This window comes from Dactylosporangium sp. NPDC051541 (genome assembly GCF_044454505.1).
In the GTDB taxonomy this organism is placed as follows: Bacteria; Actinomycetota; Actinomycetes; order Mycobacteriales; family Micromonosporaceae; genus Dactylosporangium.
In genome coordinates this window covers 1-41,308 of record NZ_JBITDU010000034.1, presented here as the reverse complement: position 1 = coordinate 41,308, position 41,308 = coordinate 1, and the positions used below count along the sequence as shown (strand labels likewise).

The window sequence follows — 41,308 nt, the reverse complement described above, 5'->3', positions numbered from 1 at the left end:
CCGGCCGACCGGGGTGAAGCAGTCATGTCCCTGATTGTCCTAGCCACCAACCCGATCGACCGACAGCGACTCACCGAGAACACGAAAGATCTTTAAGTGGCGGCTCGCATGCTGTGGCCTCCGTTGTGTTGAGGAGGAGACGCATGAAGAGGTTGATTGTGGCCGTGGCGATCGCGATGGCGGCGGTCCTGGTGTCGGCGGTTGCTGCCGGGCCGGTCGGGGCGCAGACCGCGGCGCTCGGGACGGGCAAGGTTTCGATGCAGGACTTCCACTTTTAGCGCATGACCCGCGTGCGGCCGGTCGGGGAGATCGGCCGCACGCGGCTTGACTTGGGAGGCTCGGGCAGCGGGTGGAAGGCAATATCGTTGCGGCATGCCTGAGCTGATCCAGCCGACCGTTGAGCTGCACGCCGCGTTTCTGGAGTGCCGGGACGACTGGGGGTCCGGGCCGAACGAGGACGGGTTCGGCCTGCGAACCGATGACGACGTGGACTCGGCGGAGGGGTTTGCCGCCTGGGTGCACGAACGCGTCCGGTTCGAGCATCCCGCGGGGACGCCGTGCCCGGATGTGCAGCATGCGACGGCCCGGTGGATCGTCGAGGACGGCCACGTGCTCGGCGGGATCGCCTTGCGGCACCACCTCGATGACGACCTTGGGCACATCGGGTACGGGGTGCGGCCCTCCGCGCGTCGGCGGGGACTGGCCGGGTGGGCGCTGGGGGAGATGCTCGAAGAGGCGCGGGCAACACTGGGGATGGAGCGTGTGCTGATCGTGTGCGCCGCGGACAATCTCGCCTCGGCGCGCACGATCGAACACAACGGCGGGGTGCTCGAGACCATTCGCGACACCGGCCGCGGTGCGGTCCGACGCTACTGGATCGGACCGCACCGCTAAACGAACACCGCGTGCGCAGGGCGTGCGCATCGGCTCGTTACATGCTGCGCAGTTCGCGGTCGCGCCAGGCGGCGGACCAGGAGGTGCGGCTGTTCGTGCGCAGGAGCGAACCCTCGTAGATGCGCGCCCCGCCCAGCAGCGCGCCGAACGCGGCCGCGGCCAGGATCACCAGGGACACGAACGGCTCCCACCCGGCGGCGGAGCCGTCGAACAGGCGGACCGGCATCGCGGTCGGGGCGGAGAACGGAATGTACGACAGGTAGCGCATCGCGACGGGGTTGTCGCCGAGGAAGATCACGGCGAAGAACGGCAGCATCACCAGCAACTGCACCGGCATGCCCGCGTTGGCCACGTCCTCCAGGCGGTTCACCAGCGCGCCCACCGCGGCCCACAGCGCGGCCAGCATGATGAAGCCCAGCACGAAGAACGGGATGAACCACGTCATCGCCGGGCCGAGCAGCGGCAGCAGCGTGCCGGCGTCGTCGCTGAACTGGGCGCCGGCCACGGTGACGACCGCGATCAGCGCCACTTGGGCCAGGGCGAGCAGGCCACCGGCGACGACTTTGCCGATCAGCAGCGCCCGGACCGGTACCGCCGCGACCAGAATTTCCACCATGCGCGTTTGTTTCTCTTCCACGACGCTCTGTGCGATCTGCATGCCGAACGTGAGCGATGTGAAGAAGAAGACCAGCGCGAACATGAACGGCACAAGGAACGACGCCAGTTCGTCCACGGCGTCCGGGTCCAGCAGTCGGACCTCGGGCGCGACCGACAGCGCGCGCACGACGTCGCCCGGTGCGTCCTTCATGGCCAGGATCTCGGGCTGGCCGGATTTGTCGACGACCGCGGCGTCGGCGTCGCCGTCGCGCACGACCTTCTCGGGGTCGGAAGCCACCTTGACCTCGAGGCCGGCCGCCCGCAGCTTGCTCTCGTACGGCGACGCCTGCACCACCGCGACCGACGACGGGCCGCCCGCGAACAGGGCCGGCAGCACCGACGAACCGAACGCGAACAGCAGGAAGAACAGCGTGCTGAACAGGAACGTCTTGTCGCGGAGCTTCACCTTGAGCTCGCGCGCGGCGACGAGGCGGACCGCTTCCACCATGTTCATCGGGTCACCTCTCGGAAGATCTCGGCCAGCGACGGCACGACGGGGCCGAACGAGCGCACGGGGCCGCGGGCCAGCGCCTCACGCAGTACCACCTGGTCGTCCGCGGTTTCGGCCAGGTCGAAGACGGCCCGGTCGCCGTCCAGATCGACGACGGTCACGCCGGGCTGGTCGCGCAGCCAGCCGGTGTCGCCGTCGACGCGCAGCTCGTAGCGGGGCTCGGCGTAGCGGGTGCGCAGTTCGTCGCGCGTGCCGGTGGCCCGGATCTGGCCGGCGGCGATGATGACGAGGTCGTCGCAGAGGCGTTCGACGACGTCCAGCTGGTGGCTGGAGAACAGCACGGGCACGCCGGCCGCGGTGCGTTCGCGCAGAACGCTCACGACGGTGTCGACGGCGAGCGGGTCCAGGCCGGAGAACGGCTCGTCGAGGACGAGCAGGTCGGGGTCGTGGATGAGCGCGGCGGCGATCTGTGCACGCTGCTGGTTGCCCAGCGACAGTTGCTGCAGCGGTTCGTCCGCACGTTCGCGCAGACCGAGCCGTTCGAGCAGACCGGCGGCGTTGCGTTGTGCACGTTCGTGCGAAAGCCCGTGCAGCCGGCCGAGGTAGATGAGCTGTTCGCGCACGCCCATCTTCGGGTACAGACCGCGCTCTTCCGGCATGTAGCCGATCTGCCGCCGCTGCTCCTTGGTCAGCGGCGACCCCCGCCACGTGACCGTTCCCGAATCGGCGGAAAGCACCCCGAGAATGATTCGCATCGTCGTGGTCTTCCCGGCGCCGTTCGCGCCGACGAAGCCGGTCATCCGCCCGGCCCCGACGTCGAACGTGATATCGGAGAGCACCTGCCGGTCGCCGAAGCGCCGGTTGACCCCCTCCACCCGCAGTGCGTCGCTCATGCGTTTCACCGTAGGCGCCGGTCGCGGCGAAAGAATCCGGCTGGCGATTTACCCCCGAGGTCCATCGCGCGACGGACCCTCCGAACAAATCACAGTCCGCCGCGCGACGGACCCTCCGAACAAATCACAGTCCGCCGCGCGACGGATCTCACCGACCAATTCCCGGTCCGCCGCACGACGGAACCGGCCCAGCATCCCCCAGTCCGCCGCCCAACCCGGCCGCGATCGGCCCCGCGAAATGCGTCAGCGCGACGGACCCGGCGTCACCACGCCGTGTTCATAGGCGAACACGACAGCAGCCGTCCGATCGCGCAGATTCAGCTTCGTCAGCACCCGGCTGACATGCGTCTTCACGGTCGCCTCGCCCAGGTGCAGCCGGGCCGCGACCTCGGCGTTCGTCGCCCCGCCGGCCAGCTCGACCAGCACTTCCCGCTCCCGCGGCGTCAATTCGGCCAGCAGCGCGTCACCGTGCGCCGCCGGTCGCCGCCCCGGCCGCGCGAACGCCGCGATGACTTTCCGCGTCAATTCCGGCGCGAGCAGCGCATCGCCCCGCGCGACAATGCGCACCGCGTCGATGAGCGCCTCCGGCGTGCCGTTCTTCAGCAGGAAACCGCTGGCCCCGGCCTCGAGCGCGGCGAAAAGATAATCGTCGCGGTCGAATGTCGTGAGCATCAGCACCGCCGGTGCCGGGCCGGCCGCGGTGATTTCGCGGGTCGCCGCCAGCCCGTCGAGTCCCGGCATTTCGACGTCCATGAGCAATACATCGGCGGGGGTACCGCGTGCGAGTTCGACCGCCTGCCGCCCGTCCGCGGCCTCTCCGACAACGGTCAGATCGTCCTCCGTCTCGAGGATGACCCGAAACCCGGTGCGGACGAGCTGGTGGTCGTCGGCGAGCAGTACCCGAATCATGCCCGGCACCTTATCCGGGCCGCTGAGTACGCTCCAAGGTCATGAGTGCGATGGTGTTCACGGGTGGCCCGATCTGGACCGGCGCGGGCGGCTGCGAGGCGCTGGCGATCGAGCGTGGCCGGATCGTCGCGGCCGGTGACCGGACCGAGGTGCTAGCGGCGCTAGCCAAACCATACGACTTCGTCGATCTGAAGGGTCGCGCCCTCATCCCCGGCCTGCACGACGCCCATGTCCACCCGGTCCAGGGCGCCCTCGAGCGGCTCCGCTGCGATCTTTCGCACCTCAACGACCGCGCGGCCTACCGGGCCGCCGTCGCCGCCTACGCCGCGGCGAACCCGGACCGCACCTGGATCACCGGCGGCGGGTGGTCGATGTCGGCGTTCCCGGGCGGCCTGCCGCACCGCACGGACCTCGACACGGCCGCGCCGGGCCGCCCGGTCTTCCTGCCCAACCGCGACCACCACTCGGCCTGGGTCAGCACGGCCGCCCTGGCCGCCGCCGGCATCGACGCGCGGACCCCGGACCCGCGCAACGGCCGCATCGAGCGCGACACCGATGGAGTTCCTTCCGGGGTACTGCACGAAGCCGCAATGGACCTCATCACACCGCTACTGCCCGAGGACACCGCCGCCGACTACGACCGCGCCCTGCTGGAGGCGCAGCGGTACCTGTTCTCGCTGGGCATCACCGGCTGGCAGGACGCGATCGTCGGCTCCTACGCCGGCTCCCGCGACCAGTACGACACCTACCGCCGCGCCGCGGCGTCGGGCCGTCTCCGGGCCCGGGTCGCCGGCGCGCTGTGGTGGGACCGGGCCCAGGGCCTGGAGCAGCTGGAGTTCATGACGGAGCGCCGGAGTGGTGCCGGCGGTCGATTCCGCACCCCGATCGTGAAGATCATGCAGGACGGCGTGGCCGAGAACTTCACCGCGTCGATGCTCGAACCATACGTCGGCAAGGACTTCTGCGGCACGTCCAATGTGGACCCGGAGCAGCTGCGCACCTATGTGGCCGCCCTCGACGCCGCCGGCTTCTCGGTGCACTTCCACGCGATCGGCGATCGCGCGGTCCGCGAGTGCCTCGACGCCGTGGAGGCGAGCGGCAACACGCAGCGCCACCACATCGCCCACCTGCACGTCGTGCACCCGGCGGACGTACCGAGGTTCGCGGCGTTGGGCGTGACGGCGAACATCCAGTCCCTGTGGGCCACGCACCACGAGCAGAACGACACCCTGTGCGTGCCGTTCTTCGGCCCGGAGCGCGTGGCGCACCAGTACCCGTTCGGCGACATCGTCCGCGCCGGTGGCCGCCTGGCCGCGGGCAGCGACTGGCCGGTGTCCACCCCGGACCCGTGGCCGGCGATCCACGTCGCCGTCAACCGCACGGAGCCGCCGGACTCCGCCGAGTCGACGTGGCCGGCGTCGCAGACACCGATGCTGCCGGAGCAGGCGCTGACCCTGGAGCAGGCGCTGACGGCCTACACGGCGGGCTCGGCGTACGTGTCCCACCTGGACCGGGAGGTGGGAACGCTCCAGCCGGGCCGGGCCGCCGACCTCGTGGTCCTGGACCGCGACCCGTTCACCCCGGGCGCCGAACTGCACGCGGTCCGGGCCGACCTGGTGTTCGTCGACGGCGAACCGGTGCACGAGCGCTGACGGCGACGGCGCGCGGTCAGGCCGGGAGCAGGACGGTCAGGTCAGCGGCCGAGCACCTGATACTTGGCCTCAGTGGCTTCCTTCTGCGGCTTCCACCACCACTCGTTGGCCCGATACCAATCGATCGTCGCGGCCAGGCCGGCCCGGAAGTCGCCGTAGACCGGCTCCCAACCCAGCTCGCTGCGAAGCTTGCTGGTGTCGTTGGAATACCGCAGATCGTGACCGGGACGGTCCGGTACATGATCGTAGGCATCCGGCGCCTGACCCATCAATTCCAGGATCAATTCCAGGATTTCCTTGTTGTTGCGCTCGTCGCCGGAGCCGATCAGGTATGTCTCACCGATCTTTCCCTGCGACAGGATGCGGTGGACGGCGGCGTTGTGGTCATCAACGTGCGTCCATTCCCGCACGTTCTCGCCCGCGCCGTACAGCTTCGGCCGGTCACCCAGGAGCACATTGGTGATCTGCCGAGGGATGAACTTCTCCACATGCTGATACGAGCCGTAGTTGTTGGCACAGTTCGACAGCGTCGCGTTGACCCCGAATGAGCGCGCCCACGCCCGGACCAGCATGTCCGAGCCGGCCTTGGTCGCCGAATACGGGCTCGACGGATCGTACGGCGTGGTCTCGGTGAACTGCTCCGTCGAGTCCAACGGCAGGTCACCGAACACCTCGTCAGTGGAGATGTGATGGAACCGGCCGCCGTGCCGCCGGAGCGCCTCCAGCAGCGTGTACGTCCCGATGATATTGCTACGGACGAACGGCTCCGGATCGTGCAGCGAGTTGTCGACATGCGATTCGGCCGCGAAGTGCACGATCAGGTCGGCGTCGGCCACCAGCCGGTCGACCACGCCGGCGTCACAGATGTCGCCATGCACAAACTCGACCCGGTCCGCGACCGGCCGCAGCGTCGTGCGGTCCCCGGCGTAGGTGAGCGCATCGAGGACGCAGATCTCGTACTCCGGATGGTTCCTGATGGTGTAGTGAACAAAGTTCGCACCGATGAATCCGGCACCCCCGGTAACGAGCATCCGCGTCATGACCACGCATCCTACGGAATCCCGGTCGTAGCGTGGTAAAGGGTGTCTAGAGCGGCCTGCGGCTCGCCTCGGGCCTTCCGATCTATCACAAAAATAAACAGCGTCAGGGCATCGCTCGCCGGGTGAGCCGCCGGACGGTCAGGTGGATCCGCACCTCGCCCGCGGCGGCCTTGGCGGCCACGCCGGCGAGCGAACCGACCAGCCACACGCACGGCCCGATCACCGCACCGGCCACAATGGACATCACCACGTCGCTGCGCTCCGTTCCTCAGGGCTCTCCAGTGTCGGCCCGCCGCGCGACCCTACCGGTTGCCGGAAGGTGTCAGTCCGGTGTCATCCGATCGGCCGCCCGACCCCGTCCTGCTCCAGGGCGCCGCGGAGGTCGGCGAGCGCCCGGGCACCGGCGGCCAGGCTCTGCCTATTGCCGGTCGTTCCAAGCGCGCCAGGTCCCCACCGCGTCGAGCGCGCGGTCGATGAGAGCATCCGGGACGGCAAGGTTCTGCATGGCCGTGCGGTAGACGAGCGGCCCGATCAGCGTCGCCGCCACGTCCAGCGGCTCGGCGTCGGTGGTGAGCTCCCCGCGGGCGACCGCCCCGGCGACGGCGGCGCCTAGGCGGTCGGCGATCGTGCGGTTCGACTCGTCGCGGCGGCGGCCCATCTCTCCGTCCCAGATCGACGACTGCATCAGCGTGAGCGTGAACGCGGCCACCGCGGGCTGCGCCATCTCGTCGGCCATCGCGCGCAGCTGGGCGAACAGCCACGGCCGCAGCGGCGCCGGCGGATCGCGGAAGTACGGCAGGTCGGCGCCGTCCATCACGTCGAGCATCAGCTGCTCGGCGCGGGGCCAGTGGCGGTACACGGTGGCCCTTCCGACGCCGGCACTTTCGGCGACCCGCTGGTGGGTGATCGCCCCCGGGCCCTCGTCGACCAGCAGCGCCCGGGCCGCGCCCAGGATGGCCTCGCGGCTGCGCAGCGCCCGGGGGTCCGTCGAGTAGCTCACAAGGAGCATGCTAACTGTGAGACGTCTTGACTCATAGTTTCGCCGCGTGTCAGCATCCATCTGTGAGACAAGGAGTCTCACAGATTTGGGGGAGGGTCATGCGAATCGCTGTGCTCGGCGCGACCGGGGCGACCGGGCGGCACGTGATCACCGCCGCGCTCGCAGCGGGCCACGAGGTCGTCGCCCTCGCTCGGCGGCCGGCCGCGCTGGACGGGATCGAGCACGCCAACCTGGAGGTGCGGGCCGCGGACGTGACCCGGCCGGACACGGTCGCCGCGGCCGCTTCAGGGGCGGACGCGCTGGTCAGCGCGCTGGGCATCAGCCGGGGCGGGCCGCCCGACACACTGTCCAACGGTGCCCGATCGGTTCTTGCTTCGGGGGTACAGCATGTGGCGTGGCTCGGCTCCCTCGGCTCCGGCGAGTCCAGGCACCGGGCCGGCGCCGCCTACGACGTCATCCTGCGCGCCGTGCTGCGGGGCGGGTTCACCGACAAGGCCACCGCCGAAGCCCTCGTCGCCGGCCCCGGCACCACCGTCTTCCACGCCGTCATGCTCGGCGACGGGCCGCCGACCGGTGAGCCCCGCATCGTGGCGCTCGAGGACCTGCCGCGCTGGCGGTTCATGCCCCCGAGCGTCGCCCGGGCCGACGTCGCCGCCGCGATGGTCGCCGAACTCGAGCAGCCGGCGCACGCCGGGCAGACCGTCGCCGTCTACTGAGGAGCATCCCCGGTCGAGGTTCAGGAGCTGCCGCTGGGGGCGCGCACCGCGTTGTGCTGCTGCTGGCGGCTGCGCCGCACGAGCGCCCGGGCGGGCGGCCGGCGGTGCACCCGGCGCCGCATGTAGTGCTCGACCGCCCCGCCCGGGTGCGAGTCGGCGACCGCGGACTGCACGGCCTCCCGCAGCCAGTTCGGCAGCGAGGCGCCGAGGCTCATCCCGTTCTCGACCTGCCAGCCGTCGTCGCCGAGCTCGTTGAGCAGGGCCACCTTCCCCGGCACGGCCTGCGAACGGATACTGTTTCCGTCGACGACGACGGCGGCCAGGCTGTATTCCAGCGCCCGCTGGCCACGATCCGGATGGTTGCGAAGTTTGCGCTGCTCCTCCGACTGCGTGGAGACGAAGTACACGAAGCCGTACTCCCACTGCTCGCTCGCCATGCCGCGAATCGTGCCCGAAGCGCCGCGCAAGTCCGGCGAAACGCGCACAGTACATCCGTCCTGGGTCCCTCGATCGGCCAGTCTCACTTAGTCTGATCGTCGTGCGAGCGCTCCGGATGCTGGTGACGACGGCGCTGCTGGCCGCCTGCTCCTCGTCGCCGGCGCCGCCGCCGGCGGCCGGGTCGCCATCGCCTCCACCCTCCGCGGCGCCGTCCCCGTCGCCGGCGCCATCCGCATCAGGGGCGCCGCCGGCCGCCGACGCCGACCTCACGCTCGCGTTCGCCGGTGATGTCCACTTCACCGGGCGCACCGCGACGCTGTTGCAGAACCCGGCAACGGCGGTCGGCCCGATGGCCGAGGTGTTGCGGGCGGCCGACCTGGCGGTGGTCAACCTGGAAAGCGCGGTCACCACCCGGGGCACGCCGGAGCCGAAGGAGTTCCACTTCCGCGCGCCCGCGTCGGCGTACACGGCGCTCAAGGCGGCCGGAATCGATGCCGTCACGATCGCCAACAACCACGCGCTCGACTACGGCCGGGTCGGCTTCGCGGACACCCTCGACGGGGCGGCCGCGGCCGGGATGCCGGTGTTCGGCGGCGGGCGCGACATCGACGAGGCGTACGCGCCGCTGATCCTGCCCGTGCGCGGCGTGCGCGTGGCGATCCTCGGGTTCAGCCAGATCCACACCCTGGCCGAGGCGTGGAAGGCCGGCCCCGCGACGTCCGGCATCGCGCTGGCCTGGGACGTGGACCGGGCGGTCGCCGCCGTCAAGGCCGCCCGCGCGCAGGCCGACCTGGTGATCGTGTTCAACCATTGGGGCACCGAGACCGAGTCCTGCCCCAACGCGAATCAGCGGTCCTTCGCACGGTCGATCGCCGACGCCGGCGCGGACCTGATCATCGGCGCGCATGCGCACGTGCTGCAGGGCGACGGCTGGCTGGGCCGCACCTACGTCGCCTACGGCCTGGGCAACTTCGTCTGGTACGTCGGCCAGGCGGACACGGGCGTCCTGCGCGTGCGGGTGCACGGCCGGACAACGACGAAGGCCGAGCTCATCCCCGCGGTGGTCTCGCCCACCGGCCAGCCGAAACCGTTGACCGGCGCGGCCGCGACGACATTGACGAACCGCTTCGCCGGCCTGCGCAAGTGCACAGGCTTAAGCTCAGCATCATGAGCGAAGCAGACGGGCGGAGTCTTTGGGAACTGGCCGACCTGGTCACGCCGATGGCGATCCGGGTCGCGGCGACACTGCGGCTGGCCGACCACATCGCCGCCGGCACGTGCACGCCCGATGCGCTGGCCGCGGCCGTGCACGCAGAACCGGACGCGCTCGGCCGACTGCTCGTGCACCTGGCCACCGCCGGTGTCGTGGTGCGCGCGGACGACACATACGCACTGACCGAGCTCGGCGAACAGTTGCGCTCCGAACGTCCCGAACAGTTCCGCGACTGGTTCGACCTCGAAGGCTCGATCGGCCGCTCCGACCTGGCGTTCACCGAACTGCTGCACACCGTGCGGACCGGGGAGGCGGCGTTTCCGCGGCACTTCGGGCGGCCGTTCTGGGAGGATCTCGCCGCCGACGACGCCCGGCAGGCCTCGTTCGACAGGCTCATGGGCGGCCGGCTGGCCCGGGACCTGTCCGGCATCGCCGCCGCCTACCCGTGGGGTGAGACCGGGCACGTCGTGGACGTCGGCGGCGGTGACGGCAGCCTGCTGATCGCGGTGCTGCGACAGCACTCCGGCCTGCGGGGCACCGTTGTCGACCTGCCGGCCGTCGCACCCGGTGCCGAGGCGGCGATCGCCGCGGCCGGGCTCGCCGACCGGGCGGACGTGCGGGCCGGGAGCTTCTTCGACGCCGATGTGCTGCCGCCCGGGGCGGGCGCGTACGTGCTCTCCGGGGTCATGCACAACTGGTCCGACGAGGACGCGACCCGGATTCTGCGACGCTGCGCCGACGCGGCCGGTGACACCGGGGTCGTCCTCATCGCCGACCACATCAGCGACGAGTACAACACCGAGGGCGACCTGCGCATGCTGGCCTACTTCCGCGGCTGCGAGCGCCCACTGACCCGCCTGCGCGACGTCGTCGCCGCCGCCGGCCTCACCGCGGGCGACCTGCTCCCGGCGGGATCACGGTCTCTGCTGGTGCTGCGCCCGACCCGCTAGCTCGCGCGCGGTCACGGTCCAGCCGGCCGCCGAGTTCCCGTGCGGCGGCGCACGGGAGCGGCCCGGCGTCGGGCCGGCCGGCCGCCGGGTTCCGTGCGGCTGCGGCGCGCGAGAGCGGCCCGGCCGCAGGTTCGCGCGTCCTATGATCGGGGCGTGAGGCGGGTGCGGCTGCTGGGTCCGGTCGACGTCACGGTCGGTGACGACGTGCGGGCGCTGCCGGGGCTGCGGCGTAAGGCGGTGCTCGCCGTGCTCGGGCTGCACCGGGGCAGTGTCGTCGGCGTCGACCGGCTCATCGGGCTCGTCTGGGACGACGACGAGGACGCGGTGGTACTGCCCAATACGGTGCAGGCGCACGTCTCCGGCCTGCGTGCGGTCCTCGGGGACCGGCTCGCCGTCGAGGCGCGGGCGGCCGGTTACCGGCTGCACACCGGGACCGACCTGGACCTGGTCGACGAGCACGTGCGCGCCGGGCGGGCGGCGGCGCGGGCGGAGACGGCGGCCGGGCACTTCCGGGCCGCGCTGGAGCTGTGGCGGGGGCCGTCGCTGGCCGACCTCACCGCGCTGAGCTGGCTGCGCGGGCAGGGGCAGCGCCTCGATCAGCTGCGGCGGGACCTGCGCCTGGACCTTGTCGACGCGCGGCTGCGACTCGGCGAGCACGACGCGCTCGTGCCGGAGCTGAGCGCGCTCGCCGCGGAGTATCCGTTCGACGAGCGCATCCACGGGCAGCTGATGACCGCCCTGGACGCGGCCGGGCGGCGGGCCGAGGCCCTCGCGGCGTACGACCGGCTCCACAACGCCCTCGACCGCGAGCTCGGCCTGCGCCCGCGGATCGAACTGCGGTCCCGGCAGGCGGCGATGCTGGCCGCGCACACCACAGCGGCCACCCAGGAAGCCGGCCCGGCCGCGCCCCGGCAACGAGGTGGGGCGCGGATTCCGGCGCAGCTGCCGGCGACGGTGCGCGGGTTCGCCGGCCGGGACGCTGAGCTGGCCGGGCTCGACGAGCTGCTCGGGACCGGCGGCGTCGCGGTGATCTCCGGGACCGCGGGCGTCGGGAAAACGGCGCTGACGCTGCACTGGGCGCACCGGGTGGCGGCCGAGTTCCCGGACGGCCAGCTGTATGTGAACCTGCGCGGTTTCGACCCGGGTGGTGCCGCGGTCGGTGCCGGTCCAGCGCTCGCGGTGCTGCTGGAGGCGCTCGGGGTGCCGGCACAGGCTGTACCCCCGGCAGAAACTGAACGGGAAGCACTCTATCGATCGGTCATCGCCGGGCGACGGCTGCTCGTGGTGCTCGACAACGCGCGCGACGCCGAGCAGGTGCGGCCACTGCTGCCCGGGCCGGGGGCGTCACTGGCGCTCGTCACCAGCCGGGAACGGCTGGCCGCGATCGCCGACAGCCGGGCCGTGGTGCTCGACCTCATGACCCCGGCCGATGCGCACAACCTGCTGCGGCGGCGGCTCGGCGGGTCGCGGCTGGCGGCCGAGCCCGACGCGGTCGACGAGATCATCGCCCGGTGTGCGCGGCTGCCGCTGGCCATGAGTGTCGTGGCCGCGCACGCGATGGCGCGGCCGCGGGTGAGCCTGGCCCAGCTGGCCGGTGAGCTGCGGGACGCGGCCCGCCGCTGGGACGTGCTCGACGGCGGTGACGCGGTGTCGGACGTGCGGGCCGTGCTGTCGTGGTCGTACCTCGCGCTGCCGCCGGCCGCCGCCCGCATGTTCCGGCTCCTCGGCGCGCACCCGGACCCGGCCCTCGACACCGCGGCCGCGGCCAGCCTCGCCGGCGTCGGGCCCGAGTCCGCCGCCGAACTGCTGGCCGAACTGGCCCGGGCCAGCCTGCTCACGGAGCCCGAGCCGGGCCGGTTCACGCACCATGACCTGCTGCGGGGGTACTCCCGCGAGCTCGCCGCCCGCGACGGCGCCGACGGTGCCGAGCGCCGCGTCCTCGACCATTATCTGCACACCGCGCTCGCCGCCGCCCTCGCCATCAACCCGTCGTGGCAGCCGGTGACGCCGCCGTCACCCGAGGCTGGTGTCACGCTCGGTGAGGTCGCCAAGCCCGCCGCCGCCCAGGCCTGGCTGATCCTCGAACTGCCGGCCCTTCTCGGCGCGATCGACCTGGCCGCCGCCGTGGGTCTCGACACGCACGCCTGGCTGCTGGCGTGGGCGGTGACCGACCTGGTGGAGCGGCAGGGCCGGCTCGACGAATGGGAGGCCGCGCACACCGCCGGCCTGCGCGCCGCCGAGCGCCTGGACGACCTTCCGGCGATCGCGCACCTGCACCGGGGGCTCGGCCGGCTCCGGATGTGGCAAGGACGACATGCCGATTCGCGGGGGTACTTCCAGCAGGCCCGCGACCGCTTCGTCGCCCTCGGTGACCAGCACGGGGAGTCCCGCACCGAGCACAATCTGTGCCAGCTGGCCGACCGTGAGGGCCGCATCGCCGACGCCGCCGCCCACGCCGAGCGGTCGTTGGAGTTGTGCCGGTCGATCGGTGACACCCCGGGCGTCGCGAAGGAGCTCAACGCCCTCGCCTGGTGCCTGCTCGAACTGCGCGACTTCGAGCGGGCCCGGGTCGCGTGCGAGGAGGCGGCCGCGATCTACCGCGAGTTCGACGACCCGGCCCAGGAGGGTGCGGTCCTGCACACCCTCGGTGAGGTCCACCGCGAGCTGGGCGACCTCAAGCAGGCGGTCTCCTACTACGAGCGGGCCGTGGGGCTGGCGGCCGGGGCCGGTGATCGCTACGCGGAGGCCGTCGCCCTGGAGAGCCTCGGCGACGGCCGCCTGGCCCTGGGCGACGCGGATGCGGCCCGCCCGGCATGGGAGCGGTCACTGACGGTGTTCGAGGAGCTGGACCATCCGCGGGCCGACGCCGTCCGGGCCAAGCTCGGGCGCTGACCCGCCTACACCGGCCCCAGCAGCCGGTCGAGGATGCGGTCGAGGGCCGGCGACTGCGGACTGCCCTCGAAGCCGATCGTCACGACCGGGCAGGTGTCCCGGGCCACCCGCACCTCGCGGGTCTCGCCGACCACGTCGCGCAGGAGCAGCACGTCGACCGTCCGGCCCGGCGAGGAGCAGGTGGCGTACGGGATCTGGCCCATCGTCGCCTTCGCCGCCGCCACCACCGCGGCCCCGGTCTCGTCGGCGACGCCGCGGTCGTCGACCTGGCGGGCCCGGTCCCAGTGGCCGTCCGATCCGCGGACGAACCGGCACGCGGTGACGACGGCCAGGGGCACCGGCAGATCGTGCGGGTTGGACATCGTGGTGTGCATCCACACGTCGTAGGCCGGGTCGGGGCTGTAGTGGCCGGCGGACGGGCCGGTGGTGAGCCGGGCGGCGCAGTCGGCCGGGCGGACGTCGGCGGGGCGGGCGACGGCCAGTTCCTGGGCGATGAACCGGGCGTCGAACGCCTCCACCGCTTCGCGGACCTCGTAGCGGGTGATGCCGCCGCGGCGGACGTACCCGCACGCCGGGGCCCGCTCGATGGTCACGTTCGAACCGTCGGCGTACTCGAGGGTGAGGTACCCGCCCCCGTCGCCCATGAGCATGCACGGGTCCATGCCGGACTTCGCCGGCAGCGCGTTCAGGACGGTGATCAGGCCGGCGACGTCGCGGGTGAGGACGAGGCGCCGGGGCGGGCCGGGCCGGCCGGGGTACGGGTCGGGGACCTGGTTGTAGCGGCAGTAGACGACCCGGACGGCGCCGGGCGGGGCCAGGTCGCCGGGGGCGGTGGGCGGCTTGTCGACGAAGTTGAAGTCCGGCGGCGCCGCCGGGCAGTCGCCGGCGCCGGGGTGCTGCGGTGCGGTGGACGCGCTCGGGGCCGGATCGGCCGGCGGGCCCGGGGCCGGGCGGGTGGCGGCGGCCGCGACCGCGCCGCCGAGCAGGACGAGCGCGACGCAGGCGGCGGCCAGCAAACCGGTGCGGCGCTGCCGGCGGCGGACCCGGTGGCCGATCGCGGCCAGCCGGTCGGGCGGGGCGGCCAGGTCGGGGACGAGGGTGTCGAGGAGCCGGCCGAGGTCGCGGCCGCCGTCAGGTTGCGTCATGGTGGTCGGCCCCTTCGGCGGTGAGCAGGGATCGGACGGCGGCGTCGGCGCGGAGGGTCTCCAGGGCACGGAAGGCCAGGGTCTTCACGGTGCCGGCGGAGCAGCCGAGGAGTTCGGCGGTCTCGGCGACCGTGCGGTCCTCGACGTACCGCAGCACGACCACGGCCCGCTGCCGCGGCGTGAGGCGGGCCAGGGCGCGGCGCAGCCCGTCGCGGGCGGCGGACGCGGCGGCGATGTCCTCGGGGCCGGCCCGCTCGGGTGGGGCCGCGGTGGGCAGCTCGCCCCGCCAGTGCCGGCGCCACCAGCTCAGGTACGTGTTGTAGAGCACCCGCCGCACGTACGCCTCCGGATGGCCGGCCGCGGCGATCCGGTCCCAGTGCCGCCAGCTGCGCGCGAGGGCGGTCTGCAGCAGGTCCTCGGCCGCGGCGGCGTCACCGGTCAGCAGCCACGCCGCCCGCAGCAGCACGTGCGAACGCGCGGCCACGAACTCGGCGAAGCCTTCGGGTGGTGCGGGTGCTCGGGTCATCCAGGTCCTCCCTGCCCGTACAACCGCCTGGGCGGCGCGTGCGGTTGACACCGGCGGCTGGCGAAGCGCGCGGCGATCCGCGATCATGGACGACCGTGGCGCGCCTCGACATCACCCTCGGCCGGCCGGAGCTGTTCCTGGTCCAGCAGACGGCCGTCCGCTGCGACTACGCCAAGCTCGGTGAACTGCTGACGACCGGGCTGAGCGGCCCCCACGACCGGATCGAGCGGGTCCGGGTGGCCGCCGACACGCTGACCGAGTGGACGTTCGCGGACCTGCCGCGCGGCCTCGACGACTGGTGCCGCAGCGGCGACCCGACCGCGTTCGTGGTGCGCGGGGCGGTCGAGATCAACCGGGCCTGGGCGGTGCGGGGCAAGCTCCGGGCCGCGCACACGACGCCGGCGCAGCACCAGGGCTTCAACGAGATCCTCGGGGTGGCGAAACGCTACTGCGAGGCGGCCGCGGAGGCCGACCCTAGCGACGCCGCGCCCTGGCTGTTCCTGCTCAGCATCGCCCGCGGCCGCCCGGTCGGGTCGGCCGAGGTGCACCGCCTGCGCAACGAGCTGGAGGGCCGGGCGCCGCAGAGCTTCGTCGGGCATCGGCACGCGATCGCCGCGCTCGGGCCGCAGTGGGGCGGGACGATGGAGCACGTGGACGCGGCCGTCGCGGCGTGGACGGCGGCCCCGCGGCCCGGTTCACCGCTACCGGCGCTGGTCTTCCCGGCGTTCGTCCAGCGCTGGTGGTCACACGGCCACCGGGCCGACTTCACGCGGGAGCCACAGCTCCGCGCGCAGGCGCACGAGGCGTCCGAGCGCATGCCGATGCGCCCGTGCGAGACGCCGGACGAGTACCTCGCCCACAACCACGCCGCCGCCTACTACGGGCTGGCCCGGGACCCGAAGCGGGCCAACGCCCACTTCAAACTGCTGCACGGCGTCGTCACCGAGTACCCGTGGCGGGACCTGCGCGCGACGGCCCCGATCCGCACGGAGGTCCCGCTCTTCCGGGGCCGCCGCCTCAAGGCGCTCCTGGGCCTGCGATAAGCAAAAGCAACGGCATCAATTCCGCGGTGGTACTCCCAGTGCGGCACACGCTTCCCGCCGGGCGGCGCGGCCACGGCCCAGATCCTCAAGGACGGCGATGCTGGGGTCGTAGGCGACGACGACTTCCGCGACGACCCCGCTGCACCCCGCGGCCGACCAGGGTGCGGCGTCCAGGGCCGCGCGATGGTCGGCAAAGCATGCGAACGACGCGCCGCGATGTACAGCCAGCCGGACATGTGCCGGTTCTGCGTGTGCCGTGGCCGCTCTGTGCGAAGCGTGCCCTTTCTGTGCGAAGGCCGGCCGGGCCGGAGCCGAGCGCTTCAGGGCAGTTGGGCGATCTGGCCCGAAGCGGTCGCGCGGACCAGGGGGAAGCGGGCGCGGACGCGGAAGCCGGGGCTGCCGGTGCGGGGGCCGGCCTCCAGGGTGCCGTCGTGGGCGGCCACCCGCTCGCGCATGCCGATCAGGCCGAGGCCGCCCGTGGACCGGCGGCCCTGGCCGCGGCCGTTGTCGGCCACGTCCAGCTCCAGCTCGTCGGCGTGGTAGCGGATGCGGACGTCCAGCTTCGTGGCGTCGGCGTGCTTCAGGGTGTTGGTCGCGGCTTCCTGGACGATCCGGTAGCCGGCCAGCGACAGTGACTCCGGGAGCGCCACCGCGTCGCCGAAGACGCCCAGTGAGGTTTCCACGCCGGCGCCGCGGACCGAGTCCAGCAGCTCCTGGATGCGGTCGAGTCCAACGGCGCTCGGCGCCGTCGCCGGGTCGGAGCCGGACTGGGGCTCGGCCGGTGATCGGGACGCGGGGATCGACGGCGACGGCGGCGACTCCGGTGAACGCGACGGCGGTGGGGAGGAGTCCGGCAGCGGGTCGGACTGGCGGAGGAGCCCCAGCATGCGGTGGAGTTCGTCGACGGCGGTCCGCGCCGACTGCTCCACCGCGCCCAGCGAGGTCTTCGCCTGGGCGGGGTTGCGGTCCAGGACCCGGCGGGCGGCTGAGGCCTGGACGCCCATGACCGAGACGTGGTGGGCGACCACGTCGTGGAGCTCGCGGGCGATGCGCAGGCGCTCGTGGAGGACGGAGCGGGCGGCCTCCTCCTCGTGGGCGGCGACGAGCTCGGTGGCCTGGGCCTCGACCTGGTGGCGGCGGCGTTCGGCGGTCCAGGCGAGCTCGCCGAAGTAGTAGGCGAAGCCGAAGAACAGCATGTTGACCAGGACGCCGTTGATGAGGGCGGCCAGGATCGGCGAGACCGGGCCGCTGGCGTGGACGAACTCGGCGGCGGACAGGCCCGGCAGGGCGATCAGGTAGGAGATGCCGATGTAGATGAACATCGCGGCGATGATGCCGGAGCGGACCCAGTGGGCGCGGCGGTGGTCGCGGCCCCAGGCGCCCAGGCAGTAGATCGCCGCGAACAGGGAGCCGACCGCGAGCTGCTGCTCCGGGGTGGAGCGGATCTGCCCGGCGATGAACGCCGCCGAGATGAACACGGCCACGGCGTCGGGCCAGCGCCGCCGCCAGCACAGCGGCAGCGTGGTCAGCACGGTCCAGACGATCTGCTCGGCGACCGACGGCGGATCGCCGTGGAAGGCGCCGGCGCTGCGGGTCAGGGTCAGGTTGAGCAGCGCCGTGAGCGTGACCGCGATGCCGATGACGATGTCGATGCGCAGGCGGCGGGCGTCCGGCATCGGCCGCTGCCAGACCTCGTCCACCACACCATCCGCGCTCATGCCGGCAGTCTACGGCCGGGGTACGACATTTCCGCGACGGCCGGAATCACTCCTGCGGTGGCCCCCAGGCCGGCGGCGGCGCCGGTGACCAGGGAGCGGGAGCCGCACCGGCCCCGAGCCCGGCCGGGGAGCCGTCCGCGGCGGAGCGGCGCACCAGCAGCGAGGCCACCACCAGCGCCACCCCGATCGTGATCAGCACGGCGTCGGCGACCGCATACGCGTTGTTCACCGTGTTGAACGTGTCGATGTCGAGGTCGCCGCCCGACGTTATCGACCGCACATGCAGAATCCACAGGACGTTCGCCGCCTGGTCGGCCGCGATCAGCAGCGAACCGGCCGCGGCGAGGATGCCGCTGAGCGCGCCCAGGCGGCGCAGCATCAGCAGGGCCAGCAACACGCCGGCCAGGGCGATGAGAATGACCGGCACCCGCAGCCCGATCTGCACTCCGACCGAGAGCGGCTCAACGGTAGACGAGTCCACGCGGCCACCCTAGACAACGCCGTCGAAACGCGATGAACGGGGCTCTGGCTTCGTCAGTGACGTCGGGACCACGTGTCGGCGAGCGTGAGCCGCGCTGAAGTGTCTCGTCCGACCGGGCCGGTCCGCCCAGCGCAAGGTCCGGGCCCGGTCACCCGCCGGGCGGTACCCGGACCGAACGTTCGCCCGTACCATGGCTCGGTGCACTTCCGGCTGGGCGTCGACCTCGGCACGACCAATACCGTTGCCGCGCTGCAATGGCCCGACGGCTCGGTGCGCCCGCTGTTGTTCGACGGAAGCCCGACGCTGCCCTCCGCGGTGTGCGTCGATGCCTCTGGCGCGCTCGTGGCCGGGCGTGACGCGATTCAGCAGGGCCGGGCCCGCCCGGAGAACTGCGAGTTCAGCCCCAAGCGGTGCATCGACGACGTCATCGTGCTGCTCGGCGAGCACGAGGTGGCGGTCGTGGAACTGCTCGCGGCTGTCCTACGCCGGGTCGCCGCCGAGGCCGAGCGGGTCGCCGGTGGCCGATGTGCCGAGACTGTGCTGACATTCCCGGCCACCTGGGGCCGGCGCCGCCGCGAGCAGTTGCGCGCGGCCGCGCGGGCCGCCGGCCTGGGCACGGTGTCCTTGGTTCCGGAGCCGGTCGCGGCAGCTGCCTGGTTCGCCCGCGACAGCAACGCCGGTCTTCGACCGGGTGCGACGGTCGTCATCTATGACTTCGGCGGCGGTACCTTCGACGCCTCAGCGGTCCGGCAGGGGACCGACGGCTTCGTCGTGCTGGCCGAGGAGGGCCTGCGCGAGACCGGCGGCCTCGATGTCGACGCCGCCGTCGTCGGCTACCTCGGCGCCGTCCTCGGCTCGAAACACCCCGATGCCTGGCAGCGCCTCACCTCCCCCGCGACGCAGCCGGACCGCCGCGCCCGCCAGGCGCTGTGGGACGACGTACGCGCGGCGAAGGAGTCACTGTCCCGCCGCTCGTCGACCGAGATCCATGTCCCGCTGATCGACGAGATCGCGGTCCTCGGCCGCGAGCACCTCGACGCTCTCGCCCGCCCGCTGATCGACCGAACGGTCGCGACCACGCTGGGCGTCATCCGCACCGCCAACCTGACCCCGGTCACAGTCGACGCGGTGTTCCTGGTCGGCGGCTCGAGCCGGCTGCCGCTGGCCGCGACCATCCTGCATCAGCGGCTAGGGATTGCCGGCACGGTACTGGAGCAGCCCGAGCTGGTGGTCGCGCAGGGAAGCCTGTTCGCGCCGCCGTCCACCTTTGCCGAGGCCGAGGCGGAGCCCGAACCGCCGTCCCCGCTGGTGGTCTCATCCCCGCCGGCCGTCGCCGAGCCGACATCGAAGGTCGCCACAGAGCCCGTCGCCGCCAGGCCCATGTTGCCGCCGACAGCCCCGGCTCGGCCGATCCCCGCCGTACCGCTGCCGCTATCCGCGCCGAGGCGCGCGCGCCGCCTGGCGATCCTCGCCGCCGGCTGCATGGTGCTCCTCGTGGCGGCGGTGGTCGCCTGGCAGGTCTTTCGCGAGGACGGCGGCGACGGCGGGATCGGCACGGGGCTGAGCGCGTCGAGTCGGACGACAGCGGGCCAGGATCAGGGCCGGAGCCAGTCGGCCGCCGGTGGTCCGGGCGCGGGCTGTGCCGGCGTGGCGGGCACCACCCTTGTGCTGCTCAACGACGACAAGTTCCTGCAGAATTCGGACAACATCGTGCCGCTGCTGCACCGCGCCACCGCCACCCCGGCCGCGACCGGTGCACTCAACCGGGTATCCGACGCCCTCGACACCGAGAAGCTTTCGGGCCTCAACAAGTCGGTCGAATTGGACCGCAAGAGCGCGGAGACCGTGGCCCAGGAGTTCGCGGAGCGGACCGGGCTCACCGGCGGCATGCAGAAAACCGCGAACGGCCAGCTGGTCGTCGGCGCGGCGAACTTCGCCGAAAACCAGATCCTGGCCAATCTGTACCGCATTGCATTGGAAGCCGCCGGCTACACCGTGACGGTGAAGCCAGTAACCAGTCGGTCGGTATATGTCGATGCGCTGAACGCCGGGACCATCCACGTCGTCCCGGAGTACGCCGCCACGCTTGCCGAGTATCTCAACGCGAAGGCCAACGGCTCGTCGGCGACGCTGGTCTCGTCCGGCAAGATCGAGACCACCATGTCGCGGCTCACCCCGCTCGCCGAGGCGTAGGGCCTGGCCGTGGCCAAGCCGTCGAACGCGACCGACCAGAACGGCTTCGCCGTGACGAAGGCCCTGGCCGACCGGTACAGCGTGCGGACACTGTCGCAGTTTGCCGCGAAGTGTTCCGGCCCTGCCACCATCCTGGCCGGCCCGGACGCGTGCGGCACCAACGCATACTGTCGGCCGGGCCTCAAGTCCACCTACGGCATCGACGTCGGCTCCCTCGCTGTGAAGGACGCCGGCGGCCCCGCGACCAAGGACGCCCTGCGCTCAGGCGCGGCCACGATCGGCCTCATCTTCACCTCGGACGCCGCCCTCGCTTGACCGGCCGCTTCGGTGTGGCCTCGCTGCCAGCGGCTCACTCCCGCTGGGCCGGGGTGCCGGGCAACGGGGCAGACAGCCGGACGCCGAGAGCCATAGGGTGGCGTCCATATTGAACGTTCGGAGGAGGGCGCCGTGGCCGAGAACGTGGACCCGTACAGCAACGACGACGTCCAGCCGCCGCCGCCCTGGAGCGAGCCGGTCGGGTATGAGCCGACCCCGCCGTATGAGCCGACCCCGCCGTATGAGCCGACCCCGCCGTATGAGCCGACCCCGCCGTACGTGCCGCCCCCATACAGCGGCTATCCCACCAGCACGCCGCCGGGGCCGTATCTGAGTGACGGCGACCGGTCTGGCCGGCGGGCTTCCGGGCCCAGCAGTGACGACCGTGACCCGTTCCTCGTGCGGCTGTGGCATCGGATCACGAGGTCCCGTTGAGCGAGATCGTCAAGGGGGTTCTCGGCGGCGGCTGGGCTCTGCTGGTCGGGTGGATCGCGCCGGCCGCGGTCAACGTGGTGCTGGCGTTCTGGGTGCTGTCGGGGACGGGTTGGCTGCCCGGGATCGGGCGGCTGCTCGGTGAGGGGGACATCGCCGGGGCGGCGCTCGGGGTGGCGGTCCTGGTGGGGTTGGTGCTGGCTGCGGTACAGACGCCGCTGTATCGCATTTTGGAGGGGTATCTCGGCTGGCCGCGCGGTGTCGCGAACCGGGCCCGGGAGCGGATGCGGCAGCGCAAGCTCCTGCTGGCCGACCGGGTTGCCGCCGTGGAGCTCGTGGACCGGGAGCGGGCCGGGGACCTCGACGAGGACGCGGTGGCGGCGCTGGCGGCGATGCGGGCCCACCGGCGGGTGCGGCGGCACCTGGACAGCGACGCGAACGGCGGGGCGGTGCGGCGCGGGCTGCTGCACGAGCGGCTGCGGCGCTTTCCGGTCGACGACTCGCAGGTGGTCGCGACGCGGCTGGGCAACGCGATCCGGCGGCTGGAGGAGTACGGGTACGACCGCTACCGCCTCGACACGCAGATCTTCTGGTATGAGCTGACCGCGGTCGTCGACGAGCGCACCACCAAGCAGGTCGAGCAGGCGCGCACGACCGTCGACTTCTTCGTGGCCCTGCTCTACGGCCACCTCGCCGTCGCCGGGGCCGCTCTGGTCGCGGCGTTCGTGCATCCGGGGCCACTGCCGTGGGCGGCCGCGGTCGGCTTGCCGCTGCTGGCCTACTGCTGGTATCGCCTCGCCGTGGTGACGACCGACGAGTGGGCGGCGGCGGTGCGGGCCATGGTCAACGTCGGGCGGGCGCCGTTCGCGGAGCAGCTCGGGCTGACGCTGCCGGCGACGCTGGAGCAGGAGCGGGCGATGTGGGCACGGCAGTCGCGGCTGGCCCGGCTGTCGTACCGGGACTTCAGCGCCGACGAGCAGCCCGAGCCCGTGGTCGACGCGACCCGGGCCGTGTCCGCGTCCGGTGACGCCGAGCCGACCGGCGCGCGAGACCGGCGGCCATGAGCGGATGGGGTTCGGCGGCCCGGAATGCGAGGCCGAGCGCGACCCGGAACGACAAAGTCGTTCAGGCTCAGGTGCGGTCGAGCCAGTACCAGCCGTCGCCCAGCGACCAGTGGATGCGGCACGGGTCGGCGAAGCAGTCGTAGGTGTGGGCGGGGTCGGGGTTGGTGAGGTGCGCGTAGCCGATGGCGCCGTCGGGGATGCCGGCCCAGGCGGGCAGGAACACGTCGGTCGCGCCGAGGTGGGCGGCTCGGCCGTTGATGGACAGGTGGCGCAGGTCGGGGGGCAGGGGTTCGCCGTAGTAGCCGGTGTCGTCGAGGCCGCCGGTGCGGGCGAGGGCGGCGACGGCGGCGAAGTCGGCCTGGTTGAGGCGGTAGAAGCCGTGTGCGAAGGTGTACGTCCAGTCGATCGCGGCGAACATCAGCGGCGCGGCGAGGCTGAGCGCCAGGGTGGGGATCGCCCATCGCGGGCCGTGCCGCAGCCACAGCATCGCGACGGCGGCGGCGGTGGCGGTGATCGCGACGAGCCAGGCGGCGCCGAGGATCAACCAGGCCAGGAGCCACAGGTTCGCGATCCAGACCCCGAGCAGGTCGACAACCGCGAGCAGCCCCCAGCCGCCCGCGGCCAGCAGCACCATCAGCACCGGCGAACCGCGCCGCCCCGGCGAAGTCCCGGCCATGCGGACATGATCCCGGCCGGGCCGGCCGTCGAGCCAGGCCGCGCCGGGATGCTCCACGAACTCTTCACACGCGCAGCAGGTCCTCGCTGAGTTCCCAGAGCCGCTGGGCCGACTTCGGGTCGAGGGCGTGCGGGGCGGCGTCGGTGAGCACGACCGGCTCCTCGCCGACCGGGGTCGGTCCCCACGGGGTGGGGTCGAGGGGGGCGACGTCGCTGTTCTTCAGGTAGACCCCGCCGATGCCGTCGAGCAGCGGGCTGGCGGCGCCGAAGACGATCGTCGCGGCGGCCTGCTGGGGTGTCTTCTTCTCGTGTTCCGGGTCGATTATCGGGGCGCCGTGTTCGTCGATGAGGCCCATCGCCTGCAACTGCGCCATGGTGAACGTGCCCTGGTCCGGGTGCGCGAGGGTGGAGGCGACGGAGATGCCCGGGTGCACCGAGAAGGCGCGGATGCCGTCGGCGGACCAGCGGCGGTCGAGTTCGACGGCGAACAGGACGCCGGCGGTCTTGGTCTGGCCGTAGGCGAGGTTGCCGTCGTAGCCGTGCTCGAAGTGCGGGTCGTCCCAGCGGATGTCGCTGGTGCGGTGGGCGCCGGAGGACACGTTGACGATCCGGGCGCCGTGCGCGGCCCGCAGCGCGGGGTGCAGGGCCCGGGTCAGCTGGAAGTGGCCGAGGTGGAACGCGGCGAAGCCGGCCTCGTAGCCGCGGGTGTCCAGGGTGCGCCGGCCGTACGCGTTGCCGGCGCTGTTGATGAGCATGTGCAGCGGGCGGCCCGAGTCGAGGTACCGGCCGGCGAACGCGTCGATCGAGGCCGGCTCCAGCAGGTCCAGCCGGTCGATGTCGACGCGGTCGATGCCGGCGAGGATGGCGGCGGCCCGCTGCGGGTCGCGGGCGGCGACCGTGATCGTGGCGCCGGCCTTGCTCAGGGCCCGGGTGGTTTCGAGGCCGAGGCCTCCGGCGCCGCCGGTGATGACTGCGTGCCGGCCGGTCAGGTCGAGGCCGGCCAGGACCTCGTCGGCCGTGGACGCGGCGGTGAACGGGGTGCCGATGGGGCGCTGCTGTTCCGTGGTCATATGGCAACGGTAGGAGTGATCATCCGTACGATGAATGCTTGACGGTCCGTTTTTTCTTCGCGATAGTCCGGGAGTGGATGAGCTTTCCGAGGTGTTCGACGTCGTCGAGGTGCGCGGGCAGGTGACCGGCGCGTTCGCCCCGCGCGGACGCTGGGTGGCCCGCTCGCACGGGCGGACGCCGTTGAAGCTCACGGTGATGGTGCGGGGCCGGGCCCGGCTGTCGGCCGAGGGTCTCGACGCTCCCATCCAGCTCGAACCGGGTGACGTCGCCATCATGAACAGCCGCGCCTGGTTCGCGCTCGAAGGCGGCGACGGCGACGGCCCGCCGCAGGAGATCGAGCCGGAGCTGACCGCCGGGCCGCTCACCGCCGAGCCCGGCCGCGACCTGGTGGTGGGTGGCCGCGTGCTGCTCAACCAGGCCGGGCACGAGCTGCTGCTGCAGGCCCTACCGCCGGTCGGCCACGTCCGGGCGGCGACGGCGACCCGGCTGCGCACGATCACCGACCAGCTCGTGGACGAGGTGTCCGCGGCCCGGCCGGGGTCGGCCTTCGCCGTGCGGCAGTACGCGCAGCTGCTGGTGCTCGAGGTGCTCCGCGCGTATGTGGGGCAGGCGTCGCTGCCGCCGGGCTGGCTGCGGGTCCTGACCGATGACCGCCTGCGCCCGGCGGTCCGCCGCATGCACGCCGAACCGGGCCGGTCCTGGAAGCTCGAGGAGCTGGCCCGGGCCGCGGCGATGTCCCGCACGACGTTCGCCGAGCGTTTCCGGCTGGTGGCGGGCGTGCCGCCGCTGACCTACCTCAATGCCTGGCGGATGCTGCTCGCCCAGCGGGCTCTGCGCGGCCCGCACATCCCGATCAAGGCCCTCGCGGCCGACCTGGGGTACACCTCGGAAAGCGCGTTCAGCACCGCCTTCAAGCGCGAGACGGGCGAGTCACCCCTGCGCTACCGGGGCCGGGTCGGCTCCGGACGCCTCCTCGAACCACATGATCAGGGCGCCCACGCTGCGCAGTGAGTCGCGGGCCGGGATGCCTCACTCGTCGCCGCCCAGCAGGATCAGGGCCTCCCCGCCGACGATGATCCGCGGCGGTGTCGGATTCGCGCACGCGCCTTGTTCGGTCGGTCGACCGAATGCTACGGTACCGCTCATCAGTCGGTCGATCGACCGACACGCGGTCGACCGTAACGCGATCGACCGCACCGGCTCTGGAGGTCCGGCATGCTCACGCTCTACAGGACGGTCGTCTACGCGGCGTTCGTGGCCAACCTCGCGTACACCATCGGCTTCCTCGCCGGCCCCGGCGTCGGTGTGCCCAAGGGGATCGACGACGGCCCGGTGACGTCGACCGGGTCGGCGCTGCTCATCAACGGCGCGCTGCTGAGCGTCTTCGCGATCCAGCACAGCGTGATGGCCCGGCCCTGGTTCAAGCGGCGCTTCTCGAAGCCGTCGGCCGAGCGCAGCACCTACGTGCTCGCCTCCACCGCCGCGGTCACGCTGCTGCTGTGGCAGTGGCGGCCGCTGCCGGACGTGGTGTGGTCGGTCGGCGCGGCCTGGGCCCGGGTCCCGCTCTGGACGCTGTACAGCGCGGGCTGGCTCTTCGTCGTCGTCAGCACGTTCGGGCTCGGGCACCGTGAGCTGTTCGGCCTGCGTCCGCAGCGCGACACGGAATTTCGGGAGCCCTTGCTGTACCGAATCATCCGCCACCCGATCATGGTCGGCTTCCTGGTGGTGTTCTGGGCCGTGCCGCACATGAGCGTCGGCCGGCTGCTGTTCGCGGCGGCGTCCACGGCGTACATCCTGGTGGGGACCAGATTCGAGGAGCGCGACCTACGACGCGAACTCGGCACGCCCTACGCCGACTACGTCGGACGCGTGCCCGCGTTCATTCCCGGCGCGAAGGGAGGGCGGTCGTGGAAGAAGGATTCGTCGAGCATCTCGGCATAAAGATCCATTTCGAGGTGTACGGCGTACAGGGCCCGACGATCCTGCTGATGCCGACCTGGACGCTGGTGCACAAGAAGGTGTGGAAGGCGCAGGTGCGGTACCTCAGCCGCCACTTCCGGGTCGTCGTCTACGACGGGCCCGGCAACGGGCGCACCGATCGGCCGCTCGACGTCGCCGCCTACAGCCAGGCCGCCCAGGTCGGCTACGCCCTGGCCGTCCTCGACGCCACCGGCACCGACCGGGCCGTGCTCGTCGCGCTGTCCCGGGCCGCCAACTGGGCCCTCGAGATCGCCGCCGAGCACCCGGCCCGGGTCCACGGCACGATCGTCATCGGCCCGGCGATCGCGCTGCCACCGGGCGCCGCGCACTCGACCAACACCACGGACATGGACGCCGTGCGCCCGCGGCTCGAACCGTCGGCGGTGCCGCGGCTCGGGACCGATCCGTGGGAGCACTGGGTGAAGTACCACCGCGACTACTGGCGGACGGACTACACCGACTTCGTGTGGTTCTTCCTCGGCCAGTGCTTCCCCGAGCCGCACTCGACCAAGCAGATCGAGGACGGCGTCGGCTGGGCCCTGGAGACCAACGGCACCGTCCTCGGGGTCGAGAGCCGGGCACCGCGACCGGACCGGGCCGCGATCGAGGACTGGTGTGCCCGGCTGACGAGCCCGCTGCTGGCCATCCACGGCACCGACGACCTGGTCGCGCCGCTGGGCCGCAGTGAGCGGCTGGCCGAGCTGACCGGCGGCGAGCTGGAGGTGATCGACGGCGGCGGGCACATCCCTCTCGCCCGCGACCCCGTGCGCGTCAACCGGCTCATCGCCGCGTTCGCCCGGCGGTTCCAGCCGGGCCCCCGCCGGACCTGGCCGCGGTGGGACCGGCGGCCGAAGAAGGTCCTCTACCTGTCCTCGCCGATCGGGCTCGGCCACGCCCGCCGGGACCTGGCGATCGCCCGGGAGCTGCGCGCGCTCCGGCCCGACGTGCAGGTCGACTGGCTGACGCAGCACCCCGTGACCGCGATGCTGGAGGGCGCCGGCGAGCGAGTACACCCGGCGAGTCGTTGGCTGGCAAATGAGTCCGCGCACGTCGAGGCCGAGGCCGGCGAGCACGACCTGCACTGCTTCCAGGCGCTGCGGAGCATGGACGAGATCCTCGTGAGCAACTTCATGGTCTTCCACGACCTGGTCGAGGCCGAGCACTACGACCTGGTCGTCGGCGACGAGGCGTGGGACGTCGACCACTTCCTGCACGAGAACCCGGCGCTGAAACGGTTCGCCTACGCGTGGCTCACCGACTTCGTCGGCTTCCTGCCCATGCCCGACGCCGACCCGCGCGAGACGCTCGTGACCGCCGACTACAACGCCGAGATGATCGAGCACATCGCCCGCTACCCGCGCCTGCGCGACCGGTCCGTGTTCGTCGGCGACCCGGACGACATCCTCGACGCGCGCTTCGGCCCCGACCTGCCGATGATCCGCGACTGGACCGAGGCCAACTACGCCTTCGCCGGCTACGTGACCGGCTTCGACCCGTCCGCCCTGGCCGACCGCGCCGCGCTGCGGGCCGAACTCGGCTACCGCGAGGACGAACGGATCTGCATCGTCACGGCCGGCGGCTCAGCGGTCGGCGCGGATCTGCTCCGCCGCGTCGTCGCCGCGTTCCCGGCGGCCGCCGACAAGGTCCCCGGCCTGCGGATGATTGTCGTGGCCGGGCCGAGAGCCGACCTGTCCGACGTCGTTTCCCCTTCGAAGAGCCTCGAGCTGCGGGGGTACCTTCAGCAGCTGCCGAAACACCTGGCCGTCTGCGACCTCGCGGTCGTGCAGGGCGGCCTGACGACGTGCATGGAGCTGACCGCGCTGCGACGCCCGTTCATCTACGTCCCGTTGCGCCACCACTTCGAGCAACACTTCCACGTCGCGCACCGCCTGCACCGCCACGGCGCCGGCCGCCGCATGGACTACGCCGACCTGACCCCCGACACCCTGGCCACCGCGATCGCCGAAGAACTCGGCCGCGACGTGCGGTACCACCCGGTCCCGTCCGACGGCGCCGCCCGCGCCGCCACCCTCCTGGCCGACCTGTTCTGAGCCGAGTAGTTGATCCGACTGCAGCTGATCTCGAGAAAGGTGAGCATGGCCCCGTGACCTCACCACGCCCGCAGCCCGGCCCGGGACGGGCCATACCCGTCCTGGTGGTCGGGGCGCTGATCGGCACGGCCTGGCTGGTGCTGTACATCGCGGAGTGGGTGCAGCGGGCCGACGTGATGGGCCGGGGTATGCCGGCGAGCGCCGTGGTGCTGGACTCCGGCGGCGGCGGCCGCGGCTCGACCGAATGGGTGCGGGTCCGGTTCTCGACCACCGACGGCGACGACGTCGTGGCCAAGGTCCTGAATCCACCGAAGGACCCGCCGCTGCGGCCCGGCGACCGGCTCGACATCAGGTACGACCCGCGCGACCCCTACGAGGCCGTGCCGGTCGACGGCGGCCAGGCGGTCAGCGAATATCTGATCTACATCGTCGGTGGGGCCGCGATTCTGGGAATCTCGGTCTACGGCATCTGGTGGTGGACCCGCCCGGGTCGTCGCCGGCCCGCACGGACCTTCCCACAGCCCCGGCGGAAGCGGCCGGCACCCCCGGCGATCGTCCGCCCCCGGCGCACCGTACGCCGGCGCATGCACTGAGCCGCGCCCGCGGAGGCCGGCGGCAGATGCCGGGACCGTTCCGATTGGCGGCAAATCCCACGATTCGTGACGAACGCATCGGCCCCACCACGCGCGCGGCACCCGGGCAACGGCATGGCGCGTGGGCGACTACGCTGGCGATCATGGCGAGGCGGGCAGTTCAGGTTCGGGCGTGTGATCGCTGCGGCACGGAGCCGGCAAACACGTGGGTCATCACCGGTCCGGACGGCGCGCCGCGGGAGATCGAGCTGTGCGATCAGCACGGCGCTCCGATCGCGAACGCCTACGCCCTCGCCCGGCCGGTGCCGAAGCCGTCGCCGCGGGCCGGTCGGCCGGCACCCGAACGCCGCCCCGCCAAGGACACGGTCGACGCCGTTGTGGAGCCCGAACCGATCTGGCGGTAGGGGCCCAGCCCGGCCAACCCGCCGGGATCGGCCTTCCGCTCATAGTTGCGACTCATTTGTTCCTGAGCCCGGTGCCGCCTGTGTGCAGTGCCGCTGGAGCGCGTCGAGGGTGGCGTCGAGGGCGGGGCGTGCGGTTGCACTTTGTCGCCAGAGGGCGAGGACGCGGCGGGTTGGTGGCGGGTTGATCGGTACGAATCGGACCGATGGCGGTGCGGGTTCGCGGCCGAGCCGTGGGATCACGGCGGTGCCTAGGCCGGCCGCAACCAGCGCGAGCTGGGTCGAGTGTTCGGACGCGGTGTGCACGACGCGTGGCTCCACGCCATCGACGCGCAGTGTTCGGACGAGCCAGTCGTGGCATATCTGGCCGGTGCTCCAGCTGATCCAATCGTCGCCGGCGAGTTCGGTGATGGCGATGCTGTCCCGGTCGGCGAGCGGGTGATCGACCGGCAGCGCCACGTCGAAGGGGTCGTCCAGGAGGTTCCGCCGCGCCAGGCCTTCGGGGATGGCCAGCACATCGTCGACCCAGTCCTGCACGATGGCAACCTCGAGGTGGCCGCGAGCCAGGGCTGGGATGGCCTCGTGCGGCTCCCGCTCGGAGAGCGACACCGACAGGTCCGGATACCGCGACCGTAGGTCCCGAAGCACGGCGGGAAGCAGCCCGCGCGCCGCGGTGGCGAAGGCGGCGATCGTCAGCGTTCCGGCGACCGCGCCGCGGTGTTCGGCAATGCCGGACTCGATCCGCTCGACGTGGCTGAGCAGTTCGCCGGCGTTGCGGGCGAGCAGCGCGCCCGCCTCGGTCAACCGCACGCCTCGGCCCTGCCGCTCGACCAGACGCTGGCCCACCTCCCGCTCCAGCCGCGCCATCTGCTGTGAGACGGCCGAGGTGGTGACGTGCAGGTTGCGCGCCGCGCCGACGACGGATCCGGTCGTGTACACCGCGTGCAGCACGCGCAGCCGCTCCAGGTTCAACATCGTAGAGATGCTACGCAATGCGGTCCACAAAGGGTCACTTGTCCTTATGAATAGCTCGACACAAGGTGGAAGACGTAGTCCCGACCTTCGAGGAGAGCCGTGCGAATGCTGGAAGACACCACCACCACTCTGACTATCGGCGGGGACCTGCCGGTGCACCGGCTCGGATTCGGTGCCATGCGGCTGACCGGCGACCCGGCCAGGCTGGACCGGTCCACGGCGATCGCGATTGCCCGGCGCGCGGTCGAACTCGGCGTCAACTTCATCGACACCGCCGATGCCTACGACCTTGGCGACAACGAGGAACTGCTCGCCGAGGCGCTGCACCCGTACCGGCCGGACGTGGTGATTGCCACCAAGGGCGGGCAGATCAACCTCGGCCGCGAGTGGATCCCGCTCGGTCGCCCCGAATACCTGCGCCAGCAGGCTGAGCTGAGCCTGCGCCGGCTGCGGTTGGACCGCATCGACCTCTACCAGCTACACCGTATCGACCCGGCGGTGCCGCTCGCGGATCAGATCGGCGCGCTGCGACGGCTCCAGGACGAGGGCAAAGTCCGCCACGTCGGCCTCTCGGAAGTCACCATCGATCAGCTCACCGAGGCCGGGAAGATCACGCCGATCGCGAGCGTCCAGAACCGCTACAACCTCACCGACCGAGCCTGCGAGGATGTACTCGAATACTGCGAACGACACGGGATCGCGTTCATCCCGTGGCTTCCGGTCGCGCCCCTCGTCAGAGCCGACGCCGCTGACCCGGCCAGCACGGTCGCCCGTCGACACGAGGCCACCCGTGCCCAGATCGCCCTGGCCTGGCTGCTCCACCGCTCGCCCGTCATGCTGCCGATCCCCGGCACGTCCTCCCGCGCGCACCTGGAGGAGAACATCGCCGCCGCAAGCCTCTCGCTCAGCGCCGACGAGTTCGCCCAGCTCGCCACCTGAGCGCAGGAACCCCCGAGGCACTCACTCTCATGCCGCTGTCAATGCGCCGTTGGTTATCGAGGGCTGGTCACGTTGCGCCGATGAGGCAGGGGCACGTCTCGTCCTTGGTGCTTGTGGTTGTAGGAGCGGGGATGACCGCAGTAGCAGACGCTGAGCAGCGTGTGCTGGGGGTCGGTGGACTGGTCCGGGTCAGCGCCGCATGCCGGGCACGGTGTCGGCGTGTCTGGACCGGTCACCGTCGGCGCTGAGCGGGCCCACCAGGCAACGACGCGCTCAGCCACGGAGTCGAACTCATCGTCGGCCACGTCGAGCGGCCGCGCGGTGGGCGGGCCGGCGCGACGAGCCGGTCGGAGTCGTTCGCGACCGCCATCCGCGTCCTGGCCGCCTACGACCTCCTGACAACCGACCGACCGTGGCCGGTCCCGGTGGTCCCGGGCACGACGACGTCAGCGAGACTGGGAGCAATGCCGCTCTAACGACCTGGAGTTTTCGTCGAGGTCGGCAAGAACGACCGCGGTCCCCAGGCGCTGCGCGTCCGCGTCACCGCCGAGCAGGCCGCCGGCGGCGCCGTGGGCCTGCTGGGCACGGTCAACTGGTACGAGCCGGCCAAGGGGTACGGGTTCGCCTCGCCGGACGGCGGCGGCGTCGACATCTTCGTGCACAGCTCGGCCATCGTGACCGGCGGTGTGGTCAGCGACGGGCAGCGGGTGGCCTTCGTCGTCGTCGAGGGCGAGCGCGGCCCGCAGGCCGCGCACGTGATCCCGCTCGGTCCTGGGGCCGGCCTGTCCGCCACGGCAGGCGGTGCCGACGGGGCGGACGGAACCGTCTCCTGGTACGACGAGGACAAGGGCTTCGGCTTCATCGCCCCCGACTCCGGCGCCGGGGACGTCTTCGTCCACGCCCGGTCCCTGGCCGAGGGCCTCACCTGGCTGACAGAGGGCGACCGCGTGGCGTACGAGGTGGTCAGCGGCGACAAGGGCCCGCAGGCCCGCGACGTGCAGCTGGTCCGAGGGGCCGAGCCCGCGCCGCCACCGCGACGCCCGGCACCGGCCGGGCCGCCACCCGCCACGAGTAAGCCGCCGTCACGGGGCGTGCCCGCACGCGCGGGCCACGGCGTTGTCGCACGTTACGACGGCGACCGCGGGTTCGGGTTCATCACCCCGGACGCCGGAGGCGACGACCTGTTCGTCCACGTATCCGTGGTCGCCGGGTCGGAACCGCTGCAGCAGGGCGACCAGGTCCGGTACACGGTGCGTCAGAGCGACCGGGGCCCGCAGGCCGACCGCGTGGAGCGCCTCTGACACCTCTGAACACATGCTCATCTGTCGCGGACTGCGGATCTTCGAAGCCTGCGGCTCCAACATCACCGGCCTCGGCGAAGAACACGGCCACCGCGTCCTGCGCGTGCGCGGCAAAGGCGGCAAGGTCGTCCTCATCCCGTTACCTCCAGCAGTAGCCCGGGCGATCGAACGCGCCGCCGGCGACCACGCCGACGGACCGATCATGCGCAACGCCCTCGGCGGGCGCATGGACCGCCACGCAGCCTCCCGCCGGCTCCGACACCTGGCCGTCGCCGCCGGCGCGCAAATGCCTCAAATGCATCCCCACATGCTGCGCCACACGTTCGTCACGACCATGCTCGACGCCGGGGTCAGCCTCCGCGACGTGCAGATCGCCGCCCGCCACGCCGACCCACGCACCACGATGCGCTACGACCGTGCCCGCAACAACCTCGACCGGCATCCCAACTACATCCTCGCGCCCTTCATGGCCTCCGGAACCTGACCGTGGCGCGCGACCATGCCGATGAGCGGATGGCCGCAGCAGAGGTTGGTGCCGGTCCGCTGATCGTCCGATGTCGAGGAGTCAGGCGTTCCATGGCCGGGCCGTGCGGGTGCCAGCGGAGGCCTCGAAGAGCTAGTTGATCTTACTGTCGGCTGGTGTCGGCGTACGGACTGAAGACCTCGGCCCAGAAACCTGGGCATTCCTTGCTGCCGCAGTGTCGGCTTTGGCTGGCGCGGTGACCGCCGCCGCCGCGTGCTTACTGTCTCGTCATCGCCATAACATCAAGGCTGACTTCAAGCGCCTCCACGTCGACTACGAAGATTCAACGAGCCAGGAACTGTATCCGGTTGAAGCGTTGTGGTACTTCGGTCATCTGGGAAGTCTGCCGTTTCGCCGGGCGGTAGCCAGTTTTGAGCAGATCACGGAAGCCGACGAGTACAAGATCCTCACGTTCCATGTCGTGGGACTGTCGCAAGTGGTTCTGCGCAAACACCGGCTGGTAAACGTCGGCTGGCTCTTGACTAGCGTCACGCTGCTATCGCTGCTCGCCGCCACGACGAGCTACACGGTGCGCGCCAGCCTCTGATGCGAATGCACCGAGACCGGCTGGATGCGGACCCCGGTGATGACTCGAGGTGATGCGTTCATGCCGCTGTTGGTGCGTGACGGCCTACCCGAGGCCGCCACCGTAGATGACGGATCTCGCCGTGGCCGCGGCTTCCTATGCCGCCAAAGAGCGCTCACTTGATCTCGAGGTTCACATTCACTGGAAGTGTGAGGCGAACATGTCTCTTTTCGCCGAGGCGTCGGTCGGCACCTTTGTGAACTCCGCACTACGCGGCGCCCCTAATCTTCGCCCCAGCTTCAACAAGCGCTGTCCGCTCTATCTGGTGTCGCTCCTCCAGGCGTTTCATTGCACGCACCCTAGCGGCCCCGAACAGAAGTGCGGTTATCAGTCCGGTTGGCTGATGAGCCCTGTCGGTTTCCTTCTGCTCGGCTTCGGCGTAAAGATCGAAGATTTCCAAACTGCGACGTGAATATTGTTCCGCGAGACGCGGCGAAAGCGTACGCTTATAGCAGCCCGCCGCAAGCAGGGCGCATCGGGCGGCGAAATCCAGATACTCCACTCGCTTTCGGTAATCGGTGAAGTCCCAGGTCACCACACTCTGCCGGAACTGATCGGTCGGAGGCTGCGGTGCCGTCGTCACCAAGGTCTCACTTGCCACTCCGAAATTGTTGGCCGCGTCCCGAAGGTCGGCATCCGAGAGGGGTTCGCTCCGGAGGATGGTCAAGGCGGTCTCGTACTGGGCCTTAGCGACCAATTTTGGCACATCCTGGATATTCTCCGCCAATTTCATCAAGTCCGATATGGTTCCGTGTGTCATTCGCCAATAGCCATAGAACTTGACTGCTACTGCGAGTTCTATCATGATTTCTCCCAGATTGCGCGGATCGACCGAGGACTTGACCGTCCTTTGCCTCTGTCTGGGGTGCAGCAGATTTTCTTCGCCATGGAGATCGCGACTGCCGTTTGCAGCGCGACGCAATATCTTCGCGGCAGCCATCACGGGTATTCTCGACCGCTCCTGCTTGATGGTGCACCCATCCAGCAAATTGATCACAATCATGCCAGCCGCCTGTTGCTTACCTACGGTGTGCACCCGGGCGCCAACACCGACTGCGAGCACCTGCCTCTAGGGCTTGTTATCTGCTTGATCCAGTTTCCGCTCATGCCGCTGCAGCGTCTCTGCGCCGTGATCACGTTTCCGCTCATGCCGCTGCGGGTGCTCGGCAGGCACCCAAAGATCGTGACGGACCGTGAGCAGCCTCCAGCGAGGTCGGGCTTCGATCATGCCGATGACCGCGCGCGTGATCTCGCCGCGGTTTCAAGGGCCAGGCGCTGTCCGTCAGGTATGGGAGACGGGTTGTCGAAGGGGCATGGACGATCCGGGGGCTTGGAGGTCCTTGTGAAGGCGGTACCAAGGCTGAAAATTAGTACGCGAAAGACATTGATTCGAACTAAGGTGTTGGCCGCTACGAAATCGAGCCCACCCGCAGCGGACACTGCGAAGTCCTACTTTGATATGTTGTGGCGACGGATGGACGGCTTGGAGTCCGTCATCCGCAAGCTGACACTGGCGATAAGCGCGGTCGCAGCTTTGCTGTTTGCGCATGCGATAAATAACGCGACCGACGTTTCATTATTTGGCCTAAAGCTCGACTCCTCCGAGTATGTCACTCCGTCGGGCGGGGTGCTGTCGATGTTCCTTTGTTACCGCTATCAGGTTACCTTCAATCGTCTAGCACTGATATGGCAAATTCAACACGAGATGATCCGAGCGCAGTTCCGACCGTTCTGCGATCAAGGGCTGGACGAGGTCTTGGCGCCAGTAGTATTCCAAGGGTCACACGCGGCACGATGGTCGGATTTCCTGGCAGAGAACAGGCGTTCCGCTAGGGTTAGGATTTGGATTGGAAGATTGGTTGGGAACTTTCCCGGCTTCATGGCGGTAGCGATAGCACTAATCTGTCTTGTTCCGGCATCCGATCAATCACCCGCGGATCTGTGGCCCTTCTGGGTTCTGGCGGCAGTCTTTGCGACTCTGGTCGCGCTTGAAAATATCCCATTGAATCCAGAGATTTAGCGTCTGCAACCGCGCAGAGCAGTCCGGTCCGGTGGCTTGATCGGATGCGCGGTCATGCCGCGACTGCCGCGCGGCGGCGGGCCTGACGATCGTCGCGCCTCGTAGCCGCACGTCCGCCGGGCTGCCCCGCGTCGTCGGTGCTCGCTCGTGTAGCCGATGTGTATGCACCTGATCTTGCCGACGTCCGAGCCGCTGCCGATGTCTTGGTTCCCGCAGAAGCCCGCCAGGTCGGAACCGGCATTCGCGGCGGTCGGTCGTGATGAGATCCCGCCGTCGCGAGACGAGGATGCCTTGAACGCCGCCGTCGAACTGGTTTGGGCCGCGATCTGGTCATGGGTGTCCCGCGGGGGCCGGACCGGCCCCGCGGGACAGGTTCAGCGCAGCGCCGGTGGCACGGTGGTGCGACGTGGTGCGTGGTGGTCGCGGCGGAGCGGAGGCGGGAGCGGCTCGGCAAGCAGGGCGCCGGCGATGGCGTTGCTGGGCGGATTGCCGGCGCGGGATCGGGCCTTGGCGGCCTCGGCGCGCAGGTCCGCGGCGGCGGCCGAGCGCTGCCGGCGGTCGAGCAGGGCCGCCTGGTGGTCCAGGGCGACGGCGAGCCGGGCCTCGGCCCAACGGTCCGCGGCCGGGCGGCGGCGCTCGGCGGCGGTGAGGCGCTCGGCGACGGTCAGGGCGGCGTCGCCCCGGCCGGCCGCGGCGAGCGCAAGCGACGCGGCGAGCAGGTGCCAGTCCGGCCCCTCGCCGCGGGGGACGGGCTCGGTGGCCGTGGCGGCGGCGGCCGCGAGGTCCGCGGCCCAGGCCCGCAGCGCCGCGGTGGCCTCGCCCAGGATCGCGGCGATGGCCACCGGGGGCGCGGCCGGGGTGAAGCCGTCGACGAAGGCGGCGAGGGATCGGGCGAGGCGTGGGCGGTACACATGCGGGCGTTCGACATTGAGGATCCGATGCGCCTGGACTCGTTCGTACGGCCTCGGCTGGTCCTGCAGCAGGACTACACGGGCCCACGTCACCATGGCGGGATCGACCAACGCTACCTCCGGCTCGAATCGGGAGCCGTGAGCGTATGCCCGCATAACCGCAGGTCAACAGGGTCGTTCAGCCGAGTGATCGACAGCCGGACATGCCGTATGCTGATATCGGTGATACCCCGGCCCGGGTGAGCGCAGAGTAGGTCTCGCAGACACAGCCACTGCGAGAGACCGTTCCGGGCGGCGGCCGGGATGACACATCGCGATCCCGAGACCGGTGAGCGGTCGCATGGCGACCACCCATCCGGCGGGCCCCGGACGAGACGAACCGCGAGACCCCGGCGGACACCGCCGACCGGCCACACCGCGCGTACAGGCGGGCTGCCCCGGACATGGCGGGTGGTCAGACCGCCGCCCCATGTACGAGCGACAGGGCGCTGGCAAACGCGGCGGCTCCCGGTACTGTCGAGTCCGGTGAGCTACGCGGTAGGTGCGTGCTCGGCTTCGTCGAGGAGCACCTGGAGCCGATCCCGGCAGCGCAGCAAGAGCCCGGCGATCTCGTCGAAAGTCGCCGCGTTGACAGTGCTGTTGTCGAACCACATCGCCCGCACGGCGGCCTGACTCTGCGCCAAGTACCCTGCTGCGGCCTCGACCAGCCCGATGAACTCGTCCCGGTTGCGTGGTGACGCGAACTGGACGGACCCTCGCGCCGCTCGCAACGACTCCCCGGGAACGGCAAAGACCGCCGCCTGGTCGCCGCCCGCCTGATCAGCTCCGATCCACGCCAAGACATACTCAAGCTCCGCCGCGGCCAACGTCAGCCTGCCGACAGCCAGAATCGTCTCATCGGTGACCCGCCGCATGGGCCAACCGTATCGGAGACCCCTCTGAGGTTCACGCACATGCCGCTGTGTGCGCTATCGGACATCGACAGTCGGTCCGGTGCGGCTAGGGGATCGGAGTCGGGGTGGGACCCGTATGGACGTCCTCGATGATGACGGGCATGGACGTGGGAGCTCGACGTGCCGTGGTTGCGGCACTGGTGGGTCTGGCAGGCAGCAGCGCCTACCAGGACCGGGCGGATGCCGGCCGGGCCCTGGCGAGCTTTGCGGAGTTGCCGGAGGCGGTACCGCAGCTGCGACGGCTCCTGCTTGACGCCGACGATACGTTCGTCACTCTCGTGACCGCGGATGCGTTGCTCCGCCGAAAGGACCCAGCCGGTCTGGCGCTCGTCGCGCGAGCGCTGACGGACGCCGACGACAACCATGCAGACTGGATCTCTACCGCCGTCCAGAACGTGTACATGATCTACGCCAGCGAACGTGACGCCGCGGTGCGGATATGCAACGCGCTGCTCGAAGAGCCTGATCCAGGCATTCGTCAAGGAGCCGCTCATCTGTCGGGCACCCTTGCCGCGATTAACCCGGTGCTCTACGCCGTAGACAGCCGTGGGCCTTGACGGCACACGCCCGCGGCATCCTCGTCCGCCGTCGAGCGAGCGCATTGCTGGCCGGGCTGGTGCCCTCCGTACGTGGTGCGCAGGCCCAATGAACGACCCGGCGCTCACTGAACTGCCGATGTCCGGAAACGTGATCAAGGCTCGCAACCATGCCGATGAGCGATGCGGGCGGCATGTGCGGCGTCTGTGCCTTCGGCCCGTGGTGGCTGTCGCTCAAATGCCGGGTGTTGCCTGGAAATCTGTGGCGTGGTCTCGCGCCCATACCGTGAATGGCCGGGCGGGAGCGCTGGTGACGTCTTGGGCGGTGGGCACCGACCGAGGTGCTGGAGCCTCGGACGGGCCGGCCTGTGTGGGCGTTGTCGTGTCGCCGGAGTATGTCTTGAATCCGGTGAGGAAGTCGGCGGACGCCGCCGCGAAGCCGCCCTGGGCCAGATATAGGTCGCGGGCTTGCGCGGGGGTCACGACTTCGAGGCGGATCTGCTGTCCGATGGCATCGGCGATCGCCCGCACCTGGTCGCGGCGGCTGATCAGCTCCGGGCCGTTGAGCGTGTAAACGGCGTTGCGGTGCTCGTCTTCGAGCAGGGCGCGTACGGCGACGTCCGCGATATCCCGTTCGTGGACGGGATATCCCGCGTAATCCGGAAACGGGTCGCGAACGACCTGTTCGGCGCGGATGGAGGGGCCCCACAGCCAGAGCTTGTTGAGCATGAACTCGCCGGGACGGACATGGGTCCATTCCAGGTCAGACGCCTCCACCGCTTGCTCGACGGGCAGATGGAAGCCCTCATCGTGGCCGGTAGTGACCGCTCCCGACGACAGTGTGACGATCCGGCGGATCCGGGCCGCGGCCGCACGACGCACAACGTCGGCAGCCGTTGCGGCGAACGGGAACAGATACATCCGGTCCACGCCGGTCATCGCCGACTGCAGGGTATGGGGCTGGGCCAGGTCACCCCGGAACATCTGCACCCCGTCGGGGACGGCCTTCCCCGGCCGGCGACTCACCACCCGCACCGCCACCCCGGCGTGGAGAAGCTGTTCAACGACGAGCCGGCCGACGTTCCCGGTTCCCCCGGTCACCAGAATCCGCATGAGCTCTGCCTATCCCGAGAGCCTCGGCCACGCAAACGCGAACACGCTGTTCGGATATTGCCGATTAGCTGCGTAAACGCTCCCACCGGTACCGCCTACAGTGAATATTCACATCTGCGACATCGTGTGGATGAGGACCTCGTGACCCGCGATTTCGCTCCCGCAAACGCGGCGCGTCTTGCGCGTAGCCGACCGGGGATCGTCACCCTTTGTGACGGCGGCTCTGCGCCGCTGGTGGACACTCGCGCCGATGACAACGCGCATGGTCGACCGCGATGGGTTCGCCAGGAGGGTGGTTCACGATCGGGTCGGATGTTGCCGTCATTGTGGCTTTGAGCCCACCGCGGAGGTTCTACCGGCTTGCCGCCGGCGAGACGATCACGGTCGACTGGACCGAGGAGACGGGCGACGGTGCGGGTCATCTGAAGGCGGGCGACATTGATGCGCGCGGTTCTCCGATAAGGGCCTGGCGTGCCGGCGGAAGCGAAATGCACAGCGGCCCCGACTCTGGGCCTGAGGCGAACTGAAGCACGAGAGTGATGTCCCGGTACTGCGCCGATCCGGGCTCTCGTAAGTACAGCCAACGGCGACGAGCAACGCGCTCATCTGCCGCTGCGGAAGCGCGGCGCCACCAGACGCTCGTCACCGACAGCGATCGAGCCCGCCGCGGCTGAGGCCTCCGGTCATGCCAGGTGGGAGTTGGCGATGCAGTTCGCGCGCTGCATGCGGATGTGCTGGGCTCTCGACCGATGCGGCAATTGATGTGGGACGTTTGGCGGCAGCGGCCGTTCTACGCCGGCGGGTATGTTCCTGCCGTGGACTTCCCACCCTCTGACGATGTCCTAGATGTCACCCGCGATTTTCCAGGGAACGTGCTTGGACCGATCCCAGTTGCTGCGGCGACGCGTCGGCTTCTCGCGTATTGCACGACGCCGGGGAGTGGCTGGAGCAGCTACGATCTTGCCGCGCATCACGCGCGGCGCTTCGGCATACTCGACTCCGTCACAAGTTGGTCTCTGCTGTACGCAAACGCGTTGAATGGTCAGGTGACGCTCGACAACATTGCCGCGTTCGATCGCAGCCTTCGCCGCGACTTCGCTGGACGCCTGGCGAAAGTGCCGCCCGGCCGCGACCTGCAAAGGATGGCGAGCGACGAAACCAGCGCCGTGGTCGACGTTTGCTGCTTTGGATTCCGCGGCGTGTGGGGTCCGAAGGCGACGAAGATGGCTGCGCTGTACCGCCCGAACAGCGTTCCGGTGCTCGATGGTCACGTTGCCGAGGCATTCGGGTACGACCGGGACGCCTTCTCTGTTGGCACGGTGCAGCGCGGGCTCTCCCGACGCGAGCGCATCGAGACCGTCGTTCGCGCGTTGGCACGGGGTCTCGTTATGCACTCCGCGGCACTCACTGAGCTCCGCCGCGCGGTTTCTCCGACGGTGCCCGAGGTGAAGGATGTCTCCGACCTCCGGCTCTTGGACATGGTGTTGTGGACGGCGCAGGACGACAGGATGGCGCGTCGGAGCAGGCAAGGACCCTGCTGGATCGATCGCCCTATTGGGAAGCACATCGACATCGAGCAGTTGGCCCCCGAGCCGGTCGCGCCAACCGGCACGAGCGTCGCTGGCTAGTACGGAATCACGACCACAGACGGATGCCGTGCGCTATGCCGAGTTCGCCGGTGGCGTCCAAGCGTGCTTCTGGTTGGAAGGTCGGGCTGACATGCGACACCTGTTCGGGCCGCTGATGGCACTCGTTTTGCTGGCTTCCGGCTGCTCCGCGGGCAGTACAGCGCCGTCGGCCGGCGCATCGACGCTCGCATCAGGTCCCACGGCAACGGTTTCCGCGCCGCGACCGAGCGGCAAGGGAAGCCCGGCTGCATCAGCTTGCAAAGCACGCGAACTCGGCGACTTGGCCGCTGCCGCCGCGCCCAGCCTGCTAAAGATCTTTCGGTATTTGAGTGAGTTTCAGAGACGTAGGCCGGTGTGGTCGAGGAAGTTGAAGCAGAGTTGGTAGCTGCTGCCGATGCGGTGCAGTCCGTTGTGGGCGGCGGTGTCGGCG

40 protein-coding genes and 2 pseudogenes are annotated in these 41,308 nt (G+C 70.8%); 24 read left to right on the top strand and 18 right to left on the bottom strand.

Translation table 11 applies throughout. The features are described from left to right. Positions 1-143 precede the first annotated feature (143 nt). Both ACIA8L_RS55300 and ACIA8L_RS55295 read left to right on the top strand, forming a co-directional pair. Positions 144-278, top strand: coding sequence for a hypothetical protein (locus ACIA8L_RS55300; RefSeq protein WP_395918180.1), 135 nt, complete (start codon positions 144-146; stop codon positions 276-278). Positions 279-372: 94 nt separating this feature from the next. Beyond that, a complete protein-coding gene (locus ACIA8L_RS55295) occupies positions 373-894 on the top strand; it encodes a GNAT family N-acetyltransferase (protein WP_395918179.1) in 522 nt (173 codons plus the stop codon). Between the two features lie 37 nt (positions 895-931). Here the strand turns inward: ACIA8L_RS55295 and ACIA8L_RS55290 are convergent, their stop codons facing one another. The 3 genes from ACIA8L_RS55290 to ACIA8L_RS55280 all read right to left on the bottom strand — a co-directional run bounded on the left by ACIA8L_RS55290 (position 932) and on the right by ACIA8L_RS55280 (position 3,804). Then, positions 932-2,005, bottom strand: coding sequence for an ABC transporter permease (locus ACIA8L_RS55290; protein WP_395918177.1), 1,074 nt, complete (start codon positions 2,003-2,005; stop codon positions 932-934). After that, positions 2,002-2,895 (bottom strand): ABC transporter ATP-binding protein, encoded by an 894-nt coding sequence (locus ACIA8L_RS55285; RefSeq protein ID WP_395918175.1) that lies wholly within the window; start codon positions 2,893-2,895, stop codon positions 2,002-2,004. The genes ACIA8L_RS55290 and ACIA8L_RS55285 overlap by 4 nt, the downstream gene beginning before the upstream one ends. Before the next feature lie 243 nt (positions 2,896-3,138). Next, the gene (locus tag ACIA8L_RS55280; protein WP_395918173.1) at positions 3,139-3,804 is read right to left on the bottom strand and encodes a response regulator; all 666 of its coding nucleotides are present in this window, start codon (positions 3,802-3,804) and stop codon (positions 3,139-3,141) included. Between the two features lie 41 nt (positions 3,805-3,845). Here ACIA8L_RS55280 and ACIA8L_RS55275 point away from each other — a divergent pair, with 41 nt between their 5' ends. Next, the gene (locus ACIA8L_RS55275) at positions 3,846-5,456 is read left to right on the top strand and encodes an amidohydrolase (protein ID WP_395918172.1); all 1,611 of its coding nucleotides are present in this window, start codon (positions 3,846-3,848) and stop codon (positions 5,454-5,456) included. A 41-nt stretch (positions 5,457-5,497) separates the two neighbouring features. Here ACIA8L_RS55275 and rfbB read toward each other — a convergent pair whose 3' ends face one another. From rfbB to ACIA8L_RS55260, 3 genes are all read right to left on the bottom strand, one after another. Then, complete coding sequence (gene rfbB / locus ACIA8L_RS55270; RefSeq protein ID WP_395918170.1) at positions 5,498-6,496, bottom strand: dTDP-glucose 4,6-dehydratase; 999 nt, start codon at positions 6,494-6,496, stop codon at positions 5,498-5,500. 103 nt (positions 6,497-6,599) lie between these two features. Further along, on the bottom strand, positions 6,600-6,746 hold the full coding sequence (locus ACIA8L_RS55265) for a hypothetical protein (protein WP_395918168.1): 147 nt from the start codon (positions 6,744-6,746) through the stop codon (positions 6,600-6,602). A gap of 168 nt (positions 6,747-6,914) precedes the next feature. Continuing rightward, on the bottom strand, positions 6,915-7,496 hold the full coding sequence (locus ACIA8L_RS55260; protein WP_395918166.1) for a TetR/AcrR family transcriptional regulator: 582 nt from the start codon (positions 7,494-7,496) through the stop codon (positions 6,915-6,917). Positions 7,497-7,594: 98 nt separating this feature from the next. On the opposite strand from ACIA8L_RS55260, the gene ACIA8L_RS55255 reads away from it, so the two are divergent. After that, positions 7,595-8,212 carry an NAD(P)-dependent oxidoreductase gene (locus tag ACIA8L_RS55255; protein WP_395918165.1) on the top strand — a complete coding sequence of 206 codons (618 nt, stop codon included), beginning with the start codon at positions 7,595-7,597 and terminating at the stop codon, positions 8,210-8,212. A 20-nt stretch (positions 8,213-8,232) separates the two neighbouring features. Here ACIA8L_RS55255 and ACIA8L_RS55250 read toward each other — a convergent pair whose 3' ends face one another. Beyond that, on the bottom strand, positions 8,233-8,649 hold the full coding sequence (locus ACIA8L_RS55250) for a hypothetical protein (RefSeq protein ID WP_395918163.1): 417 nt from the start codon (positions 8,647-8,649) through the stop codon (positions 8,233-8,235). A gap of 101 nt (positions 8,650-8,750) precedes the next feature. Between ACIA8L_RS55250 and ACIA8L_RS55245 the strand changes: the two genes are divergently transcribed. From ACIA8L_RS55245 to ACIA8L_RS55235, 3 genes are all read left to right on the top strand, one after another. Further along, entirely contained in the window at positions 8,751-9,821 is a 1,071-nt protein-coding gene (locus tag ACIA8L_RS55245) for a CapA family protein (RefSeq protein ID WP_395918161.1), read from the top strand. Next, a complete protein-coding gene (locus ACIA8L_RS55240; protein WP_395918160.1) occupies positions 9,818-10,813 on the top strand; it encodes a methyltransferase in 996 nt (331 codons plus the stop codon). Before ACIA8L_RS55245 ends, ACIA8L_RS55240 begins: the two co-directional genes overlap by 4 nt. Positions 10,814-10,966: 153 nt before the next feature. Next, entirely contained in the window at positions 10,967-13,705 is a 2,739-nt protein-coding gene (locus tag ACIA8L_RS55235) for a BTAD domain-containing putative transcriptional regulator (RefSeq protein WP_395918158.1), read from the top strand. 5 nt (positions 13,706-13,710) lie between these two features. On the opposite strand, the gene ACIA8L_RS55230 is transcribed toward ACIA8L_RS55235, so the two are convergent. Then, a complete protein-coding gene (locus ACIA8L_RS55230; protein WP_395918156.1) occupies positions 13,711-14,850 on the bottom strand; it encodes a hypothetical protein in 1,140 nt (379 codons plus the stop codon). Then, positions 14,837-15,376, bottom strand: a complete 540-nt coding sequence (locus ACIA8L_RS55225) for a SigE family RNA polymerase sigma factor (protein ID WP_395918154.1) — start codon at positions 15,374-15,376, stop codon at positions 14,837-14,839. The genes ACIA8L_RS55230 and ACIA8L_RS55225 overlap by 14 nt, the downstream gene beginning before the upstream one ends. 95 nt (positions 15,377-15,471) lie before the next feature. Here ACIA8L_RS55225 and ACIA8L_RS55220 point away from each other — a divergent pair, with 95 nt between their 5' ends. Further along, entirely contained in the window at positions 15,472-16,419 is a 948-nt protein-coding gene (locus ACIA8L_RS55220; protein WP_395918152.1) for a hypothetical protein, read from the top strand. 320 nt (positions 16,420-16,739) lie between these two features. Here ACIA8L_RS55220 and ACIA8L_RS55215 read toward each other — a convergent pair whose 3' ends face one another. Both ACIA8L_RS55215 and ACIA8L_RS55210 read right to left on the bottom strand, forming a co-directional pair. Next, positions 16,740-18,137, bottom strand: coding sequence for a sensor histidine kinase (locus ACIA8L_RS55215; RefSeq protein ID WP_395918150.1), 1,398 nt, complete (start codon positions 18,135-18,137; stop codon positions 16,740-16,742). A gap of 46 nt (positions 18,138-18,183) precedes the next feature. Further along, the gene (locus tag ACIA8L_RS55210) at positions 18,184-18,618 is read right to left on the bottom strand and encodes a hypothetical protein (protein WP_395918149.1); all 435 of its coding nucleotides are present in this window, start codon (positions 18,616-18,618) and stop codon (positions 18,184-18,186) included. Positions 18,619-18,690: 72 nt separating this feature from the next. On the opposite strand from ACIA8L_RS55210, the pseudogene ACIA8L_RS55205 reads away from it, so the two are divergent. The 3 genes and pseudogenes from ACIA8L_RS55205 (at position 18,691) to ACIA8L_RS55195 (ending at position 22,622) form a co-directional block, all read left to right on the top strand. Next, a pseudogene (locus ACIA8L_RS55205) lies at positions 18,691-21,126 on the top strand (Hsp70 family protein). Positions 21,127-21,258: 132 nt separating this feature from the next. Next, positions 21,259-21,561, top strand: coding sequence for a hypothetical protein (locus ACIA8L_RS55200; RefSeq protein ID WP_395918147.1), 303 nt, complete (start codon positions 21,259-21,261; stop codon positions 21,559-21,561). Beyond that, positions 21,558-22,622 carry a hypothetical protein gene (locus ACIA8L_RS55195; RefSeq protein ID WP_395918145.1) on the top strand — a complete coding sequence of 355 codons (1,065 nt, stop codon included), beginning with the start codon at positions 21,558-21,560 and terminating at the stop codon, positions 22,620-22,622. The genes ACIA8L_RS55200 and ACIA8L_RS55195 overlap by 4 nt, the downstream gene beginning before the upstream one ends. A gap of 67 nt (positions 22,623-22,689) precedes the next feature. Here ACIA8L_RS55195 and ACIA8L_RS55190 read toward each other — a convergent pair whose 3' ends face one another. Next, positions 22,690-23,355, bottom strand: coding sequence for a hypothetical protein (locus ACIA8L_RS55190; protein ID WP_395918143.1), 666 nt, complete (start codon positions 23,353-23,355; stop codon positions 22,690-22,692). Positions 23,356-23,362: 7 nt separating this feature from the next. After that, on the bottom strand, positions 23,363-24,367 hold the full coding sequence (locus ACIA8L_RS55185; protein WP_395918141.1) for an SDR family NAD(P)-dependent oxidoreductase: 1,005 nt from the start codon (positions 24,365-24,367) through the stop codon (positions 23,363-23,365). A 73-nt stretch (positions 24,368-24,440) separates the two neighbouring features. Here ACIA8L_RS55185 and ACIA8L_RS55180 point away from each other — a divergent pair, with 73 nt between their 5' ends. From ACIA8L_RS55180 to ACIA8L_RS55160, 5 genes are all read left to right on the top strand, one after another. Further along, on the top strand, positions 24,441-25,379 hold the full coding sequence (locus tag ACIA8L_RS55180) for an AraC family transcriptional regulator (RefSeq protein WP_395918139.1): 939 nt from the start codon (positions 24,441-24,443) through the stop codon (positions 25,377-25,379). A gap of 204 nt (positions 25,380-25,583) precedes the next feature. Further along, a complete protein-coding gene (locus ACIA8L_RS55175; RefSeq protein WP_395918137.1) occupies positions 25,584-26,309 on the top strand; it encodes a methyltransferase family protein in 726 nt (241 codons plus the stop codon). Beyond that, complete coding sequence (locus ACIA8L_RS55170; protein ID WP_395918136.1) at positions 26,276-28,399, top strand: alpha/beta fold hydrolase; 2,124 nt, start codon at positions 26,276-26,278, stop codon at positions 28,397-28,399. Before ACIA8L_RS55175 ends, ACIA8L_RS55170 begins: the two co-directional genes overlap by 34 nt. A 53-nt stretch (positions 28,400-28,452) precedes the next feature. Continuing rightward, positions 28,453-28,992 (top strand): DUF3592 domain-containing protein, encoded by a 540-nt coding sequence (locus tag ACIA8L_RS55165; protein ID WP_395918134.1) that lies wholly within the window; start codon positions 28,453-28,455, stop codon positions 28,990-28,992. A gap of 143 nt (positions 28,993-29,135) precedes the next feature. Then, positions 29,136-29,396, top strand: coding sequence for a hypothetical protein (locus ACIA8L_RS55160; RefSeq protein WP_395918133.1), 261 nt, complete (start codon positions 29,136-29,138; stop codon positions 29,394-29,396). Between the two features lie 39 nt (positions 29,397-29,435). On the opposite strand, the gene ACIA8L_RS55155 is transcribed toward ACIA8L_RS55160, so the two are convergent. Next, a complete protein-coding gene (locus ACIA8L_RS55155; protein ID WP_395918131.1) occupies positions 29,436-30,368 on the bottom strand; it encodes a LysR family transcriptional regulator in 933 nt (310 codons plus the stop codon). 105 nt (positions 30,369-30,473) lie between these two features. Here ACIA8L_RS55155 and ACIA8L_RS55150 point away from each other — a divergent pair, with 105 nt between their 5' ends. From ACIA8L_RS55150 to ACIA8L_RS55130, 5 genes and pseudogenes are all read left to right on the top strand, one after another. After that, on the top strand, positions 30,474-31,307 hold the full coding sequence (locus ACIA8L_RS55150; protein ID WP_395918129.1) for an aldo/keto reductase: 834 nt from the start codon (positions 30,474-30,476) through the stop codon (positions 31,305-31,307). A gap of 575 nt (positions 31,308-31,882) precedes the next feature. Further along, positions 31,883-32,074 (top strand): annotated as a pseudogene (locus ACIA8L_RS55145) (cold-shock protein); the annotation flags it as partial. Beyond that, the gene (locus ACIA8L_RS55140; protein WP_395918182.1) at positions 32,063-32,608 is read left to right on the top strand and encodes a cold-shock protein; all 546 of its coding nucleotides are present in this window, start codon (positions 32,063-32,065) and stop codon (positions 32,606-32,608) included. The pseudogene ACIA8L_RS55145 and the gene ACIA8L_RS55140, both read left to right, overlap by 12 nt. Before the next feature lie 13 nt (positions 32,609-32,621). Continuing rightward, on the top strand, positions 32,622-33,092 hold the full coding sequence (locus ACIA8L_RS55135; RefSeq protein WP_395918127.1) for a tyrosine-type recombinase/integrase: 471 nt from the start codon (positions 32,622-32,624) through the stop codon (positions 33,090-33,092). A gap of 136 nt (positions 33,093-33,228) precedes the next feature. Continuing rightward, positions 33,229-33,678 carry a hypothetical protein gene (locus ACIA8L_RS55130; protein WP_395918125.1) on the top strand — a complete coding sequence of 150 codons (450 nt, stop codon included), beginning with the start codon at positions 33,229-33,231 and terminating at the stop codon, positions 33,676-33,678. A 247-nt stretch (positions 33,679-33,925) separates the two neighbouring features. Here the strand turns inward: ACIA8L_RS55130 and ACIA8L_RS55125 are convergent, their stop codons facing one another. After that, the gene (locus ACIA8L_RS55125) at positions 33,926-34,720 is read right to left on the bottom strand and encodes a hypothetical protein (protein WP_395918124.1); all 795 of its coding nucleotides are present in this window, start codon (positions 34,718-34,720) and stop codon (positions 33,926-33,928) included. Positions 34,721-35,200: 480 nt separating this feature from the next. Here ACIA8L_RS55125 and ACIA8L_RS55120 point away from each other — a divergent pair, with 480 nt between their 5' ends. Then, a complete protein-coding gene (locus ACIA8L_RS55120) occupies positions 35,201-35,737 on the top strand; it encodes a hypothetical protein (protein WP_395918122.1) in 537 nt (178 codons plus the stop codon). Between the two features lie 374 nt (positions 35,738-36,111). On the opposite strand, the gene ACIA8L_RS55115 is transcribed toward ACIA8L_RS55120, so the two are convergent. Together ACIA8L_RS55115 and ACIA8L_RS55110 are read right to left on the bottom strand one after the other, a co-directional pair. Further along, positions 36,112-36,744: a hypothetical protein gene (locus tag ACIA8L_RS55115; RefSeq protein WP_395918120.1), complete on the bottom strand. Its 633-nt coding sequence runs from the start codon at positions 36,742-36,744 to the stop codon at positions 36,112-36,114. Between the two features lie 434 nt (positions 36,745-37,178). Further along, a complete protein-coding gene (locus ACIA8L_RS55110; protein WP_395918118.1) occupies positions 37,179-37,562 on the bottom strand; it encodes a hypothetical protein in 384 nt (127 codons plus the stop codon). Positions 37,563-37,690: 128 nt separating this feature from the next. Here ACIA8L_RS55110 and ACIA8L_RS55105 point away from each other — a divergent pair, with 128 nt between their 5' ends. Then, a complete protein-coding gene (locus ACIA8L_RS55105; protein ID WP_395918116.1) occupies positions 37,691-38,158 on the top strand; it encodes a hypothetical protein in 468 nt (155 codons plus the stop codon). A 213-nt stretch (positions 38,159-38,371) separates the two neighbouring features. Here the strand turns inward: ACIA8L_RS55105 and ACIA8L_RS55100 are convergent, their stop codons facing one another. After that, the gene (locus ACIA8L_RS55100) at positions 38,372-39,250 is read right to left on the bottom strand and encodes an NAD(P)H-binding protein (RefSeq protein ID WP_395918114.1); all 879 of its coding nucleotides are present in this window, start codon (positions 39,248-39,250) and stop codon (positions 38,372-38,374) included. Between the two features lie 815 nt (positions 39,251-40,065). Between ACIA8L_RS55100 and ACIA8L_RS55095 the strand changes: the two genes are divergently transcribed. Beyond that, a complete protein-coding gene (locus ACIA8L_RS55095; protein WP_395918112.1) occupies positions 40,066-40,878 on the top strand; it encodes a DUF6308 family protein in 813 nt (270 codons plus the stop codon). Positions 40,879-41,308: the final 430 nt, after the last annotated feature.

Coding starts and splice junctions, on each gene's coding strand:
- ACIA8L_RS55150 (WP_395918129.1), top strand. CDS start 30,474: ATGCTGGAAGACACCACCACCACTCTGACTATCGGCGGGGACCTGCCG.
- ACIA8L_RS55290 (WP_395918177.1), bottom strand. CDS start 2,005: ATGAACATGGTGGAAGCGGTCCGCCTCGTCGCCGCGCGCGAGCTCAAG.
- ACIA8L_RS55175 (WP_395918137.1), top strand. CDS start 25,584: ATGCTCACGCTCTACAGGACGGTCGTCTACGCGGCGTTCGTGGCCAAC.
- ACIA8L_RS55250 (WP_395918163.1), bottom strand. CDS start 8,649: ATGGCGAGCGAGCAGTGGGAGTACGGCTTCGTGTACTTCGTCTCCACG.
- ACIA8L_RS55215 (WP_395918150.1), bottom strand. CDS start 18,137: ATGAGCGCGGATGGTGTGGTGGACGAGGTCTGGCAGCGGCCGATGCCG.
- ACIA8L_RS55275 (WP_395918172.1), top strand. CDS start 3,846: ATGAGTGCGATGGTGTTCACGGGTGGCCCGATCTGGACCGGCGCGGGC.
- ACIA8L_RS55100 (WP_395918114.1), bottom strand. CDS start 39,250: ATGCGGATTCTGGTGACCGGGGGAACCGGGAACGTCGGCCGGCTCGTC.
- ACIA8L_RS55115 (WP_395918120.1), bottom strand. CDS start 36,744: ATGGTGACGTGGGCCCGTGTAGTCCTGCTGCAGGACCAGCCGAGGCCG.
- ACIA8L_RS55295 (WP_395918179.1), top strand. CDS start 373: ATGCCTGAGCTGATCCAGCCGACCGTTGAGCTGCACGCCGCGTTTCTG.
- ACIA8L_RS55285 (WP_395918175.1), bottom strand. CDS start 2,895: ATGAGCGACGCACTGCGGGTGGAGGGGGTCAACCGGCGCTTCGGCGAC.
- ACIA8L_RS55125 (WP_395918124.1), bottom strand. CDS start 34,720: ATGATTGTGATCAATTTGCTGGATGGGTGCACCATCAAGCAGGAGCGG.
- ACIA8L_RS55225 (WP_395918154.1), bottom strand. CDS start 15,376: ATGACCCGAGCACCCGCACCACCCGAAGGCTTCGCCGAGTTCGTGGCC.
- ACIA8L_RS55300 (WP_395918180.1), top strand. CDS start 144: ATGAAGAGGTTGATTGTGGCCGTGGCGATCGCGATGGCGGCGGTCCTG.
- ACIA8L_RS55110 (WP_395918118.1), bottom strand. CDS start 37,562: ATGCGGCGGGTCACCGATGAGACGATTCTGGCTGTCGGCAGGCTGACG.
- ACIA8L_RS55160 (WP_395918133.1), top strand. CDS start 29,136: ATGGCGAGGCGGGCAGTTCAGGTTCGGGCGTGTGATCGCTGCGGCACG.
- ACIA8L_RS55255 (WP_395918165.1), top strand. CDS start 7,595: ATGCGAATCGCTGTGCTCGGCGCGACCGGGGCGACCGGGCGGCACGTG.
- ACIA8L_RS55280 (WP_395918173.1), bottom strand. CDS start 3,804: ATGATTCGGGTACTGCTCGCCGACGACCACCAGCTCGTCCGCACCGGG.
- ACIA8L_RS55105 (WP_395918116.1), top strand. CDS start 37,691: ATGATGACGGGCATGGACGTGGGAGCTCGACGTGCCGTGGTTGCGGCA.
- ACIA8L_RS55155 (WP_395918131.1), bottom strand. CDS start 30,368: ATGTTGAACCTGGAGCGGCTGCGCGTGCTGCACGCGGTGTACACGACC.
- ACIA8L_RS55230 (WP_395918156.1), bottom strand. CDS start 14,850: ATGACGCAACCTGACGGCGGCCGCGACCTCGGCCGGCTCCTCGACACC.
- ACIA8L_RS55185 (WP_395918141.1), bottom strand. CDS start 24,367: ATGACCACGGAACAGCAGCGCCCCATCGGCACCCCGTTCACCGCCGCG.
- ACIA8L_RS55135 (WP_395918127.1), top strand. CDS start 32,622: ATGCTCATCTGTCGCGGACTGCGGATCTTCGAAGCCTGCGGCTCCAAC.
- rfbB (WP_395918170.1), bottom strand. CDS start 6,496: ATGACGCGGATGCTCGTTACCGGGGGTGCCGGATTCATCGGTGCGAAC.
- ACIA8L_RS55240 (WP_395918160.1), top strand. CDS start 9,818: ATGAGCGAAGCAGACGGGCGGAGTCTTTGGGAACTGGCCGACCTGGTC.